Here is a 55,483-nt window from a genome sequence, read left to right as displayed (position 1 = left end):
GATCTTACAGAAAAAGAACAACAGCTCCTTCACGAGATGATAGAGACCTATCAAGGTTTAAAGATGATGTCACGCATCATGAAATTGATAGCCTTTATTGTCTTTATGTTTGTAATAGATTTTTCCCGTTTTGTGGACGCCATAGAGAATAGTTTCTCACATCTTAAAAGATGGTTAACCAAAAGTTAAATATCAAATCTCTCCTTTAAAAATATGATGAAACAAGAATTTACACAAACATTGTTTGCGTGGATGGGTGGTAAACACTATCTGCGTAAGAAAATTATACCGATTTTAAATAATATTGACCATGAAACCTATGTTGAACCGTTTTTAGGCTCTGGTGTTATTTTCCTAAATAAAAGACCAGCAAAATATTCCGTGATTAATGATTTGAATGGAGAGATCACGAACCTGTTTCAATGTGTTCAAAATAACTTTGATGATTTAGCCAAACGACTAGAATGGTTTGTTTGTTCAAGACAGTTGTTTTTTGAACTTGCGGCGATTGATCCAGAAAGCCTTTCCAAAGTTGAAAGAGCCGCACGTTTTTTGTTTCTCCAACGTTGTGTGATGTATGGGAAAAAAGATTATGTCTCTTTTAGTTTTGGAAGGAAAAGAACGGCAGAGTTTAATCCCGAAAAGCTGTTATCAAGGATGAGGCGTGTTAGACAGAAGCTTCTTGATACGACAATCTTAAATTTGTCGTGGGAACGGGTTATCGAGCTATTTGATGCACCCGACAGTTTATTTTACCTAGACCCGCCTTATCTAGTGAAGAAGAAGTGTTACAGCTCTGGGAATTTTGTTGAAGATGATTTTGTGAGTATGGCAAAAGTTCTCAAAAGCATACAAGGCAAATTTGTCTTGAGTCTAAATGATTGTGATGCGGTTCGAGAGATCTTTAAGGATTTTGACTTTTTAGAATTAGAGACCCTTTGGACCTCTGGTTTTGCTAAAAAACCACCCCGAAAAGAACTCTTGATTCGCAATAATTGAGGAAAATCATAAAAAGATTTGTTAGAATCAGAAGAAAATATTTCTTCTCTAATAGGACTTTTTATATGGTTACATCTTTTGGTAAAATTTTACGGAAACTTCGCATTGATCACTCCGAACGCCTTTTAGATATGGCTAAAAAATTAGACATATCTGTAGCATTTTTATCTTCTGTCGAGATTGGCAAAAAATCTGTTCCTGTAGGACTGGAGGAAAAGATCATAGAGCTTTATGGTTTAGATAAAGAGAAGGCTTTACTCTTAAGGAAAGCAGCTTATGCTTGTCGCAAAAGTTTTACAATCAAGACTTCTGATCCGTTGAGATGTGAAGCTGTTGGTGAGTTTGTTAGAAATTTAGAGAATTTTTCACAACAAAACTTAGCAGAATTAAAAGACTTTCTTGAGAAAGTTTGCAAAAAAAGAGGCGTCCTATAGAGACGTGTTGCAAAATCCTATTCCCTAACTTTTATTTACGCGTCCCTCACTTAAAAAAACATATGAAGAATCAAAAGCTTAATAGGAATATAAAGCTATATGGTGGGCGATGAGAGACTCGAACTCCCGACATCCTCGGTGTAAACGAGGCGCTCTACCAGCTGAGCTAATCGCCCAATGCAATGATCAGCAATTAAATGGAGACTCTTTAAGGAAAAACTTTTCTAAACGCAAGAATAAAGATGGTATTTGATAATTTTTTTTAAAAATGCATAATCCTTCTTGACATAAACGCGTGAACCCCTTACACGACCGCTTGTACCAAATTAAATTGGTTCGAAAAAAAATGCGCGGGTGTAGCTCAGTTGGTTAGAGTGCTGGCCTGTCACGCCGGAGGTCGCGGGTTCGAGCCCCGTCACTCGCGCCATTTCGTGATTCCTTATGAAATTTCCTTTTTAAAGTATTCATATGCTATGAGTGAGGTGGTGGAGTATTTAATTGGGGGATAAATATGTTTTTTCTTTCTTTTTATATGGTTTATAAGAATAGGGCTTGCGTCTTTCTTTGCTCTGCGTTACCTATGCCGATAAGAAAAGTATCGCTCTGTATGCCTTTGAAGCAGTATGAATAGAGTTAATAGAGCGATTGTTAAATTTGTCTGTTTGGTCTCGCAATATTGGATCATTGTGTTAAACTCAGGCATTTCGTTACGATGGAAGAGGGTTATGGCTTATTTATTGAGCTCTTACTTACCAGTCTTGATTTTCATTATTGTGTCAGCGGTTATTGCTGGAGTTTTGTTGATTACACCTTACATTGTAGCATATCGTTCCCCCGATCCTGAAAAGTTATCGGCTTATGAATGTGGGTTTAATTCATTTAGTGATGCACGCATGAAGTTTGATATTCGTTTCTATTTGGTATCAATTTTATTTATTATTTTTGATCTTGAAGTTGCTTTTCTTTTTCCTTGGGCTGTTTCATTCGAATCAATAGGTATGTTTGGCTTTTGGTCGATGATTGTGTTTTTAGCGATTTTGACTATTGGATTTATATATGAATGGAAAAAAGGAGCCCTTGAATGGAATTAAGATCTAATAATTCAACGATTACAGCTCCAAAACCAAAAGGAATCATTGATCCAAATACTGGTGGGCTGATAGGATCTGATGATAAGTTTTTTCGTGATATCAATGCTGAATTATCAGATAAGGGTTTTTTAGTTACCTCGGCAGATGCTTTGATTACTTGGGCACGTACCGGTTCTTTAATGTGGATGAGTTTTGGTTTGGCTTGTTGTGCTATCGAAATGATGCAATGCTCAATGCCTCATTATGATAATGAGCGTTTTGGATATGCACCACGAGCTTCACCCCGCCAGTCCGATGTGATGGTGGTTGCTGGTACGCTCACAAATAAGATGGCGCCTGCTTTAAGGAAGGTTTATGATCAGATGCCTGAGCCACGTTATGTGATTTCTATGGGGTCATGTGCAAACGGTGGGGGATATTATCATTATTCCTATTCAGTAGTGCGGGGATGTGATCGTATCGTGCCTGTCGATATATATGTTCCAGGGTGTCCACCTACAGCAGAGGCATTATTATACGGCATATTGTTGTTACAGAAAAAAATCCGTCGTACCGGATCCATAGAGCGATAGAGAGTTTTCTTGTCATGGTGGATGAAACATTGGTTGAACTTGCTGCTTATTTGGAAAACAAGTTAAAAAATAAGCTTGAAGAGACTGTTCTTGCTTTTGGTGAATTGACCATTGTGGCACGTCTTGATGCAATTATCGATGTCTTAATGTTTGTTCGAGATGATTCTCGCTGTCAATTTATTAATCTTACAGACATTAGTGGTGTGGATTATCCTTCTCGCGATAAGCGCTTTGATGTTTCTTACCAATTGTTATCTCCTCGTGAGAATTTACGCTTACGTGTAAAGGTTCGTACTGATGAAAATACTCCTGTTGCTTCAGCTTGTACGGTTTATCCTGGTGCAGAGTGGTATGAACGAGAAACGTATGATATGTATGGGATTTTATTTTCAGGACATCCGGATTTGAGACGGATTTTAACAGATTATGGGTTTGAAGGATATCCTTTACGCAAAGACTTTCCTGTGACAGGATTTGTTGAATGCCGTTATGATAATGAAGCAAAGAGGGTGATTTATGAGCCTGTTGTTTTGCGCCAAGAGATGCGTAATTTTGATTTTCTGTCTCCTTGGGAAGGAGGACAGTATACTTTGCCACGTGATGGAAAAGCAGATGAAAAAAAATAATATTGGTTTTGATAAGGCATTATATTAGAGTACTGTATTTCTTAAATAATTAAATATTTTTTAGCGTGATAGATTTTTTTGATATTTGATATGAAGTTTTTTAAAAAGCAAGGGGTTGGTTGTGGCTGAGGTCAATGTTCGAAACTTTAATATCAATTTTGGTCCGCAGCATCCTGCCGCGCATGGGGTTTTGCGCATGGTTCTGGAGTTGGACGGTGAAGTTGTTGAGCGTGTAGATCCACATATTGGGTTGTTGCATCGCGGTACTGAAAAATTAATGGAAACAAAGACTTATCTTCAAGCGGGTCCTTATCTGGATCGTTTGGATTATGTTGCTCCTATGAATCAGGAACATGCCTTTGTTCTTGCTATTGAAAAGTTATTAGATATTAAAGTTCCTAAAAGAGGGCAATTAATACGTGTTTTGTTTTCTGAAATTGGGCGTATTCTTAATCATTTGCTTAATGTAACGACACAGGCAATGGATGTTGGCGCTTTAACACCACCGCTTTGGGGGTTTGAGCAACGTGAAAGGTTGATGATTTTTTATGAGCGTGCCTGTGGTGCTCGTCTTCATGCAAATTATTTTCGTCCCGGTGGCGTGCATCAAGATTTACCAGAATCTTTAGTTGAAGATATTGGTGATTTTATTGATCCATTTCTTGTTTCTCTCGGAAAACTTGATGCGCTTGTGACCCCAAATCGGATTTTTAAGCAGCGTAATGTGGATATTGGCGTTGTAAGTATTGATGAAGCTTGGGCACGCGGTTTTTCTGGGGTTATGATTCGTGGAGCTGGTGTTCCATGGGATTTGCGTAAAAGTCAGCCTTATGAATGTTACGATGAAATGGAATTCGATATTCCTGTAGGTAAAAATAGCGATTGTTATGATCGCTATCTTATTCGTATGGAAGAAATGCGTCAATCAGCGAAAATCATGCGCCAATGTGTGGAGCGTTTACTGAGTACTGAAAAAAATGGACCGATTTCGAGCTTGGATCGCAAAATCGTACCACCGACGCGGAGTGAAATGAAAAGCTCGATGGAAGCACTGATTCATCACTTTAAACTCTATACGGAAGGTTTTCATACACCTCCTGGAGAAGTATATGTTGCTGTGGAAGCTCCGAAGGGTGAGTTTGGTGTTTATCTTGTTTCTGATGGGACCAATAAGCCTTATCGTGTCAAGTTGCGTGCTCCTGGGTTTGCTCATCTCCAAGCTATGGATTTTTTAACCAGAGGTCATATGTTGGCAGATGCTACAGCTATTTTGGGTTCGATTGATATTGTTTTTGGGGAGGTTGATCGCTAATGTCCGTACGCCGTCTTGCAGATGATGTTTATCAGCCGGCTGAGTTTTCTTTTACAAAAGAAAATCAGATATGGGTACAAAATACCATAAAAAAATATCCTGTAGGGCGTCAGCAGTCTGCTGTAATTCCATTATTAATGCGCGCTCAAGAGCAAGATGGTTGGGTGACACGTGCTGCGATTGAGCATATTGCTCAGATTCTTTCCATGGCTTATATCCGTGTCTTAGAAGTTGCTACTTTTTATACTCAGTTTCAGCTTAAGCCTGTTGGAACAAAAGCGCATATTCAAGTTTGTGGTACAACGCCTTGTATGTTACGTGGTTCTGATGAATTGATTAAAGTTTGTCAGAAAAAAATTCATCATGAACCTTTTGCGACCAATCAGGATGGAACCTTATCATGGGAAGAGGTAGAGTGTCTTGGTGCTTGTGTTAATGCTCCGATGGTTATGATTTTTAAAGATACTTATGAAGATCTTACAGCTGAACGCCTTGAAGAAATTATTGATGCATTTGAAGCAGGTGAAAGTTCTGAGATAGCGGTTGGTCCACAAAATAGTCGTAAATCGTCGGAACCGATTAGTGGTTTAACTTCTCTTATTGATGATGAGAAAGAAAAAAAGATCTCTCAAGTCTTCACCAAAAAAGGATAAGGAAAGAATGGGAACATAATTAAGTATTTTTCTTGAAAAAATATTTTATTATTCTACCCATGATGGCAACATTTAACGAAAAGTAAGAAGTCTTGAAAAGATATTTAAAAATTGCATTTGAGGAAAAGCGGAAAATGCTATGGGTAATAGAAAAAAGGTGAGGTATGCTAGCTGATAAAGATCGTATCTTCACCAATATTTATGGCTTAAAAGACAAATCATTAAAGGCTGCGATGTTGCGTGGGCATTGGAATGGTCTGAAAGAGATGATTGACAAAGGTCGTGATTGGATCATTGACGAAGTGAAGGCATCGGGTTTACGCGGTCGTGGTGGTGCTGGTTTTCCTACTGGTATGAAGTGGTCCTTTATGCCAAAGCAGAATGATGGGCGTCCTCATTATTTGGTTGTCAATGCCGATGAATCTGAACCTGGAACTTGTAAAGACCGTGATATTTTACGTCATGACCCCCATACTTTGATTGAAGGATGTGTAATCGCTACTTTTGCTATGGGAGCCAATGTTGCTTTTATTTATATTCGTGGTGAATATATTCGTGAACGTGAAGCGCTTCAAGCTGCCGTTGATGAGTGCTATGATGCGGGGTTACTTGGCAAAAAAACGAAATATGGGCATGCTTGTGATATTGTTATTCATCATGGAGCTGGTGCTTATATTTGTGGTGAAGAAACGGCTCTTCTTGAAAGTCTTGAAGGAAAAAAGGGGCAACCTCGGCTTAAGCCACCATTTCCTGCCAATATGGGGGTTTATGGCTGTCCAACAACAGTAAATAATGTAGAGTCTATTGCCGTTGTTCCAACGATTTTGCGGCGGGGTGCTTCGTGGTTTTCATCAATTGGACGAGCAAATAATGTTGGAACGAAATTATTTATGGTTTCAGGGCATGTTAATGCACCTTGTACATTTGAAGACGCTCTTGGTGTTTCATTCCGTGAATTAATTGAAAAACATACGGGTGGTGTTCGTGGTGGATGGAATAATCTTTTAGCGGTTATTCCAGGGGGGGCTTCTTGTCCAGTCGTTCGTGGTGAGGATATGATCGATGCGATCATGGATTTTGATGGGATGAGAGATGTCGGGTCTTCTTTTGGCACAGGGGGAATGATTGTTATGGATAAATCAACCGATATTATCAAGGCAATTTGGCGTATAGCTGCTTTTTTCAAGCACGAGAGTTGTGGACAGTGTACACCGTGTCGTGAGGGGACGGGGTGGATGATGCGTCTTTTAGGGCGTATGGTTGAAGGAAGAGCGCAAAAACGCGAGATTGATCTTTTGTTTGAAGTGTCTAAACAGGTTGAAGGACACACTATTTGTGCGCTTGGTGATGCTGCCGCATGGCCTGTACAGGGGTTGATACGTAATTTTCGTCCGGAAATCGAGCGTAGAATTGATGAATACACGCGAAATGTAGTCCAAAGCAAAAATATTGCTTTAGAAGCGGTTTAATAACGGATTTTGTTCTAAGAGCAACCGAATGCAAATTTTAAGTGGGTTATCCGCAGGTTGGATGGGTGATGATAAATATCAAAGTTGATGGCAAAGAGATTGAAGTTCCTGATTACTACACGTTGCTTCAGGCTGCTGAGGCGGCGGGTGTTGAAGTGCCACGTTTTTGTTTTCATGAATCTTTATCAATTGCTGGAAATTGTCGTATGTGTTTAGTTGAGGTTAAGGGTGGTCCTCCAAAACCTCAGGCTTCTTGTGCTATGGGGGTTCGTGATTTACGAGTAGGGCCTAACGGTGAAGCACCTGAAATTTTTACCAATACGGCGATGGTAAAAAAAGCACGTGAAGGTGTTATGGAATTTCTTCTCATTAATCATCCTTTGGATTGTCCAGTGTGTGATCAAGGGGGAGAGTGTGATCTTCAAGATCAAGCAATGCTTTATGGACGAGATTGTTCTCGTTATACAGAAAATAAACGTGCTGTAGAAGATAAATATATTGGACCTCTTGTCAAAACTGTTATGACACGATGTATTCATTGTACACGGTGTGTTCGTTTTACAACGGAAGTTGCAGGTATTTCTGAGCTTGGTTTGATCGGTCGTGGTGAAGATGCTGAAATTACGACGTATCTTGAAAAAGCTATGACATCTGAGTTACAGGGAAATGTTATTGATCTTTGTCCAGTGGGAGCTTTAACTTCAAAACCTTATGCGTTTCATGCCCGTCCGTGGGAATTGGTAAAAACGGAATCGATTGATGTGATGGATGCGCTTGGTAGTGCTATCCGTATTGATAGCCGCGGCCGTGAAGTTATGCGGATTATGCCGCGTACGAATGAAGATGTAAATGAGGAATGGATCTCTGATAAAACGCGTTTTATTTGGGATGGATTACGGACTCAGCGGCTTGATAAGCCATATGTACGCAAAGATGGAAAGCTTCAACCTGTCAGTTGGACAGAAGCTTTTGCAAAAATTAAAATGGTGATCTCTAAAATTTTTCCAGAAAAAATTGGAGCCATTGCTGGAGATCTTGCTTCTGTTGAAGAAATGTATGCCCTTAAAACATTATTGAGCTCTTTGGGCTCAACGCTTTTTGATTGTCGTCAAAGAGGGGGGGCTTTATCGCCAGAGTTTGGACGCTCGAGTTATATTTTTAATCCTACAATTGTAGGTATTGAACAGGCTGATGCACTGCTTATTGTGGGATCTAATCCACGTCATGAAGCAGCTGTTTTAAATGCGCGTATTTTAAAGCGCCAACGGATGGGCAATTTTCCTATTGCATTAATTGGAGAGAAAGTCGATTTACGTTATCCTTATTCTTACCTTGGATCTGGGAGTGATACATTAACGACACTTATTCGTGGAGAGGATGTTTTTTTTAATGTCTTAAAAGAAGCGAAGAGGCCCCTTATTCTTATCGGAGAGGGGGCTGTTTCAGGAAATGAAGGTTTATCTGTTTTAAAAAGTCTTGCTAAATTAGCTGATAATATTGGTGCTCTTAGTGAGACATGGAATGGGTTTGGGGTTCTTCATAATGCAGCATCGATTGTTGGAGGGTTAGACATAGGCTTTACTTCTAAGCTTGGGGTTGCAAATATACTTAAAACCTGTGAAGTTCTATTTTTGCTTGGTGCTGATGAAGTAGAATTAGCCAATACAAAAGCTTTTACAGTTTATATTGGGAGCCATGGTGATAATGGTGCACATGCTGCTGATGTTATTTTGCCTGCATCTGCTTACACTGAAAAATCAGGGCTTTATGTGAATACAGAAGGACGTGTTCAAATGACAAATCGGGCTGGTTTTGCTCCAGGTGAAGCAAAAGAAGATTGGGCTATTTTGCGTGCTTTATCGGATATTTTAGGACAAAAACTCCCTTTTGATTCTCTTCCTCAATTAAGGCAATGCTTGTTTAATGATTATCCACACCTTTGTGCTGTTGATGATATAGTGCCTTCTGATATAAGTGGTCTTAAGGCGCTTGGTTCAAAAATGGTTTCTCTCGAGAGTCAAACATTTACTTCTATGGTTAAAGACTTTTATTTAACAAATCCGATAGCACGTGCTTCTGCTGTTATGGCTAAATGTTCATCTCTTGCAAAAAATCGTTCTACGCAAACTGTACTGTAAAGTAAGGGCAAAGGAAAAAGAATAATGATGTATGATTTCTTTATGACTTGGCTGTTGCCATTACTCATTATAATCGGAAAAACACTTCTTCTTTTGGTCGTTCTTTTGCTCTTAGTTGCTTACCTTCTTTACGCAGATAGAAAAATTTGGGCTGCGGTACAATTGCGTCGTGGACCAAACGTTGTTGGTCCATGGGGATTGTTACAGTCTTTTGCAGATTTAATTAAATTTGTTGTGAAAGAACCTATTATCCCAGCAGGTGCAAATAAGGGGGTTTTTCTTTTGGCTCCTTTTGTTTCAGCGACACTTGCTTTATCAACTTGGGCTGTTATTCCTGTCAATGAGGGTTGGGAGGTTGCGAAGATTAATGTTGGCTTGCTTTATATTTTAGCTATTTCATCTCTTGAAGTTTATGGTGTTATTATGGGGGGATGGGCATCAAATTCAAAATATCCTTTCTTAGGAGCTCTTCGTTCGGCGGCACAAATGGTTTCTTATGAAGTTTCCATTGGTTTTGTGCTTGTGACCGTTATTTTAGTGAGTGGTTCGTTGGATCTTACAACAATTGTTCTTAAACAAAGTCATGGTTTTGGTACAACTCTTGGTCTTCCTTTTAACAGTTTTCTCGATTGGAATTGGTTGGTCCTTTTTCCAATGTTTATTATATTTTTTATTTCTGCGCTTGCAGAGACAAACCGTCCTCCATTCGATTTGGTGGAAGCAGAATCTGAACTTGTTGCTGGTCATATGGTAGAATATTCTTCAACGCCTTACATGCTCTTCTTTTTAGGTGAATATGTTGCGATTGTTTTAATGTGCGCATTAACAACCATTCTATTTTTAGGCGGTTGGCTGCCTCCTTTAGATGTTTGGTGGCTTAATTGGGTTCCTGGTATCATTTGGTTTGTTTTAAAAGTCTGTTTTGTATTTTTTTGGTTTGCTATGGTTAAAGCATTTGTTCCACGTTATCGCTATGATCAGCTCATGCGGCTTGGTTGGAAGGTTTTTCTTCCTCTCTCACTAGCAATGGTTGTGATAACTGCTGCTTTTTTAAAGTTTACGGATTTCGTTTAAGAGGAGATTTTACGATGTCAGGTTTCATTCAGGCGGCAAAGTCACTTCTTCTATTGGAATTTGTGAGTGCTTTTTTCTTAGCTATGCGCCAATTTTTTTCACCAAAGCCCACGATTAATTATCCTTATGAAAAAGGTTTTGTATCTCAGCGTTTTCGCGGTGAGCATGCATTGCGTCGCTATCCAAATGGTGAAGAACGGTGTATTGCTTGTAAATTATGTGAAGCGATTTGTCCTGCTCAAGCGATTACAATTGAAGCTGGGCCACGGCGCAATGATGGTACACGTAGAACTGTCCGTTATGATATCGATATGGTTAAATGTATTTACTGTGGTTTTTGTCAAGAAGCTTGTCCGGTTGAGGCTATTGTCGAAGGTCCAAATTTTGAGTTTGCGACGGAAACACGTGAAGAACTTTATTATGATAAAGAAAAGCTTTTATTGAATGGAGATCGCTGGGAGCGAGAAATTGCTCGAAATATATTGATGGATGCGCCTTATCGTTAAGTGTATCGTTAAATGAGGTGTCGGATATTTTTCCGATAAATTGTAATCTGGTATGAAGTTTATACCAATTGTTTGAATAATTAAGGAGAAGCCTATGCTAACAGATCTAGCGGCGGCATTTTTCTATTTGTTTGCTTTTATTATGCTAACAAGTGCAGTTATTGTTATTACAGCACGCAATCCAGTGCATTCTGTTTTGTTTTTAATCCTCGCATTTTTTAATGCAGCAGCTTTGTTTTTACTTGCAGGGGCAGAGTTTTTAGGGCTTATTCTGCTTGTTGTGTATGTTGGAGCTGTCGCTGTTTTATTTTTATTTGTCGTTATGATGCTTGACGTTGATTTTGCTGAGTTAAAGAGTGGAACTCTTCGGTATGCTCCTATTGGAGCTCTTATTGGTGTTATTATCGCTGTAGAATTGATTGTTGTTTTTATGAGTAGCTATTTTTCTCCAATCTTGAGAACGCATGTTACGCAACCAATGCCAGATTTAGCCCAGCGAACAAATACACAAGCATTAGGTGATATTCTCTATACGGATTATGTTTTCTATTTTCAAATTGCTGGAATGATTTTATTGGTTGCAATGATTGGAGCTATTGTTCTAACACTTCGTCATAAATTAGGAGTAAAGCGGCAATCTATTGCGGAGCAAGTTTCTAGAACGGTAGAAAGTGCTATTGAAATCAAACAAGTTGAATCAGGCAAAGGTATATAAGGGGGCTATGTAGATGTATATTGATATTACACATTATCTCACTGTTTCTGCTTTGATGTTTACAATTGGTATTGCTGGAATTTTTCTCAACAGAAAAAACGTGATTATTATCTTGATGTCCATTGAGCTTATATTGCTTTCAGTTAATCTCAATTTTGTTGCATTTTCAGCATTTCTTCATGATCTCGTTGGTCAGGTATTTGCTTTATTTGTCTTAACCGTAGCAGCTGCTGAAGCTGCCATTGGTTTAGCAATTCTGGTCGTTTTTTTCCGTAATCGTGGTTCCATTGCGGTTGAAGATGTTAATGTAATGAAAGGCTAACCAGTGATGTATTATACGATTGTCTTTCTTCCGCTTTTGGGTTTTTTAATTGCTGCACTAGGTGGAAAAACGATAGGAGATCGTGCGAGTGAATTGATAACATGTAGCTTTATGGTTGTTGTTGCCATATTATCGTGGATAGCATTTTTCAGTACTGCACTTGGTCATATTCCAGCGATTGATGTATCGGTATTACATTGGATGACTGTTGGTGACTTAAGCTTTAATTGGGCTTTACATGTTGATGCATTAACAGCTGTCATGCTTATTGTTGTAAACAGTGTTTCGGCATTGGTGCATATTTATTCAATTGGTTATATGCATCATGATCCTTCAAGGTCTCGTTTTTTTTCTTATCTTTCTTTATTTACATTTATGATGCTTATGTTGGTCACATCCAATAATTTGATTCAGATGTTTTTTGGATGGGAAGGTGTCGGACTTGCTTCTTATTTACTCATCGGTTTTTGGTTTCAGCGCGATTCTGCTAATAAGGCCGCAATGAAAGCTTTTGTAGTTAACCGTGTTGGAGACTTTGGTTTTCTCTTAGGAATCTTTAGTATTTTTGTTTTGTTCCAATCGGTTGATTTTGCCTCTATTTTTGCAAAAGCTGCCGACAGGAGCTTTATACAAAATGTGACATTTTTAGATTGGCAATTTGATGGGCAGACGGCAATTACCATTACATGTCTTTTATTATTTATTGGTGCGATGGGAAAATCCGCACAATTTCTTTTACATACTTGGCTGCCTGATGCAATGGAAGGACCAACCCCTGTATCAGCGCTTATTCATGCTGCTACAATGGTAACGGCTGGTGTTTTTATGGTTGCGCGTATGTCGCCAATTTTTGAACTTTCTTCGACTGCTTTGACTGTGATTATTATTGTTGGTGCAACAACAGCGTTTTTTGCAGCAACTGTGGGGTTGGTGCAGAATGATATTAAGCGTGTTATTGCTTATTCTACATGCTCTCAACTTGGTTATATGTTTGTGGCATTAGGTGTTGGAGCTTATGGCGCTGCTGTCTTTCATCTTTTTACGCATGCTTTTTTTAAAGCCTTATTGTTTCTTGGTGCAGGTTCTGTGATTCATGCTGTATCTGATGAACAAGATATGCGAAAAATGGGTGGGTTACGCAAACATATAAAGGTCACCTATTGGATGATGATGGTCGGGACCATTGCCTTGACCGGTGTTGGAATTCCAGGAACACTTTTCGGGACTGCAGGTTTTTTCTCAAAAGATGCGATTATAGAGTCTGCTTTTGCATCTCATAATATTGCTTCAGGATATGCTTTTTATCTTCTTGTTTTTGCTGCCTTTTTAACAAGTTTCTATTCATGGCGGCTTATCTTTATGACATTCCATGGTAAACCACGGGCAACAGTTGATGTGATGCATCATGTTCATGAATCGCCTCCAGTTATGTTGATTCCACTCTTTCTTTTATCTATTGGAGCAATATTTTCTGGTGTCGTTTTCCAACCTTACTTTTTTGGTGAGTTGTATAATGCTTTTTGGAAGGGAGCATTATTTACAAGCAGCCATAATCACATTCTTCATGATGCCCACCATGTCTTTAATTGGGTAAAATGGTCGCCATTTATAGCGATGCTTCTTGGGTTTATCTTAGCTTATTTATTTTATGTTTCTATTCCATCTCTTCCTAAGAAAATGGTTCGTATTATGCCAAGAACATATAACTTTCTTTACCAAAAATGGTATTTCGATCAATTATATAACTTTTTGTTTGTTCGTCCTACCTTTAGAATTGGTTCTTTTCTTTGGAAAGTGGGAGACGGTAAGATTATTGATGGTCTAGGTCCTAATGGTATTGCAGCGCGTGTTGTTGATATTACAAATAGAGTTGTTCGAATGCAAACAGGCTATCTTTACCACTATGCATTTGCAATGCTTATCGGCGTTGCATTGCTCATTACATGGATGATGATCGGGGGCGTAAACTAATGACCGATTGGCCTATTCTTTCTACGGTTACATTTTTGCCGCTTGTTGGTGTGCTTCTGATTTTGTTTATCAAAGATGATAGTGAAGTAGCACGCCATAATATACGTAATGTCGCATTTTTTACGACTCTATTTGTTTTTATTATTTCTTTAATTATTTGGATAGGATTTGATTCTAGCAACCAAAATTTTCAAATGGTTGAAAAATCCAGTTGGTTAGGGGGGGGTATTAGCTATCATATGGGGGTTGATGGTATTTCTATTCTTTTTGTTGTTCTCTCGGCTTTTCTTTTGCCTTTCTGTATTTTAGCAAGTTGGGAGAATGTTAAAGAGAGATTAAAGGCTTATATGATTGCGTTTCTTCTTCTAGAAGTTGCGATTATTGGCGTTTTTTGTGCTCTTGATGCAATGCTATTCTATGTTTTTTTTGAAGGCAGCCTTATTCCAATGTTTATCATTATAGGTGTATGGGGAGGAGCACGTCGTGTTTATGCAAGTATAAAGTTTTTCTTATATACTTTACTTGGTTCAGTGCTTATGCTGGTTGCTCTTATGGTTATGTATTGGGAGGCTGGGACACTTGATATACCAACTTTACTCAATTATCAGTTTCCTGCTCATATGCAAATATGGCTATGGCTTGCATTTTTTGCTTCTTTCGCAGTTAAAATGCCAATGTGGCCAGTTCATACATGGCTCCCTGATGCTCACGTAGAAGCACCGACAGCGGGTTCCGTTATTTTAGCTGGTGTCTTACTCAAATTAGGTGGGTATGGTTTTCTTCGTTTTTCTTTGCCTATGTTTCCTATCGCTTCAGCAGATTTTGCGCCTTTTGTTTTCACATTATCGCTTATCGCTATTATTTATACATCACTGGTTGCACTTGTTCAAAGTGACATCAAAAAACTTATTGCTTATTCTTCAATAGCGCATATGGGGTATGTGACAATGGGTATTTTTGCTGCAAATGAACAGGGGATACAAGGGGCTATTTATCAGATGCTATCCCATGGAATTGTTTCAGCAGCATTGTTTCTTTGTGTTGGGGTTATCTATGATCGCTTGCATACACGTGAAATTTCAGCGTTTGGTGGTTTAGTGAATAATATGCCTAAATATGCTGTTGTTTTCTTAATTTTCACTATGGCAAATGTTGGTTTGCCTGGAAGTTCAGGATTTTTGGGTGAATTTTTAACCTTAATAGGTGTTTTTCAAGTAAATAAATTAGTTGTTGTTTTAGCAACAACAGGTGTTATCTTATCGGCAGCCTATGCCCTTTATCTTTATCGGCGTGTGGTTTTTGGTTCCTTGGATAAAGAGAATTTAAAAGTATTAATAGATCTTTCTTTAAGAGAAAAATTCCTCCTTTATCCAATGGTTATTCTTACAATATTCTTTGGTATCTATCCAACGCCTATTCTTAAGGCAACGGCGTTTTCCGTAGAAACCCTCATCAATAAACTGCACTAGATAAGGGAAGAATGCACATGCAAACTGAAATAATAGCGCAATTAGTCTTAATTCTTCCAGAGCTTTTAATTGCATTAGGAGCTGTCGTGCTACTTATGATTGGTGTTTATTCCAATACACGTGCTTCTTTAACAGTGACAGGTTTAGCCATGGCACTTCTTGTGGCAACCATTATTATTCTTATAGTTTTTCCGAAAAATGGTTCATTTCAAACCAATGCGCTCGTTATCGATTCCTTTAGTCGTTATATGAAAATTTTAATGCTTATTGGTGCACTCTTTTCTCTTATCATGTCTGTTGGTTTTGCCAATGCACAAAAGTTTAATATATTTGAGTTTCCAGTGCTTGTTCTTTTAGCAACCCTTGGAATGATGTTTATGATTTCAGCGGGTAATATGCTGTCGCTTTATATGGGGTTAGAATTGCAATCTTTAGCTTTATATGTTTTAGCAGCGATTAATCGTAATAATGTGAAATCTTCTGAAGCCGGTATAAAATACTTTGTTTTAGGAGCATTATCTTCAGGGTTGCTTCTTTATGGTATTTCTTTACTTTATGGTTTTACCGGTCAAATTGGTTTTCACGAAATTGCTCTTGCTTTAAAAGGTAAGAATGTACAATTGGGGGTCATTTTTGGAATTGTCTTTATTTTAGCTGGTTTGGCTTTCAAAATTTCTGCTGTTCCATTTCATATGTGGACACCTGATGTTTATGAAGGAGCGCCCACACCGATTACAGCATTTTTTGCTGGTGCCCCTAAAGTTGCTGCAATGGCTTTAATCATCCGTATTATTGTGACGACCTTTATTCCCCTAGGGCGTGTTGATAACGTGATGCCTGCATGGCAACAAATTTTGGTGTTCATGGCGATTGCATCAATGATACTGGGTGCTTTTGCTGCAATTGGTCAAAATAATATTAAGCGCTTAATGGCTTATTCGTCGATCAGTCATATGGGCTATGCACTTGTTGGTTTATCTGCTGGAGATATGCTAGGAGTAAAAAGTGTTATTCTTTATATGACGATTTATCTTGGAATGACGATTGGTTCATTTGCCTTTATTCTTGGAATGCGCTCTCAGAATGGCAATGTTGAAAATATTTATGATCTTTCAGGGTTAGCAAAGACGAATCCTTTTATGGCTATTGTGATGACAATACAGCTTTTTTCTTTAGCAAGCATACCTCCTATGGCTGGTTTTTTTGGAAAGTGGTATACATTTTCTGCGGCTGTCCACGCTGGACTTACTCCACTTGCTGTCGTGGGGATGATAGCGTCTGTCGTTGGGGCTTTTTACTATTTGAGAGTCATTAAAATTATGTGGTTTGATGATGCAAAAGCGCATTTTGTTGCTTTATCGAATGAGCTTCAGTTTTGTCTTGGTCTTTCTGTATTCTTTATTTTATTTTACGCGCTTTTTGGAGTTTGGTTCGCTGAGCTAGCAGAAAAAGCAGCAACAGCATTGTTTTAATGAATATGGTTTATACTTTATCAGATTTTGCACAAAAACAGGGATACACTGTTGAAGCGTACGATAGTGTTGATTCAACAAATCTCATTGCGCAACGAAAAGCGAAAACTGGTCATCAAGGTAATCTTTGGATTGTTGCACAAGAACAATCACAGGGAAGAGCAAGAAGAGGGAGGACTTGGTCTAGTCCAAAAGGGAACCTTTATTCTAGTCTTTTATTAATTGATGATATTGTTCATCAAACTGCGGCTCAACTTGGCTTTGTTGCTGGAGTAAGTGTGGCAGATGCAATAAAACAATTGATAAAAGAGGAAAAGCAGACAAACAATATTGTGAGCTTAAAATGGCCAAACGATATTTTGCTCAGAGGAGAAAAAAGCTCTGGAGTTTTGCTTGAGATTTTAAAATTGTCATCACAACAATATGCCTTGGTTATTGGTATTGGAATAAATGTGAAATATAATTATGAAGATGCAACCTATTCCACTTCAAGCTTAAAGAATATCGGTTTGCATATTGATGCAGAACAATTATTTACGGTTTTGACGGAGTGTTTTTCTAAAAATTACCTTCTTTGGAAACAACCAAAAGGATGTGAAATAATCCGAAAAAAATGGCTTTTATATTCCGCTCACCTTGGAAAACATGTCAAAGTGGTGAATGATGAAAAAGTCATTGAGGGTATTTTTGATGGTCTTGATAGTGATTTTAACTGCATCATAAAGCAAAAAGACGGTCAGACAGCCATTATAACAGCTGGAGATGTTCATTTTGGTTCCGCTGATTCTATTAATGCAGGTCGTTATTGAAAAATTATTTTACCATCAGATACCTTAATGATTTGGGAGATGTTTATGGTTGCAGCCAATAAGAATGAATTTGTTTTTTTACCTCTGGGAGGTGTAGGTGAGATAGGGATGAATTTAGCTGCTTACGGATTTGGTCCCCAAAGTCTTCGTGAATGGCTGCTGGTTGATATGGGGGTTAGTTTTGCTGGTTCTGAATTACCAGGTGTCGATCTTGTTTTGCCTGATATTCGTTTCCTAGAAAGTGAAAAACATAATATACGGGGTCTTGTTTTAACACATGCACATGAAGATCATTATGGGGCCGTTCTTGATTTATGTCCAAAGTTACAAGTGCCAATTTACTGTACGCCTTTTACGGCAGGGTTATTGGAAACTAAAAAACAATTAGATTTTGAATCTCAAAAAATTTTACTCAATATTTTTCAAGCTGGTGATTGTTTTCAGGTAGGTTCCTTTGCTGTAGAGGCTATAGCCGTTAACCATTCAATACCAGAATCTGTATCTTTAGCAATTACAACCTCTTTGGGGACTGTGATTCATACTGGTGATTGGAAAATTGATCATACCCCTTCACTCGGGGCTGTAACCGATGAAAAAAGATTTCGTGCTTTAGGCAAAAAAGGTGTTTTAGCATTACTTTGTGATTCCACAAATGCATGTCGGGATGGTATATCTCCATCAGAGCAGCAAGTTCAAGCCAGTCTTTCTGAGATTATTTCCAAAGCTGAAGGGCGCGTTGCGATAGCAACTTTTTCTTCTAATATTGGTCGGATACGTTCTATTGCTCTTGCAGCTGAAGCTGCTGGACGTAAGGTGCTTGTCATTGGGCGTTCCCTTAAGCGAAGTATTATGGTTGCACAAGAGCTTGGTTATATGAATGGTTTAGCGCCATTTGTAACGGAAGATGATTATGGCTATATCTCGCGAAAAGATCTTGTTTTAATTGTCACTGGGAGCCAAGGTGAGCCATGTGCAGCTTTGGCTAAACTGTCACGTGATGGAATGAAAAATATTGCACTTTCCGCTGGTGATACCGTTATTTATTCATCACGAAGTATTCCAGGAAACGAAAAAGCGATTATTGAGGTACAAAATCGTTTCATTGATTTGGGTATTGAAATTATTACGAATGAAGATGCGCTTGTTCATGTTTCAGGTCATCCACGTCGTTCAGAACTTTTACAGATGTATGATTGGATAAAGCCACAAATACTTGTCCCTGTACATGGGGAAGCAATGCATCTTAAGGCTCAGGCAACTTTAGCACGTCAAGCAGGTATTAAAACTGTTACGGATATCAGAAATGGACATATTTTACGCCTTGCACCAAAGCCTGTAGAAGTTATTGATCAAGTTCCTGTTGGCCGCATCTATAAGGATGGTTGCTTAATTGGAGATGAAGATGAATTAGGGATTCGTGAGCGCCGCAAACTAAGTTATGCTGGTCATGTTACTATTTCTCTCCATATAAATAGTAAGCATGAATTATTAGGGGATATAGGTCTAACAATATTAGGGTTACCTGAAAGTAATGGAAAGGGGAAAAGTTTAAAAGATATTCTTTTAGATATCGTAGAAAATACAGTTTATAATATCCCACGCATGAAACAGAAAAATAATGAACTTATTCGAGAGGCAACACGACGTGCAGTGAGAGCGGCTGTTCATGAAATTTGGCAAAAAAAACCTATCTGTACAGTTTTTTTACATCGGTCAAAATAAAGAACTTTCATATTACGTTATTTAAAAAGAGAAGAGCATTTTTATTTTATTGCTAAATAAGAAAAATAGAGAATAAAGCACAATAAATTTTTAAATGATAAGATCGTTATATTTGCAAGTATTCAGAATGCGGCTATAGATGAATAGAGGGTGTGATAAATTGTTCCGATATGATAGATCTGATTAGGAGTTAATTATTTCAATGCGTCTTTCTCAATATTTCCTTCCACTTTTAAAAGAGAATCCTAAAGAAGCAGAAATTGTTTCTCATCGCTTCATGTTGCGCGCTGGAATGATTCGACAACAAACATCAGGGATTTATTCTTGGCTTCCTTTGGGAAAAAAAGTGCTTGATAAAGTTTGTAAAATTATTCGTGAAGAGCAAGAACGTGCGGGTGCAATAGAAATATTGATGCCTACAATTCAGTCTGCTGATCTTTGGCGTGAAAGCGGTCGTTATGATGATTATGGTTTGGAAATGCTCCGCATTAAAGATCGTCAAAAGCGTGATTTACTTTATGGTCCAACCAATGAAGAGATGGTAACAGATATTTTTCGCTCTTATGTTCGTTCTTATAAAGATCTTCCGCTGAATTTATATCATATTCAATGGAAATTTCGTGATGAAATTCGTCCACGTTTTGGTGTGATGCGAGCACGAGAATTTTTAATGAAAGATGCTTATTCTTTTGATCTTGATTATGAAGGCTCTAAAACATCTTATAATCGTATGTTTGTTGCTTATTTACGCACTTTTTCTCGCCTGGGATTAAAAGCAATTCCTATGCGTGCAGATACAGGTCCAATAGGGGGGGAACTCAGTCATGAATTTATCATTTTGGCTGAAACAGGAGAGAGTGCTATCTTCTGTGATAAACAATTTCTTGAACTTACCGTTCCAGATAGTTCAATCGATTTTAGTGATAAAGCTGTTTTAGATGATATTGTTAAGCAATGGACATCTTGTTATGCAGCAACGGAAGAAATGCATAATGAAGAGGAGTGGGCTAAAGTTTCTGATCATAATCGTCTTTCAGCGCGTGGTATTGAAGTAGGTCATATTTTCCACTTTGGTACTAAATATTCTGCTCCAATGGGAGCAAAAGTTATGGGACAAGATGGAAAAGAGCATGTGGTCTCTATGGGATCTTATGGTATTGGGCCTTCGCGTCTTGTTGCGGCCGCTATTGAAGCTTCTCATGATGAAAATGGTATTATTTGGCCAAAGTCGATGGCACCGTTTGATTTTGGGATTATCAATATGAAACCCGATGATGAAAAATGCACACAGGCATGTGAGTTTCTCTATCAGGGATTAAAGGAGGTTGGTTTTGATCCGTTATTAGATGATAGAAATGAACGTCCTGGATCAAAATTTGCAACAATGGATTTGATTGGTTTGCCAACGCAAATCATTGTTGGCCCTAACAGCATTGCACAAAATGAAGTTGAAATTAAAGATCGAAAAACAGGAATAAAAAAATCTCTAAAGGTTGAAGATGTGCTCAGCCAACTTTCTATAATTTAATAGGAAATGTTATGAAGAGGCTGAAAAACAAATGCTTTTCATCTTATGAGTGGATGATCGCTTTTCGTTATATGATTCCCAATAAAAAACATGTCGTTGCATCTGTTATTTCAATTATTTCTCTTATTGGGATTATGTTGGGCGTATTTGCTCTGGTTGTTGTTATGGCGGTGATGAATGGCTTTCGTACAGAACTTCTCAATCGTATTCTTGGTATGAATGGGCATCTTATTATTCAAACAGTTGATTCTGGTTTTTCTGATTATAAGACTCTTATTTCTTCTTTAGAAACTACAAATGGTGTGAAGTTTGCTTTACCTGTTATTGAAGGTCAAGCGCTTGTTCAAGGTGAAGTTCAAGGTGGCTCTGGCGCGTTAGTTCGTGGTATGCGCAAACAAGATCTAGAAAAGCTTAAAACAGTCTCTCAAAACATTAAATTAGGATCGATTTCTCGGTTTGATCAAGAAGAAGGTGTTGCAATTGGAAGTGGCTTAGCAGAAAAATTAGGACTGACAGTTGGAAGAGATATTCGTATTATTACTCCAGATGGTGATGAGACTCCTTTTGGCGTTACCCCACGTGTGAAAGCTTATAAAGTCGTTGCTATTTTTGAAGTTGGTATGTCTGAATATGATTCAATATTTATCTTTATGCCTCTCCATGAAGCACAAATGTTTTTTAATTTGGGAGATAAGGTTCAGTCTTTGGAATTATTTCTAAATGATCCTGATGCTGTTGATCAAATAAAACCTGTTGTGGAAAAAGCAGTTGAACAACAGGTCTATTTAATTGATTGGCGTACACGCAATCAGGCTTTTTTTTCAGCCTTACAGATTGAACGAAATGTTATGTTTTTCATTCTTTCTCTGATCGTTCTTGTTGCTGCTTTAAATATTATTTCAGGGCTGATTATGCTTGTAAAAGATAAAAGTCATGATATTGCAATTTTACGCACGATGGGGGCTCAACAGAGTGCGATTTTGCGTATATTTATCATTACAGGAATGATGATTGGTTTTATTGGAACTATATTGGGTTTAGTTTTAGGTGTTATCGCGACCGCGAATATTAATCATATCCAAGATTTTATATCTTGGTTATTTAATGTCGACGTTTTTAATCCTCAACTTTATTTTTTAACAAAATTGCCTGCACAAATTGAGTGGAAACAGACCATCTTGGTTGCTATGATGGCTTTATTCTTGTCGTTTCTTGCTGCTCTCATTCCGGCATGGCGTGCTGCTAAGCTAGACCCCGTACAAGCTTTGAGGTATGAATAATGACAGCTATTTTAGAGCTTGTAGAGATTGAAAGACACTTTTTCGAGAGCCATAAGCCGCTCATTGTTTTAGATAAAGCGAATTTTATTCTTAATCGTGGAGAGCTTGTCGCACTTGTTGCACCATCTGGTGCTGGAAAATCAACACTTCTTCATATTGCTGGATTATTAGAAAAACCAACAGCTGGTGATGTGATGTTACGGGGTGTTTCTTGTGCAAAGCGCTCTGATAGTGAGCGAACAGCTATAAGACGGAATGATATTGGTTTTGTTTATCAATTTCATCATTTACTTCCAGAGTTTACGGCGTTAGAAAATGTCATGATACCGCAAATGATAGCAGGATTAAAAAAATCTATAGCAGAAGATCGTGCGCGCAAATTATTGACGTATCTGCGTGTTTCTCATCGTGCGAACCATCGTCCCTCAGAGTTATCGGGAGGAGAACAACAACGTGTTGCTATTGCACGTGCAGTAGCAAATGGCCCTTCGGTTCTTTTGGCTGATGAACCTACAGGAAATCTTGATCCAGTAACTTCAGCTTATGTCTTTCAAGCTTTATCTATCCTTGTTCGTCAGTCTGGTCTTTCTGCTCTTATTGCAACACATAATTACGCTTTGGCTAAGCAAATGCATCGTCGAATTACACTTAAAGAACAAAAGATTATAGAACTTCCTTAAAGCAAGGTACAAATTTTATACGACTAATTGAATAGTTTATATTACTTTATTCAAGGAGATTTTTTATGACAGTTTTTGTCGTTGACAAAAATCAATTAGATGCTCGTCGTCGTCGATTGATTTTTCGTGCATGGCATCGCGGTATTCGTGAAATGGATCTCATTTTTGGACATTATGTCGATGCTCATATTACTGGGATGAATGATAGAACGCTCTCTGAGCTTGAGTATATTATGTCTTTTGATGATCGTGATTTACTGACATGGATTACTGGAGAAATTTTGCCCCCCTCTGAGGTTGATAGTCCACTTTTTCGTGATATTGCCAATTATCGTACTTGCTTAAGTTATTAATCCAGATGCCTATATTTAAAAAAATTGTTATTCCCAAAAATAATTCTGTTCGTATGATTTTAGATGGCGTTACTGATGGATTTGAAGCCTTTGCGCTTGCTAAATTAAGTTCAGAAATTGCACAAGGTAAACCGCTCCTCTATGTTGTCCGTGACGGAACAAAAATTGTGCATTTACAACAAGTTTTAAATTTTATTGAGCCCAATTTACCCGTACTTCAATTTCCTGCATGGGATTGTTTGCCTTATGATCGTGTGTCACCAGGAATTGCTGTTATGGCACGTCGACTATCAGCATTGGCACACATAGCAAATTTACGTAAAGATCCACATCCTGCAATTATATTAACAACAGCAAATGCGATTATGCAAAAGCTACCTCCTCGTGAAATGATAGAAGCTCAGCTTATTCACGCACGTGTTGGCCAGCGCAATAACATGGGAAATCTTATTCAATTTCTAGAAACCAATGGTTTTGAACGCGTTACGGTTGTCCGTGATGTTGGTGAGTTTGCTGTAAGAGGAGGAATACTTGATATCTTTTCTCCGATGGATGTTGAACCTTTACGTCTTGATTTTTTTGGAGATACCCTAGAAAGTATCCGCGTATTTGATCCAGAAAGTCAAAGGACAACAGGCCAAAAAACTGAACTTTTATTACAGGCAATGAGTGAGGTTGTTCTTACACCAGAACGCATCAGTCGTTTTAAAAGCAATTATACCCGTACATTTGGTGTATCACAAAAAAATAACATGCTTTATGAAGCAATTTCTCAAGGTCGACGTTTTGCCGGTATGGAACATTGGCTTCCATTTTTTTATGAAAACCTAGATAGCTTTTTTGACCATTGTGGCAACTTACCGATAGTTTTTGAGCATCTCATAGAAGAAGTCTTCATTGAGCGCTATCGTCTTATTGAAGACTATTATAATGCGCGCAAAGAGCGCGAAAGTGATGAAAAAAATTCTACTTCTTATCATCCAATAGATCCTAGTCTTTTTTATTTAACGCCAGAGCGTGTTTTGGAAGGTGCGCAACAATCTTCGCAGCGTATTGATTTTTCGCCTTTTAATGTTCCACAAAGTTTGGAACAAACTGTTATTCACACCAATGTTAAACAAGGATATGATTTTGTAAAAGAGCGTAATGCGCAGGAAAAAAATGTTTTTTCAAGTGTTATTGATCATATCGCATCTTTACGCGCTGCTGGTAAAAAAGTGCTTTTAGCGTGTTGGAGTGAAGGATCTCTCAATCGTTTGTTACAAGTTCTCGATGAGCATGGATTGAAAAAAATAGATGTTGCAAAATCTTTGCAAACAGTCAAAGCAACACCTCGAGATCGCATATTAGCAGCTGTTATCATGATAGAACATGGTTTTGTGGCTGAAGATTTGGCTATTATAGCAGAGCAAGATATCCTTGGCGATCGTTTTATAAGATCGCCAAAGCGGCGTAAGAATAATACAAATTTTATTTCTGAAATTTCTGCTTTAAATTCTGGTGATATTATTGTGCATATCGACCACGGTATTGGCCAATTTGTTGGTCTTAAAACCATCAGAACCACTGGAATTTTACGAGACTGCCTTGAAATTAGATATGCTGGAGGTGATTTACTCTTTTTACCTGTTGAAAATATTGAGCTTCTCTCACGTTATGGCTCAGAAGGAACAGAGGTAACTTTAGATAAATTAGGAGGTGTTGCTTGGCAAGCACGTAAAGCTCGGCTTAAAAAACATTTATTGGAAATGGCAGGGCAATTAATCCGTATAGCTGCAGAGCGTATGACTCGTGCTGCGCCTGCTTTACTTCCACCAATTGGACCATTTGATGAGTTTGTTGCTTGCTTTCCCTATGAAGAAACGGAAGATCAAATGAATGCAATTGATGCTGTTTTGGACGATCTAGCCTCAGGCAAGCCGATGGATCGCTTGATATGCGGTGATGTTGGTTTTGGAAAAACTGAAGTAGCCATTCGAAGTGCTTTTGTTGCAGCGTTAAATGGATATCAGGTTGCTGTTGTTGTACCGACAACTTTGCTTTCACGTCAACATTACAAAACATTTATTTCGCGTTTTCAAGGATTACCGGTTAAAATTGGACATGCTTCGAGGCTTGTAAAAGCGAAAGAACTTGCACGAGTAAAAAAAGGTGTTTCAGATGGTACAATCGATATTGTCATTGGAACCCATGCATTATTAAGTGGTGCAGTTAATTTTTTACGGTTAGGCCTTCTTATCATTGATGAGGAACAGCATTTTGGTGTCAAACACAAAGAGCGTTTAAAAGAGCTTAAAAGTGATATTCATGTTCTCACACTTTCAGCAACTCCCATACCACGCACTTTAGGGTTAGCTTTATCGGGTGTACGTGAACTTTCATTGATAACAACCCCTCCCATTGATAGAATGGCGGTTCGTACTTTTATTTCACCCTTTGATGCACTTGTTATACGAGAGACCCTGCTTCGAGAATATTATCGTGGTGGACAAAGTTTCTATGTTTGTCCTCGTATTTCTGATCTGGCTTTTGTAGAAGAATATCTCAAAACATATGTGCCAGAACTGAAATTCGTTGTGGCTCATGGACAAATGCCGGCTGGACAACTTGATGATATCATGAATGCATTTTATGATGGACAATATGATGTGCTGCTATCAACAACCATTATTGAATCAGGTCTTGATATTCCAACAGCCAATACCCTAATTGTGCATCGTGCTGAGATGTTTGGTCTTTCTGCCCTTTATCAGTTACGTGGTAGGGTAGGACGTTCAAAACAACGTGCGTATGCTCTCTTTACATTTCCTGCTGGTAAAGTTTTAACAACTGCTGCTGATCGTCGTCTTAAAGTGTTACAATCTCTTGACACCTTAGGGGCCGGTTTTCAATTGGCAAGCCATGACATGGATATCCGCGGTTCAGGAAATTTTTTAGGTGAAGAGCAATCGGGGCATATCAAAGAAGTTGGATTTGAACTCTATCAAAAAATGCTTGAAGAAGCTGTTGCTGAATTAAAAGATGGAGAGCTAAATGAAGATAAGCAATGGTCACCTCAAATTTCTCTTGGTACAACAGTGATGATACCAGAAAGTTTCGTGCCTGACTTATCATTACGTATGGGACTTTATCGTCGTTTAACAGAACTTGATGGTTTAGAACAAATTGATGAATTTGCAGCGGAGTTAATTGATCGCTTTGGTCCTTTGCCCCTTGAGGTTCAACATCTTCTTAAAGTCTTTCATATTAAAACATTGTGTCGAAAAGCACATGTAGAAAAATTAGATGTTGGACCAAAGGGGATTGTCATACAGTTTCGTAATAACTATTTTGCAAATAGTGTTGCTCTTGTTCAGTGGGTGGGAAAACAAGGTTCAATGGCAAAAATTCGACCAGATCAAAGTATTGCTCTTATTCGTGATTGGTCCACAGCGGATGAAAGGCTTGTTGGAGCAGCGAATATTATGACACAGCTTGTCGAAATGGCAGAACAACATTCTGTTTAAAAAATTTCTTTATTGTTTCAGAACTGTTACTCATTTTTATAAAATCATTCTATAAAAACAAACAGTTATTGATTTTGTATAAGAATAAAATTTAAGTTTATAATAAAGAACCCTTTATATATTTATTTGGTTTTTATTATATACGTATTGATATAATGAAGAAAATAGATTAGACGGTTGGACCGCATTAAATAGCACTTTCAATATAATAAGCTAATAAGCTCCTGTAAATTTTTTAGAAAGAAAAAATTTAGGTAAAGATAACATGCTTTCTTCATTACAAAAGTTGCTAACGATAGTTTTTTTATTACTCACTTTAATATATGGCGTAAAAAACGCTTATGCTGAGTTTAGCTTAACCGAATTATCTCTTTCTGGTTTAACGCTTGATGAGAAATATAAGCGTATTAAAGAAAGACTACAAGTTATTGAAAAGAGGATAAAATTCATTGAAAAGACATTTGCTGATTTAACACTTTCGCAAATACGTTCTCATAATATAGAACATGATAAGCTGCTACAAGAACACGGAGACCTTAATGAAGAGCGTTATAAGCTTTCTTCAAAACTACGTGATTTAGCGCAAGAAATGGAGAATTTAGCATATAGAGCGCATAGGGCAAGAGAGTATAGAGTAGGAGAGTATGAAAGAAAATTAAGTAAAGCAACAGAATATCTAAGGTCTCGAAGCGCTTCTGAATTAGGAATGAGTGATGATACAGCAAATGTAGAAACTCTTAACGATAGAGCGATTGATGAAACGATACGACTCTATCCCTTTATGGTTCTTTCTTGTAAAATTCAAGAGAGTCTGTTGGACAGTGATATAGGGGATTTATTACGGAAAGATTTTGGTTGGAGGAAAAAAGATTTTAGATGGGCAAAAGATGCAATCAATTCAATAGATCCTGAATTAATAAAGCACTTTGAAGAACGAATGGTGATTAGTGTCTCAGATTTTGAAGAAGAGATAATTAGTGGTATAAAGGATATGGTGATGCGCAATCCTTCGAATGTAAAATCTGCTCCTTTATTATGTAGAAGCACGAGAGAAATATATAATATAATGCTGCCAGAAAAGAGAAAGAGTATTATGATCGTATGCGTTCCCATGTTGAAGAGTTATTCAATTAAAAATTTACTCATATAAATACAGAGAAATTAAGCTGATATACTAAACAATAGTTAAAACATATTAGTAATAATATATTTTATTTTTTGAGTTATTACTTATTATTTATAATAAAGTAATCTTATACACATAATATATTATCTGTTATTCTTATCATATAAGACTTAATATATATATATATTAAATAATAAACTCATATATTTTTTTATGTTTTCTTTTTATGCATAATTTTTTGTGCTTGTAGTTTTTTATTTTTATCTGATTAATTATTTTAATGACGATACATCTCATATCATAAATCTTGTTTCATTAATACGATAAGAGAGATTTTTTATAGCTCTAAGTTTTGTTATATAGGAAAACAAAATGATATTTTGAATTCATTTTTTCTTAAAACTTAAATCATTAACGATTTATATCTTTGATGTTGTGAAAGCTGAAAAGAATTTATCATTTTAGAAGCTTCTTTTATTTGAGAAATAACTTAAAATAAATTGATAAAAGCTACATTTTTTATTCACGTTATAAAGCTGAGAGATGATATTTGTACAGATATGCAATAATAGATGTATAATATATGAGCATAAATTTATTATGGCTTTAGGCACGTGAGATGATTCATAGGGGGGCCTTTGTTCAGTAGTTTTATCTATAAAACTAACTCCGCTTGTGATGTACAAGTGGATAAATTTTATTGATTCAATATAAGAGAGGTTTGCGCTATTAAGATCTTTCATACAATATAGAAATAGAAAAAAGATAAATTATTATTATAAATTAATATGTTATTATATTTTAAGAAAGTTTATTATAAATAAAATATTTTCAGCAGTTATAGATTTTCTCTCTAAGAAAATGTGTTGTTTAATTAAGAAAAAAGCACTTCTTTAGTAACGTATTTTTAAACTAAACTTTTTATTTAAACGCTATAGAATATAAAATTTTTATTACAAAAGCGTATCACCATTGTTTTGTAAACAAGGGCAGAAGATTGTTCATTAGCAAAAAGTTCTCTTACAATTATGCAGAAATTTTAGACAATCAGTGGTTTTAATTCATTCAATGTTTCAATAATATCGTAGATGATTTTGTTTTTGTGTATCACACGAGGCACATAAGGAAAACAGTAAAATTTATCTGATATTTTGGAGCTTCATGCATTGCAACAACCTGTTGCTAAGGCTCTATAAGCTTAACATGAAGAGTAATAAATGTAAAAAGTTTAATTAGTAAGTTTTTTAGAGTAGTATTAGACTTTATTTTAATTAATATTGCAATATTGATTCGTTTGTGTAATCTTAGTTTAAATGCACAGAGGTATTTTATAGATAGATTATATCAAATACCAATGTGATGAAGAGGGGAATTATATGGGTGTATAAAAATAGAATGGCTCATCGTATTTTTTCTCTAAATTTGACTTTTTTTTTTATATTGAAGTAAAAATAGTAAAATTAATTGTTATTTCATTATAATTTAATAAATTTAAGTTGGAATTACATTTAATATTTTTTTTAAAGTTACTTAAGAGCGCGTTGAAAGGATTAACTTAATCATGTCGCATAAAAATGTTTATTCTGCTGTTTCAGTATTAGTTGGAGCCGCTGCCCTTTTTCTTATAGCTGGTATTTCTGCAAATGCGCAAACTTTATCACAAGGTTGGTACAAAGTTTGCAGTAAGCAGCATGATGTTGATATTTGTAATACAATGAATACTGTATTATCGAATACGGGACAACCTTTAACGGCTTTTAATCTTGTTGAAATAAAAGGGAAGCAAAATGAAAAACGTATAGGTATTCAAGTACCTACTGGGCGTTTTTTGCCAGAAGGTGTTCACATTAAAATTGGTGACGAGTTCTCTAAAAAAATTCCTTATATTATTTGTAATGGACCAAGTTGTATTGCTAATGATGTCTTAGATGATAAGCTTATAGCAGCTATGAAAAGTGGAACAAAAATGGTTGTAACCACAGTTAATTTTCGTGGTTCAGCTAATCCTATTGAATTTTCTCTTAATGGGTTTACAGCAGCCTATACCGGTCCTGGTATGGAGGAAAAAGATTTCCAACAAGAACAAATAAAGCTGCAGCAAGCCATTCAATCAAAGCAAAAAGAAATTGAAGAGCGTATGCGGGCTGAGCAAGAAAAAGCAAAACAAAAGTAATAAACCCACACTATAGAATTGGTTATAATTGTTTATTTGAACCGCCACAGTTTTCTGTGGCGGTTTTTTAATCCTTAATTTTTCGAAAGAATTCTGCGTTTCCACCAACCAATACGTTCAGTTTTGGAAGAATCATTAGGCGTTGATGAAATAACAACGGATTGATTAATTGTTTCTTCAATTTTGGAAGGAGAGGTTTCTACAACTTCCTCCATCTCGATTACAGTTTCTTGCTCTAATATTTTTTGTATTTGCGTCTCTTTAGAAGATGATTTTTTACGTGTTCCACGTGTTGATTTTTTACTCTTTTCAAGAGCTTTATCTTCTACCTCATGAATAGATTTGTCTGCTTTTTTTGTTTTAGCTTTACGCATCGAACTGGTTGTAGGTTTTTCTTCAAGAGATTTTTGTTCTGCAACATTTTGATCATTCTCTAAAGAAAGCTGATTTTCTACTACTTTTGAAGAACGTGTTTTACGTTTTTTAGGTTTAATACTTGTATCAATTTTTTCAGATTCACCCTGTTGTTGTATATCTAGAGCTTGTGTATTATTTGTTGTTTCTTCAAGTTCAAAAGATTTAGTAGGCGAAATACGACGTTTGCGATGCGCTGCTTTAATTTCTGCCAAAGCTTTCTTAGCAAAATCTCCCACTGGTTCTGCGTAAGGAACGCGAATCTGATGAAAACTATTATCTTGATTGCGTCGACCACCACGACGTCCTCGACGACGTCCTCGACGATAAGAATCATCATTCAAAGTATCTTCTTTTTTATGAACGTTGGAGAGAGAATGATCAGTAATTTCACCGTGACGATTTTTGCGCCTACGCTTTTGGTTTGTTTCAATGGGAGAAGGATTTTCAATAGATTCACTCTTTATGAAAACAGAATCTACAATTTCTTGCTCATTGGCATCTTCCAATGAAGATCGAGAAATGCTCTCTGCTATTGAGCCTTTAGAAATAACAAGATGTTGCGTTCCAATACTATCATCTGCTTCAATACTAATATTAAGCTTAAAACGAGCTTCTAAATTAACAAGAATGTTGCGTTTATGATTTAATACATAAAGCGCTGTTGCTACGGGTGTGCGCACGATAATATTATATTGCGAATTATGAAGAAGATATTCTTCAATTGAGCGCATGACATGTAACGCAATGGATGATTCAGAACGTATATTTCCTGTTCCTGCGCAATGCGGGCAGGGCTGTGTTGTACTTTCTAAAACCGATATGCGAATACGTTGACGACTCATTTCTAAAAGGCCGAAGTGTGAAATATGACCTACTTGAATACGAGCACGATCGTTTTTTAAACAATCTTTTAATTTTTTTTCGACCAGCTTCACATTGCGTTCTTCAAGCATATCAATAAAATCAATCACAATTAAACCAGCAAGGTCACGCAAGCGTAATTGCCGCGCTACTTCTTCAGCAGCTTCAAGGTTAGTTTGTAAGGCTGTCTTTTCGACAGAGAATTCTTTCGTGGAGCGGCCAGAATTTACGTCAATAGCAACAAGTGCTTCTGTTTGATTAATAACAAGATAACCACCAGATTTTAAAGAAACTTGTGGTTGCAACATTTTATCAAGTTGAATTTCAATATTATTTCTTGCGAAAATGGGTGTAGGATCACGGTAAGGTTGCACAACTTTTGCATGACTTGGCATGAGCATACGCATAAAGTCTTTCGCTTCACGATATCCTTGGTCTCCAGAAACAAGAATTTCACTAATGTTCTTATTGTAAAGATCTCGTATAGAACGCTTGATGAGATTGCTTTCTTCATGGACAAGGCATGGCGCCGTTGACTCGAGTGTCAAAGTGCGAATAGTATCCCATAACCGCATAAGATATTCATAATCACGTTTAATTTCAGCTTTTGTTCTATTGGCACCAGCAGTTCGTAAGATAACGCCCATACCTTTTGGAACAGCTAATTCTTTTACGATTTCTTTAAGACGCTTACGGTCTTGTACGTTCGTAATTTTTCGTGAAATACCACCACCACGTGCTGTGTTGGGCATTAGAACAGAGTAACGACCTGCTAGAGATAAATATGTTGTAAGGGCAGCACCTTTATTACCACGCTCTTCTTTGATAACTTGTACCAACAAAATTTGACGTCGTTTAATGACTTCTTGAATTTTATACTGGCGCCCTTGTTTTCTTTGATAAATTGGGAGCTCTTCACGGATGTCCTCAGCACCGACCATTTCGATCTCATCATCAGAGATATCGGCATTTAATGCTTCTTCTGTATTATCAATTATTGTCGCTTCAGATGTGATGTCACTTTCAATATCGGCTGCAATGACATTGTTTTTTCCATTTTTTTTTGTTCTTCTGGAGCGTTTTTTATTTTTAGTTGCTTCTTCCGTAAAGGTATCTACAGAATTTTCTCCTATAGCTGCTTTTTCCTCTTCTTCAAGAAGAGCAAGTCGATCAGCAATAGGAATTTGATAATAATCAGGATGAATTTCAGAAAATGTTAAAAAACCATGTCGGTTTCCACCATATTCAACAAAAGCTGCTTGGAGAGACGGTTCTACACGCGTAATCCGTGCGAGATAAATATTCCCCTTGAGCTGTTTTCTATGTTCTGATTCAAAATCAAGTTCTTCAATTTTGTTGCCGTGAACAACAACAACACGAGTTTCCTCCGGATGGGAGGCATCTATAAGCATTTTGTTTGACATAAGTTAATATCCTGAAGGCGACATGCACAATTTTATTCAAACGAACGCTATAACTATTCGTAAACATAAAAGGCTGTCTGCCATAAAAGGGAGGTACCAGAAAAACAGGACGGAACACCACGTGCAGAGGCATGACTGCATTTACACCATTTCTCATCATTATTTCCATCTGTTTTTTATGACTCATATTTCTTAAAAGTCTCCGGTAAAATAATCTTTAAAACAGTTCGGATATCCGAACCAACGAATCTTAAGTAATGCAATCCTAATATTATAACATAGAAATTTTTCATCCATAAAAAAGTCTCAACGCATAATAGGCAAAAAACCTCTAAAGACAACTTAATATGAGTTACAGATAATTTAGATGACTATTATCAGCTAGGAAGCATAAATATTCTTTTATGTTGATATCATGCGTTTGGCAAGTAACAATGTAAATCATGTATAATTATAATATCTTTATGACCTTAATTTCGTTTTTGGGTGTTTATTTAGCTTTTATTGAAAAATAGAGAATAAATTGGTGTATCATTTTATATAACCAAGATAAATTATTACAAAGGTAATGTAGAGTATTTTGCTTATGATAAGAGTTTTTTTTACCAAAAAGCTGAAAACAGCTTATGGGGATGTTATTGTGCTCGTCACATACTTTTTATTATCTTTTTTTCTACTCCAAACCAGTGTTCAAGCCGCAGATCCTCTGAGACTTATTAATTTTCGAACCATTGGTGATAGTGTTCATACGCGTATTATTGCGGTTTTTAATTCAAAACCAAATGTTCGTTTACAGATTTTGGACAGGCCAGCACGTTTGGTTATCAATTTACCTACAATTGACTTTTCGATGCAAAATACGCCTTTAAAGAAACGGAATACATTATCCGTTATGCTTTCAGATGTACGTTATGCTTTCTCTGATATACAGACTTCACGCATTATTTTGACAAGTAAAACGGCTTTTGTGGTTGAAAAAAATGTCGTAAAAAAATTAAATAATGGTTTATGGCAGTTGCTGATTGATATTCGTAAAAGTACACAAGAAAAATTTGATGAGACATTAAAAAAACAGCAAAGAAGCAATTTTGATACACAAACACAGTTAATGCCAGCATATAATTTCCGTGTTGTTCTTGATCCTGGTCATGGTGGTATTGATGGTGGTGCACGGGGTGTTACTGGAATTTTAGAAAAAGATGTGACTTTAGACTTTGCGCGTGCATTGCGAGACGAATTACAAAAGGATTCTCATATTACCGTTGCTTTAACACGAGATTCCAATATTTTTTTAAGACTAAGTGAAAGAGTTAAAAAAGCGCAAGAGTTTGATGCTGATCTTTTTATATCTATTCACGCGGATACGATTGATTTACATTCTCTTCGCGGTGCTACAGTGTATACCATATCAGAAAAAGCATCTGATGCCATTGCAAAATCTTTAGCTGAAAATGAAAATAAAGTTGATTTGCTTGATGGTTTGCCTGCAGATGAAACGCTCGAAGTTACAGATATTTTGATGGATCTTACACGACGTGAAACACATACATTTTCGGTTAATTTTGCAAATAGTGTTATTTCAAGTTTATCAAAGAATCATATTAACTTGATTAATAACCCACATCGGTATGCTAATTTTCAAGTTTTAAGAGCTTCAGATATACCCTCAGTCTTGATAGAGATAGGTTATTTATCCAATAAAGAGGATGAAAAGTTACTAAATGATCCTCATTGGAGAAAACAAATGGCAGCCTCTATTGCTCATTCTATTCGTCAATTTGCTGATTATAGGCAGAAAATGATACAGCCTCTTTAAATTTGTGAGAAAATAGAGTATCAATATGGGCTTCTAGTGTACCCTAGTATAAATAAAAGATAGAAAACAATTTCTCTTGATCTCAATCTTGTGGTGATATCCACTTGGTGTGTTTGAAGTAACGTATTTTTTCTTTAATTAATTCTTAAGAAAGCGATAGCCGTTTTTATGATAATTTTTTTAAGATATCTTCTTCGTTTTTTTATTGCTATTGGACTTTGTGGTGCAATAACGTGGGGTGTTATGACCAGTGGTCAAGCAAATGCACTCCCTGATTATGAAGTTCTTTCACTTTATGAGCCGCCGGTAATGACCCGCGTCCATGCTTCTGATGGCCGTCTTATGGCAGAGTTTGCAACAAAACATCGCCTCTATTTACCGATTCAATCAATACCAAAGCTTGTTATAAATGCTTTTATTTCGGCTGAAGACAAAAACTTTTATCATCATTTTGGTTTAGATCCTGAAGGACTTTCTCGAGCTTTGATCAATAATATTCGTAATATTGGTTCTGGAAGACGTCCAGAGGGTGCATCAACTATAACGCAACAAGTCGCTAAAAACTTCCTTTTAAGTTCAGAAACAACGTTAGAACGTAAATTTAAGGAAGCTATTTTAGCAATGCGTATTGAGAAAACTTATTCAAAAGATCATATTCTCGAACTTTATCTCAATGAAATTTATCTGGGTCGTGGCACTTATGGTATAGCAGCTGCTTCTTTGACTTATTTCAATAAATCCGTCAATGACCTGACGCTAGAACAATGTGCTTATTTGGCTGCTCTTCCAAAAGGACCAGCAAATTATGATCCATTTAAGAATACACAACGTGCTATTGATCGGCGTAATTGGGTTATAGACCGGATGATTGCAAATGGATATGTAACGCGTGAACAAGGTGAAAAAGCAAAAGCTAAACCTTTAGGAGCGACAATACGTGGGAGTGATAGCTATGTTTTTGCGGCTGATTATTTTACTGAAGAAGTGCGGCGTCGTTTAATACATCGCTATGGGGCTAAAACACTTTATGAAGGCGGGCTTTCCATTCGTACAACGCTTGATCCGCATTTACAACTTATTGCGCGACGTGCTTTGCACGATGGATTAATTAGATTTGATCATGCGCAAGGATGGCGTGGAGCTTATGCGCATATTGATGAGAAAAGTGATTGGGGGACAGAACTTGCAAATATCACAGGGCTAAGTGATGTTCCTGAATGGCGTTTAGCTGTTGTTCTTTCTACTAATCCCAACAAAGTAGAGATTGGTTTACAGCCACAGCGCGAAGCTTCAGGTATATTATCAAAAAAACGGGAAATTGCTGTTTTATCTGAAGCTGATTCAAAATGGGCACTCCATGTTGTAAAAGAAAATGGTTATCGAAAAACTGTTCAGAGCTTATCTCATGTTCTGCAAGTTGGGGATGTCATTTTTGTTGAAAAACTACCCAATACAAATAATACTTATCGTTTACAACAAATTCCAAAGGTTGAAGGTGCAATTGTTGCTATGGAACCTCATACAGGGCGCGTTCTTGCTATGGTGGGAGGATTTTCTTTTGCCGCATCTGAATTCAATCGTGCAACCCAAGCTTATCGCCAACCGGGGTCTGCTTTTAAGCCTTTTGTTTATGCAGCAGCTCTTGATAACGGATATACACCAGCATCCGTTGTTTTAGATGGCCCCATTGAAGTTCGTCAATATAATGGTGAAGTTTGGCAACCCAAAAATTATGGAGGTACCTTTGCAGGACCTTCAACGTTGCGTTATGGTATTGAGCGTTCTCGTAATCTTATGACAATACGGCTTGCCAATGATATGGGAATGCCTCTTGTCGCTGAATATGCAGAACGCTTTGGGATCGTAGATAAATTGCAGCCTTATCTTCCCATGGCTTTAGGGGCTGGCGAAACAACAGTATTACGAATGGTTACAGCTTATTCAGTTATTGCCAATGGGGGACGCTCTATTAAACCTTCTCTGATAGACAGAATTCAAGATCGTTATGGGAAGACAATTTATCGTCATGATGATCGTATTTGCGAAAATTGTAATACGCATTCATGGAATAATCAAAGTGAGCCCACATTGATTGATGAAAGAGATCAAGTTCTTGACCCTATGACGGCTTATCAGATTACATCGATGATGGAAGGGGTTGTTCAGCGTGGTACTGCGGCACGTTTACGTTATCTTAATCGACATATTGCTGCTAAAACAGGAACAACCAATGACTCTAAGGATGTCTGGTTTATGGGATTTACTCCTGATATTGTCGTTGGTATTTTTGTCGGTTATGATCAACCAGCTCCGTTAGGATATAATGGAACAGGAAGTTCATTAGCTGCGCCTATTTTTGGTGATTTTATGGCAGATGCTCTTAAAGGGAAGCCAGATGTTCCCTTTAAGATGCCAAAGGGCATGATTTTAATGCCAATTAATCGAAAAACAGGAATGCTTGCCGAAAGAGGAGATCAAGATGTTATTATAGAAGCATTTAAACCAGGGACTGGTCCTGCTGATATATATCAAGTTATTGGGAGTACAAATTCTTTTCAAGAAGGTGTTCCTGCAGTAACGACTTCTCCACAAGTCAACAAAGCACTTGAAAGTGGGACAGGTGGGCTGTATTAATCGACAAAATCTCCTTTTGCCATGAGTCATGGTTTTTATCTCTTTTTTACAATGTCGGTTCTGTAAATAGAGTGATAGAATTGTACCATTTTCTGATAGCAGCTATTAAATTTGTATAAAATGCTAAGAGACACAACCAAAAAGAGTTTTTAAAAATACGGTGTTAAATTATGCGAGCAGAAATAGAAACATTAGTTGATGAAATCCAGAAAGCAATACAATTGCTAAGGGGGCATCTTTGACTGGGATCAATCACTAAAGCGTCTCGAATATCTTAATCAAAAAGCAGAAGATCCATCATTATGGGATGATGCACAACGAGCACAGGATATGATGCGTGAGCGTCAACGTCTTGATGATTCAATCAATGGTCTTTTATCATTTACAAAAACACTTGAAGAATGCATTGAGCTTATTGCGATGGGCGAAGAAGAAAGTGATGTTGAAATTATCGCTGATGCAGAAAGATCAATACGTAATCTTAAAAATGAGATAGATAAAAGGCAAATTGATGTACTTCTTTCAGGAGAAGCAGATCCGAATGATACCTATTTAGAAGTTCATGCTGGAGCAGGGGGAACAGAAAGCCAAGATTGGGCTTCTATGCTCTTACGTATGTATATGCGCTGGGCTGAACAGCATGAAATGAAGGTTGAAATTTTAGAAATTCATGATGGAGAAGAAGCAGGAATAAAGTCAGCGACTATTCTTGTAAAAGGGCATAATGCTTATGGAATGTTAAAAACAGAATCAGGCGTTCATCGTTTAGTGCGGATTTCTCCATTTGATTCGAATGCAAAGCGCCATACCTCTTTTGCAAGCATTTGGGTTTATCCAGTTATTGATGACAATATTGAAGTTGATGTTTCAGAGGCAGATGTGCGTATTGATACATATCGTGCATCGGGAGCAGGAGGACAACATGTTAACACGACAGATTCTGCTGTTCGCATCACGCATATAAAAACGGGTATTGTTGTTCAATGTCAAACAGAGCGCTCTCAACATAAAAATCGCGCTACGGCTTGGTCGATGTTGCGTGCACGGCTTTATGAAGAAGAGCTTAAAAAAAGAGAAGAAGAAACCAATGCTGCTGAATCTTCTAAAACAGAAATCGGATGGGGACATCAAATTAGATCTTATGTTCTTCAACCCTATCAGCTTGTCAAAGATTTGCGTACAGGAATTGAAAATACGGATCCACAATCCGTACTTAATGGTAATTTAGATGCATTTATAGAGGCAGCACTCGCACGGCGCATTTATAAACAAGACAAAAAAATTGAGGATATTCGTTAATTATATATCCTTCCTTCAAGCCATGTAGATTTTTTCTTAAGCTGTTCGTTTTATTGATGTTGTGATGTTACGATAGTCCTTGATACTTTAAAGGTTTAAAGAGGGATTTTCTTGTTTCTTTCTTCATTTTTTTTCTCACACGCCAATTCTGCTTATGATATTGCAAGTGATAGGAAGAATCTGAAATAAGAAAAATTTGGGATATTCGGGGGACTAATATAAATGTAAAACAATTCATTATCCTTATAAATCAATATATTGTAAAAATTGAATCCGTTGAAAAACTAAAATCAATTAAGGAGGATAACTTTTGCTTTTTAAGGCAAATCAAACACTCAATTTACAAGTTACCATTATGATATAAAAGTGTTGCAGTAGCTAAAACATTTTCAGCATGCCCAGATACGCTTACTTTACGCCATTCTTCTGCTATTATTCCATTTGCATCAATTAAAAAAGTGCTCCGTTCAACTCCCATATATTTGCGTCCATACATGCTTTTCTCAACCCAAACACCATAAGCTTCGAGGGTTGTTTTTTCTTCATCAGAAACCAAGATGACATCAAGTTCATGTTTTACTTTAAATTTATCATGTTTTTTTACATTATCTGGAGAGATTCCAATAACAGAAACACCGATTTCATCAAATTTCATCTTTAATTTTGTGAAATCAAGTGCTTCGCTTGTGCAACCACTGGTGTCATCTTTTGGATAAAAATATAAAACAACAGACTTTCCTTTAAAGTCAGAAAGACATACCATCTCTCCTCCATCGCGCGGCAAATTAAAATCAGGAGCAAGAGCACCTTTCATTGGTCTTGTCATTATTTTCATCTTTCTTTCTTGTGTAACAGGTATAAGATATCAGAGTACACAGAAGAAAAGAACTATTCAACTCTCTAGAATATTATTGTTTTGAAGAGACCTTTATTTCCTAACAAAACTCGCCCTATCACAACAATTGAATTGAAAGAACAAGGTCGACAACATAAACAAAACAGCAAAAGATTATACTGGTTTCATCACAACATGTTTTTTCTTACCAAAAGAAAGTTTAACGGTTCCTTCTGCACTGACATCCCCTTCAATAATAAGATGTGTTTCATCCTCAATAATTTGATCATTTACACGGACCCCCCCACCTTGAACGTGTCGGCGTGCCTCACTATTAGATCTAGCGAGTCCTGCTTGTACTAAAAGAGTGAGCAATCCAACACCTTTTTTTAATTCTGAGGCATTAATTTCAACAGTTGGAAGATTTTCTCCTAGAGTTTTTTCTTCAAACGTCTTGCGAGCTGTTTCTGCTGCTGCATCAGCAAGAACACGTCCATGCAACATTGCTGTAATTTCTGTTGCAAGAATTTTTTTTGCTTCGTTAATTTCTGTCCCTTGTAATAGAGAAAGTTTAAGAATCTCATCCATTGGCAATGGAGTATAGAGCTTTAGAAATCGTGTTACATCAGCATCTTCTGTATTGCGCCAGTATTGCCAAAATTGATAAGGTGAAAGCTTATCCGCATTCAGCCATACAGCCCCATTCAATGATTTACCCATTTTGGCACCGGAAGAGGTTGTCAGCAATGGTGATGTTAACGCATATAATTGCGGTGTTCCTAAACGATGCCCTAATTCGATTCCGTTAATAATGTTGCCCCACTGATCAGAGCCCCCCATTTGCATACGCAATCCATAACGTTTATAAAGTTCAACAAAATCATAAGCTTGCAGAATCATATAATTAAACTCTAAGAATGACAAAGAGTGCTCACGCTCAAGTCTGAGTCTAACGGAATCAAATGACAACATACGATTGACAGAAAAATGTTTTCCTACATCACGCAAAAATTCTAAGTAGTTTAAATTGCATAACCATTCCGCGTTATTCACAATACAAGCATCGGTTTCTCGGTCACCGAATGTCAAATAGTTAGCAAATACCTTTTTAATACCATTAATATTTTCAGCAATATCATTCTGTGTCAGAAGGCGTCGCGCTTCATCTTTGAAAGAAGGATCACCAATCAATCCGGTTCCTCCACCCATTAAAGCAATGGGGCGATGACCTGTTTTTTGTAACCAATAAAGCATCATAATCTGAAGAAGACTTCCAGCATGTAAACTCGATGCTGTTGGGTCAAATCCAGTATAAGCGCTTACAGTTTCTTTTGAAAAAAGATCATCTAAGCCTTTTTCATCTGAAATTTGGTGGATAAAACCACGTTCGCTCATAATGTGTAAAAAATCAGATTTAAAGGCAAACACAGATTTAATTTCCTAATTTAAGAGTGCATTATTTTATAGAATAGGCGATTATATAATGAGTTATCTATCATAACTGACACACACCTCACAAGAGAAAGAGACATATTGGTAACATAAAGATAATAATACAGGTATTATTTCCTTTTTACGTTAAAAAAGAGACTTATCAGTGATAGAAAACAGGTATGCTGTTATTCTCATTTCTATCCTGAAATAAAATTTAGAAAAATTTTAAATGCAAACTGAAAAAATTACTTTGTTATGATCAGAAACGACTTTTGCTAATTTTTTATAAATCTATCGTATTTTCCTAAGTTAGTGAAAGTATTTCAGGAGGAGGAGCGAGAAGTTCATTGGAGATATGGTTATCCAAATAGTGGGCACATCGCTCAATAAGTTCTTCATGACATCCACTGAAAAAGTGATTAGCCTCTTCTAATATTTCTTGTGTGATGATGATACCTTTTTGTGTTTTTAATTTATCGACAAGTATTTGAACATCTTTTGGAGGGGAAACTTTATCGATACCGCCATGAATGATAAGCCCAGAGGAGGGACAAGGTGCAAGAAATGAAAAGTCATAAACATTAGGCTGAGGGGCAACTGAGATAAATCCCTCAATTTCCGGTCGGCGCATTAAAAGCTGCATACCAATCCATGCTCCAAATGAATATCCTGCTACCCAACAATTTTTAGAGTCTGGATGTTGTGTTTGCACCCAATCGAGAGCAGCAGCAGCATCTGAAAGTTCTCCTATTCCATAATCAAATTCACCCTGACTACGACCAATACCACGAAAGTTAAAACGTAAAGTTGTAAAGCCACGTTGTTGGAACATATAAAAGAGGTCATAGACAATTTTATGATTCATAGTTCCACCAAATTGGGGATGAGGATGCAAAATAATCGCAATGGGTGCATTTTTTTGTTGTGAAGGTTGATAACGTCCTTCGAGCCGACCCGCAGGACCGTTAAAAATAATTTCTGGCATAAAATGCTCCTTAAATGCAATAAAAGGCTTTCATTGATCTTGGTCGACTTTTACCATAGAATCTCTTAAATAATTATTAGATATTCTTTTTTTAGTGCACTTTTCAAGAAAATTGCGCTATTTTTTTAATCAATTCATAAGATTAATGATTGCGATGTAAAATGGTTATAAAACGCCGATATTTTGATCATAACGCAACAACACCACTCAAAAAAGTGGCACGAATAGCGTTACTGGAATCTTTAGAAATATTTGGTAATCCATCATCTGTTCATAAGGAAGGGCGTGCGGCTAAAACTTTGTTGCAAAAGGCTCGTCGGCAAATCGCTGAAAATCTTAAAACAGATCCAGATCACGTGGTATTTACCTCTGGTGCGAGTGAAGCCGCAATGACTTTGTTAACACCCTTTTACAATATGGGGAATGCAAAAGTTAAATTTTCTCGTCTTTACCTTGGAGCGACTGAACATCCCTCTGTGGCAGAGGGAGGACGTTTTTCTAAAGAGTTGATAAGCGTCATTGCTGTTGATCAAGATGGGCTCATACAACAAGATAAATTAACATCACTCTTAACGGTTCATGATAAAACAAAAGGTTTACCTCTTGTTGCTATTCAAGCTGCAAATAGTGAAACGGGTGTTATTCAACCATTAACAGAAATCGCCGCTATTGTTCGGGATTTAGGAGGCACTCTTATTGTTGATTTGACACAATATGTAGATAAAAATTTTGTGGATATTAATCAGCTAGGAGGAGACTTTTTTATATTGTCTGCACATAAAGTTGGCGGTCCGAAAGGAATCGGTGCTTTTGTTTCATGTGGTAATCTTCTCATGCCACATCCTCTTATTATTGGGGGAGGACAAGAAAAAGGTCTCCGTGGAGGAACAGAAGCATTGCCCCTTATTGCTGCTTTTGGGGCAGCAATAACTGATTGCTTCACACAGGAGGAAATAAAACAGTTAATATATTTACGCAATAAATTAGAAAATGGACTACAAAGTATAAGTAAAAATGTTGAGATTTTTGGCAAAAGAGTTCAACGTTTGCCAAATACAACTTACTTTACCGTGAAAAATATAAAAGCTGAAACGATGCAAATTGCTTTTGATTTAGAAGGGTTTTCTTTATCATCCGGCTCTGCTTGTTCTTCGGGAAAAGTAAAACAAAGCAAAGTGTTGGAGGCAATGGGGTATCATGTTCCAAATGGTGCCATTCGCATTTCGCTAGGGCGTGGCACAACTTCTGAAGATATTGATGATTTTCTGTCGTTTTTTTCTCAAATTATAAGCAGGAAAAAAGGGGAAGATTTATCATCAGAAAGTTATAAAAATTAGAATTATTTTAAAAATAAAATAAGTTTGATTGAAATTTTTGCACTTTACCTATAGCCTAGAGATAACTTGCTTACTTTAATCTTGTAAAAAACAAGACTTTAGTTACCGGTTTTTGACGCCAAAAAATGGAGAAAATTTATGCCGGCAGTACAAGAAACGATACGCCAAGTACGTGAAATAGATGTTGACCAATATAAATATGGTTTTGAAACCAATATTGAAACCGATAAAGCTCCAAAAGGCTTAAATGAGGATATTATCAAATTTATTTCCGCTAAAAAACATGAGCCTGAATGGATGCTAACATGGCGCTTAAAGGCTTACCGCCGTTGGCTGACGATGCAAGAGCCTCATTGGGCGCGTCTTGAATATCCTAGAATTGATTTTCAGGAGCTTTATTATTATGCTGCTCCAAAAAATCATACAGGACCAAAATCTTTGGATGAAGTGGATCCTGAGTTATTAGCAACGTACGAGAAACTTGGCATTCCCCTTAAAGAACAAGAGATTTTGGCAGGAGTAAGAAAACAGTCTGATCCCTCCACTTTTGATGACAGTATGTCTGTATCGGGGCAGGTGGCTGTTGATGCAGTCTTTGATTCTGTTTCTGTTGTAACAACATTCAAAAAAGAGCTGGCACGTGCCGGTGTGATTTTTTGTTCTATTTCAGAGGCGATTATTGAACATTCTGAGCTTATTAAAGAATATTTAGGAACAGTTGTACCTATAAGTGATAATTATTATGCGGCCTTAAATGCAGCTGTCTTTACAGATGGTTCATTTGTTTATATTCCCAAAGGGGTTCGTTGTCCTATGGAGCTTTCAACTTATTTTAGGATTAATGAACGCAACACTGGCCAATTTGAACGAACATTGATTATTGCTGCTGAAGATTCCTATGTTTCTTATCTTGAAGGGTGTACAGCACCCCAACGTGATGAAAACCAACTTCATGCTGCTGTTGTTGAGCTTATTGCCCTTGAAAATGCAGAGATTAAATATTCTACAGTACAAAATTGGTATCCTGGCGATAGAGATGGAAAGGGTGGTATTTATAATTTTGTGACGAAGCGTGGAGATTGTCGAGGTGATAGTTCTAAAATTTCATGGACACAAGTTGAGACTGGTTCTGCGATTACTTGGAAATATCCATCCTGCTTACTCCGTGGTGATAATGCGCGTGGAGAATTTTATTCTATTGCCGTTGCAAACGGTCATCAACAAATTGATTCCGGTACAAAAATGATTCATTTGGGAAAAAATACTTCCAGTCGCATTATTTCCAAAGGTATTTCTGCAGGTTTTTCAAATAACACGTATCGAGGACAAGTCACAGCTCATCGAAAAGCACAAAATGCGCGTAACTTTACGCAATGTGATAGTTTGTTAATCGGGAATGATTGTGGTGCACATACAGTTCCTTATATTGAAGCAAAAAATGCAACAGCTCAGTTTGAACATGAAGCCACAACATCAAAAATTTCTGATGACCAACTTTTTTATGTTATGCAGAGAGGAATTCCCGAAGAAGAAGCTATCGCATTAATTGTAAATGGTTTTGTAAAAGAGGTCATTCAAAAACTTCCCATGGAATTTGCTGTCGAAGCACAAAAGCTTATTGGTATTAGCCTTGAAGGTAGTGTTGGATAATTTTATTTAATTAGATAAATAGAAGACTTTATGTAAAAAGGCTGTAACAGTAGCATATAATGCTAAAAATGACCTCTATGCTAATTACAAAAGTAGATGGATGCTAAGGCAAAATAATCCGCATCTGTATCTGAAAAAACAGCCAAAACAGGATTAAATTATGTTAGAGATAAAAAATTTGCACGCCCGTATTGCTGAGACCGATACAAAAGTTATTCGTGGTTTAAACTTGACAGTTCAAGATGGAGAAGTTGCCGCTATCATGGGACAAAATGGAGCCGGAAAATCAACTTTGTCTTATTTACTTGCTGGTCGTGATGATTATGAAATAACAGAAGGAGATATTCTCTATAATGGGCAATCACTTTTAGAAATGGATCCAGCAGAACGTGCTGCATATGGTGTTTTTCTTGCATTTCAATATCCAATGGAAATACCAGGAGTAGCAACAATGGAATTTTTAAAAGTTGCGATGAACTCTCAACGCAAAGCACGAGGTCACGAAGAACTTAAAATTCCTGAATTTATAAAATATGTTAAAGAAGTTTCAGCCAAACTTGAAATAGATATGGATATGCTAAAGCGTCCATTAAATGTAGGTTTTTCAGGTGGAGAAAAAAAACGCGCTGAAATTTTACAAATGGCACTTCTTGAACCTAAACTTTGCATTTTAGATGAAACGGATTCTGGTTTAGATATTGATGCACTAAAAATTGTTGCAGATGGTGTTAATAAACTTCGGGATTCAAAACGTTCATTTCTGGTGATTACCCATTATCAACGGCTACTTAATTATATTATTCCTGATACGGTACATGTTCTTTATAAAGGACAAATTATCAAAAGCGGTGATAAATCCTTAGCGCTTTATTTAGAGGAAAATGGGTATGCTGATCTTATCAGGGAAGCGGTTTGAGGTTATTAAATATGAATGCACAGCAAAACTTGTTAGCGGTTGAAGAAAATATCCTCAGTAATTTTAATCAGTATGTAAACGACTTACCTGGTGATAAAGCTGTACAGGAAATCCGCAAGAAAACTATTGAGCAGTTTCAAATGACACGGCTTCCTTCCCGTAAAATCGAAAGATGGCATTATACCAATCTGCGTACCTTACTGAAGTCTATTAGCAATTTTTCAAAAGTTCAAGACAATCAATTGGTTGATGCATTGCTTTCAGAAAGTGCTGTTTTCTCCATAAACAATGGAAAAACATCGATAGAGTCAAAGGTAGACAATATTACAGTAAAACGCCTTTCAGACGCATTAGAAGATAATTCTGTGCAGATAAATCAAAACATTTCTGATGAAGATTTTATTGGACAGTTAAATACAGCTTTTGTTACAGATGGTTGGCTTTTTCACATCCCTGAAAATACAAAGTTAAATATACCCATTGAATTACAAAATATACAAATGGGGGGACAATCTCATATTTTTTCGGATATAAAAGTTGATAAAAATAGTCAAGTTATGTTTATTGAACATCAGGTTGGCAATGATAAAGATACCTTTGTCAGTTCAATATTTTCATTAAGTATTGCTGCTGATAGTGATGTTACGTGGATTCTCATTCGCAATCGTGATTTTAATTCTACACAATTTGGTCGATTTTGTGCTGTTCTTGATCAAAGAGCAAAGTTATCACTTTATGTCATTAATATAGGGAGCCAATTAAATCGCCAAGAAATCGATATTGAATTACAGGGAGAAGAATCTAATTTTCAATTACGCGTCATAAATTTATTATCAGGACAAACACATAGTGATCTTACAATGACTGTTCGTCACGTGGAAGAAAAGTCAACATCAACCGAAATTATACGCAATGTGGTTACAGATAAGGCTGTTGGTGTTTTCCAAGGAATAATACGTGTTTCTCAAAAAGCGCAAAAAACAGATGCACGCATGGCTTGTAATAGCCTTATTCTTTCAGATGATGCAGAATTTAATGCAAAGCCTGAACTGGAGATTTTTGCTGATGATGTTGCGTGCGGTCATGGTGCAACAGTTGCTAATATTAATCATGATTATCTTTTTTATCTTATGGCGCGTGGTATCCCATTTAAAACGGCTCGTGCACTTTTGATTAAAGGATTTATCTCTGAGCTCATTGATGACATCAAGCAGGATAAGATTCAAATCGTTTTGGAGAATATCATTAGTAAATGGCTTGAAAAAAATGTTTAAGGTAGAAAAAATGGAAAATAACGTACAAACATTTACTTATAATGTCGAAGAAATTCGGCGTGATTTTCCTATTTTACACCATCAAGTTTATGGAAAGCGATTAGCATATCTTGATAGTAGTGCTTCTGCCCAAAAACCAATGTCAGTACTCAATGCAATGAATAATTATTATCACTATAGTTATGCTAATGTGCATAGGGGAATGTATTTTTTAGCCAATATAGCAACACAATCTTATGAAAATTCTCGTGAAACCGTTCGTGTTTTTCTAAATGCTCAAAAAGCTGAAGAAATTGTTTTTACGAAAAATGCAACAGAAGCTATTAATACTGTTGCTTATGGTTGGGCGATGCCAAAACTCAAAGAAGGTGATGAGATTGTTCTAACGATCATGGAACATCATTCAAATATTATTCCTTGGCATTTTCTCCGTGAACAAAAAGGTGTTAAACTTATTTTTGTTCCTGTCGATGAAAATGGTGTTCTGCACATTGAAGATTTCCAAAAGGCTTTAAGCGAAAAAACGCGGCTTGTTGCTATAACGCATATGTCCAATATATTAGGAACTGTGCCTCCTGTTAAAGAGATTATTAAACTAGCACATCAAAATTCTATTCCGGTTCTTGTTGATGGTTCTCAAGGAGCAGTACATTTAACCGTTGATGTGCAAGATCTCGATTGTGATTGGTATGTCTTTACAGGTCATAAGCTTTATGGTCCCACTGGTATTGGTGTTTTGTATGGTAAAGAAGATAGATTAGAAGAAATGCGTCCTTTTCAAGGGGGAGGGGAAATGATCGAGGAGGTAACAACCGATAAGGTGTTTTATAATGCTCCTCCTTACCGTTTTGAAGCAGGTACCCCTCCTATCGTTGAAGCTATTGGATTAACTGCGGCTATTGATTATATACAAGAGAAAGGTCGTAGCACGATTCATGCCCATGAGAGGTCCCTTTTAGCTTATGCGCAGGAAAAACTTAAAATGGTTGAGTCATTGCGTATTTATGGTCATTCTCCCAATAAAGGAGCTATTATATCATTTACAATTGAAGGAATTCACGCCCATGATATCGCTATGTTTATTGATAGAAAAGGGGTTGCAATACGTGCGGGAACTCATTGTGCACAGCCTTTATTACAGCGCTTTGGTCTAACATCTATTTGCCGCGCATCGTTAGCCATGTATAACACTAAAGAAGATATAGATCAATTGGTAGAAGCATTGCAAGAAACAAGGACATTTTTTAATGGCTGAATTAATTGAAGAGCGTCATTCTACAGAATCTGTTGAAACTGTAAGTGAAAATAAAAAATCTTACATATCAGCAATTCCAGCAGATGAAATTGATCGTATGACGAATGATATTATTGCTGCTCTTAAAACAGTTTATGACCCAGAGATTCCTGCTGATATTTATGAGCTAGGACTGATTTATCGTATTGATATTGAAGATGATCGTTCAGTAAAAATTGAAATGACTCTTACAGCACCGGGATGCCCTGTTGCTGGTGAAATGCCGGGGTGGGTAGAAAATGCAGTCAGTGCAGTTGAAGGGGTTTCGTATGTTGAAGTCACTATGACTTTTGATCCACCATGGACACCTGATTGTATGTCAGAAGAAGCTCAAATTGCTGTCGGATGGTACTAAAAGTATTGTTAAGAGACTCTAATTTAGCCATTCATGAATAAGCTGGTTACTTTTCACAAGCATTTGAATTTAAGGACGATCGCATGAGTTATAATAAACAAAAACTAGAACTCACTTGGATTGGAAAAGAAAAACGCCCAAAACTAGAGCCTCGTATCTTATTAGAGGATCTTGAAAAATCTTATCACGCTTCGCATCAAATATCATCCCAAGATATTTTTGATAATAAACTTATTTTTGGTGACAATTTGCTCGCGCTCAAAGCGCTTGAGAAAGAATATATGGGGAAGGTAAAATGTATCTATATCGATCCGCCTTATAATACAGGCAATGCCTTTGAACATTATGAAGATGGTTTAGAGCATTCCATATGGCTCAGTCTTATGAGAGACAGGCTAGAATTGTTACATCATTTACTGGCGGATGATGGAAGTATCTGGATATCAATTGATGATGATGAACAAGCCTATCTTAAAGTGATGATGGATGAAATTTTTGGTCGCCAAAATTTCATCAACAATATTATTTGGCAAAAGAAATATGCTCCACAAAATGATACAAAATGGCTTTCCGATAACCATGATTTTATCATGGTTTATGCTAAAGATAAAACGATTTGGCGCCCTCAATTGCTTCCTCGTTCAAGCGATATGGATGCGCGCTATAAAAACCCTGATAATGATCCTCGCGGTCCTTGGAAATCTGGAGATTTATCCGTGAAAAGAGTGACGCCTAAGGATATTTATGAAATCATCACACCTTCTGGACGCAAGGTAATGCCTCCTAATGGTAGAAGTTGGGCTATGAATAAAAAAAAATTCTTTGAATTATTGAACGATAATCGTATTTGGTTTGGTCCAACAGGAAGTAATGTTCCTTCTATGAAACGTTTTTTATCAGAAGTAAAAAATGGTATGGTTTCAATGACGATTTGGCTCTATACAGAAGTGGGACACAACCAAGATGCCAAAAGAGAAGTCAAAGTTTTTAATTCTGATAATGTCTTTACAACTCCCAAACCTGAGCGGTTAATGGAACGCATCATTCAACTTGCCACTAATCCTGGTGATCTTGTTTTAGATTCTTTTGCGGGTTCCGGCACAACCGGTGCTGTTGCTCATAAAATGGGAAGAAAGTGGATTATGATTGAACTTGGTGAACATTGTCACACCCACATTATCCCTCGTTTAAAACAAGTCATTGATGGAACTGATCAAGGGGGAATTTCCAAAAGTGTCAATTGGCAAGGTGGCGGTGGATTTCGTTATTATAGCCTTGCACCTTCTTTGTTGCAAAAAGATCCATGGGGACAATGGATTATTAGTCGCGAATATAATGCTGCGATGCTTTCAGAAGCAATGTGCAAACATATGGGATTTACCTACGCACCTGATGAAAATCATTATTGGATGCAAGGGTACTCAACCGAAACAGATTATATTTATGTCACAACAAGCGCTATGACTCATGAACAACTCCGTATAATGAGTGAAGAGGTAGGCTCTCATCGCACGTTGCTGATTTGTGGTACAGCCTTTGATACAAAATCAGCATCCTTTGAAAATCTGACACTCACTAAAATCCCCCGTGCAGTGTTAGAAAAATGCGAATGGGGAAGGGACGATTACAGTTTAAATGTAGCCAATCTTGAACCAGTGATTGTGGTAAAAGAAAACAACAAAAATAAAGATATTGCGCAAGCAGAATTAGATTTATTTGAATAGTATATAAAAAGCGGAGTTTTTCATGAACACTATTGAAAAAAGGATTTCTGCTCGCTTATCGTTACGTGATCCTCAACGTGAATCTTTAAATATTTTGGTAAAAATCTTAGAAAATATAGAGCTTTCTAAAAATGCTGATTTGGTTGCAGAGTTAGAAGTGATAAAAAATCTTTATCCTTCTGTACAAGATTTTGAACGAAACTTTCCCTCTTTTTGTTTTGCCTTAGCAACGGGTGTTGGAAAAACGCGACTTATGGGGGCTTTTATTAGCTATCTTTATTTAACAGGTCGCAGTCGCCATTTTTTTGTTTTAGCGCCAAATTTGACTATTTATGAAAAGTTAAAACAGGATTTTAGTCCCCAAAGTCCGAAGTACGTTTTCAGTGGAATGAGTGAATTTATTGCCAATAGACCCGTTATTATTACAGGTGAAGATTATGAAAGTGGTAAAGGTATTCGCGCTGATGAACACCATTTTCAAGGACAAAAGCGTTTGTTTGAGAATAGAGATACGGCTTTTATCAATATTTTTAATATTTCTAAAATTAATACAACAGATAATAAAAAAGGCGCACTAAAATCTAGTATGCCGAGGATTAAACGCTTACAAGAGACAATTGGCGAAAGTTATTTTGATTATCTCGCAAATCTTCCTGATTTAGTTTTGTTAATGGATGAAGCACATCGTTATCGGGCTTCTGCTGGTGCAGCGGCAATTAATGAGTTAAAACCTGTTTTAGGAATAGAGCTTACAGCGACACCAAAAACAATAGGTGCAAAACCCGTAGATTTTAAAAATGTTGTCTATAGTTATTCACTTGCAGAGGCTATGAGGGATGGTTTTGTAAAAGAACCTGCTGTTGCTACACGTAAAGATTTTCAACCTCAAAATTATACATCTGAGCAATTAGAACATATCAAATTACAAGATGCAATTCATGCCCATGAAAACGTGAAAGCAGATTTAATTGTCTATGCAAAAGATTATAACAAAAAGTTCGTTAAGCCTTTTATTTTAGTTGTCGCTCAAGATACAAATCATGCACAGAAATTGCGTGATTTATTGGAATCAGATGATTTTTTTGCAGGAGCTTATAAGGGAAAAGTTATAGAGATTCATACAAAACAGTCGAATATAGAAGAAGATCAAAATATTCAAAAGCTGATTGCAATTGAAAATTCTTATGACCCAACAGAAATTGTTATTCACGTTAATAAATTAAAGGAGGGGTGGGATGTTAAGAATCTCTATACTATTGTACCGTTGCGTGCATCGGCTTCAGAAATTTTAACAGAGCAAACAATTGGGCGTGGATTGCGTTTGCCTTATGGGTATAGAACAGGCGTGGAAGTTATTGATCGTTTAACAATTATTGCGCATGATCGTTTTCAAGATATTATTGATCGTGCAAACGATCCAAACTCAATTATAAAAAAGCATATTGAGATTGGAACAGGAGGGAATATCCCCTTTGAAAAGACCGATATAGTGACAGTTCCAAGTCAAGTAGAAGCTTTATTGATGCAAACGATGGTAACACGTAATTCCGATATAAATGGAGCATCTTCTGATTTACAAGGTATCATATTACGTAATACAGATTCCCCTACATTAACGCCTGAGGAGCAAGAAATTGCAGCGATCGCGTGGGATCTTATCAAAGAGAATGATAAATTGCCAAGTTCTCAAATGCTTTGTTCTGCACAGATACAAGAAAAAATTGCTAATAAAGTTATGAATATTAAGCCTTCATCACAAAAGTCTCTTGTATCAAAAGTGGTGACAATTCTGACAAAACAATTGACAGAACTGATAATAGATATTCCAAATATTATACTCATACCTTCGCGTGATGTTACTTATGGTTTTTATGATTTTGATTTAAAAAATCTAGAAAGCTTAAATTTTCAACCTGTTAGTAAAGAACTTTTAATTCGAGAATTGCGTACCCATAAAAGTATTTTTCTTACTTCTAAGAATGAATATGTAAAAGAGCCTTATCTTGAAAACTACATCATTCGTGGTTTGATTGATAATGACTTTGTCGATTATGATAACCATACGCTCTTATTACGAAAATTAGCTAGTCAGATAGTAGAACATTTCCGATCTTATTTACCCAATGATACAGCTGTTGAGAACGTATTAATTCACTATCAGCACAAGCTTACTAGTTTTATTGTTGCGCAATTAAGAGAACATCAATGGGAAACGCAAAAAGATTATGCGGTTAAAGTTACACGAGGTTTTACAACTTTATCACCTATCCATTATGTGTTACCGCAAGGGACGTCTCCTCTTGATTTTCGTAATATTCCTGCCATTAAAAGTGATATTAAAAAACTTGTATTCAGTGGCTTTAGAAAATGCTGTTATCCTTTACAAAAGTTTGATTCAGTAGAAGGGGAATTACGATTTGCTCAAATATTAGAGGATGATGCACAAGTCTTGAAATGGATGAAACCCGCTCGAGGTTTTTTCAGAATAGAATATGATAAAGGATCAACTTATGAACCGGACTTTGTTGTAGAAACGAAGGATGCCAAATATCTTTGTGAGCCTAAAAAAGCCTCTGAAATGCAAAATCCTATTGTTTTAAAAAAGAGAGAAGCTGCAGTTCAATGGTGTTGTCATGCAACGCGCTATGCGGCGACTTATGGCGATAAAAAATGGTATTATGTTCTTATTCCCCATGATGCTATTAAAGCAAATAGTAGTTTTGAAGGTTTGTGTGCAGAGTTTACCATTTCAGAATCTATACTTGAGAGCTCGTAACTTTTTGCTTCAAAAATAAAACACATAAGTTTTTTAATTGACGGGTGTGAGGTTCAATCAAATGTTTGAATAATTATTTTTAACTTTTTTCTAACGACGTTAAAATAAAAAGAAAAGTGTATAGAAAAGTTATACAAGATTATGCTTTTGTATGGGGATTTGTAGCACATTTACAATTTTTTATAAAAGTACAATCTTATTTTCGTTATGTGAAAAGATCTTTGAGTTATAGTCATAAATTAAAAAAATATTTTGATTTTATTGAGTAATTTGATAAATGTTTTTTTTTAAAAAAACTTAAACAGTTTATTGTTCTTTCATTTAAAACGCTTGAATATAATGAAATACCCAGAGGATAAAAGGGGGAGTTTTTCATATGACTTTAAATTTAACAAACACTGTTTTTAATTTTTTAAAGAAAAACCCGACGAAAAAGTTTACAGCTCGAGAAATTGCTCAATGGATATTTGAAAATTACCCAGAGAAATGCCGCCAAAAACAAAAGTATTCAACGGCGATAATCAATCCCCTTAATAGTGATGCAGCTCTTATTCAGCAAATTGTTGCTGAAATAGGATCGCAGCGCCCTCAATTACAAAAGCGTTATTCAGAAATTAAAACCACTGAAGGACGACCGCGACAATATTATTTTACTAAACAAACAGATAGTGCTGAAATTGACGCAATAGAGGACAATGCAAAGAGTAGAACAGAAGGTAGCTCTGTTAAAGAGCATGATCTTTATCCGTTATTATCTAAATTTTTATGGTCAGAGCTTGCAGTTTATAGCAAGCGCATTAATGAGAAATGTTCTCGTAATAAACATGGTGCAGGCGGAAATAAATGGCTTTATCCAGATCTCGTAGGGATGCAAGATTTAAGCAAGGAATGGAATCGTGAAATCAAAGACTGTGTTTTGCAATATTTTGATAAAAAGACAAAGCTTTGGTCTTTTGAAGTAAAAATTCTCATCAATCGTTCAAATTTACGAAAAGCATTTTTTCAAACAGTTAGTAATTCTTCATGGGCTAATTTGAGTTATTTAGTAGCTAGTGAAATTGAAGGAGTTGATACATTAAAAGAGCTTCGGATGCTTTCAAGTTTGCATGGAATTGGATTTATAAGACTTAATAAGGAAAACTCTTCCGAGAGTGAGATATTAATTCCTGCCAAAGAACGTAGTGATATTGACTGGGATACTGCTAATAGATTAGTGGAGGAAAACAAAGATTTTCTTGATTATATTAAGCTCATTCGTCAATTTTATCAAACTGGTGAGATGCGTCCTCTAGATTGGGATCATATGTATCTATGAGGGGTATTTTTAAAAAGACTCCATTGTTTAACAGCCCTTTTTTCAGGGTGATGAAAAATTACTCTAACTATTTTGTTTGACTTATTATATTGATATTGTATCAATTAAATTTTTTTCGCGTACCTCATGAGTGGGGGAAGAGTAAAAATTCTGTTTTAGGCCTGTTCTATTTTGTGCATTGGGCATGATTCCATTAGATACTAGACTTAATGACTATAATTTATTACAAATTTGCTACTTTAGAGAGTGAAATTCGACTTTTTTGCTTTGTTTATATCAAGCATTAAAAATATTACTTTCTCATATTGAAGTCTTCTTACGGAGAATTTACACTACTATTTCTTTAATTTCTACTGCTGTTCATTTTGATTATTATTAAGTTTTTTATTATCCGAAGTAAACATTCAAAAATATTAATTTTATAAAATATTCACACAGTTTACTCAATTTCTTGAAATAGATTTAAAAAATAAATTTTTCTCACATCTTATAGTAAAGGGGTGTACTATCACAGTTTGCCACAATACTCTCTTTATTTTTCAATAATACCGCACGCTAAACGTGCACCACCTCCGCCAAGCGGTAATGGTTTATCTGATTGATTATCAGCCCCTAAATGAATGACTAAAGAGCGCCCTTTAATTTCAGAGATTTTTTTTAATCGTGGAGCAAGAACGCTCATTATGGCATATCCGTGCTTATCAACATAAAGTGCTGGTAAATCACCAAGATGACCATTGACATTATAAGGTCCTAAATGTTTTCCGGTATGTTCCGGATCATAATGTCCACCTGCGCTTCCACCAATTATGCCATCTTTTGTATCACATGAAGGATTCACATGTACATGAAAACCATGCATCCCTTCTGATAAAGTAGATAAATTAGGGATGAAAATCAAACCGTACGTGTTTTCTTCAATTTTAATGCTACCAATAGCCTTTTTGAAATTGTTATCTTCTAATTTATAAATATTTACTTGTGTTGATAGTGCTAATACAGAATTTTTATGAATTAAAAATGCCATAAAAAACAATAATGATAATAATATTTTTTTCATAAAATACCTTTATACTTATTTTAAATAGATTATTATCTATAATTAATAATCTATATTAATAATATATTATATAAGTG

The 55,483-nt window shown here is 36.5% G+C and carries 42 protein-coding genes, 2 tRNA genes and 1 pseudogene; 39 read left to right on the top strand and 6 right to left on the bottom strand.

The genetic code is table 11. From position 1 onward, the window contains the following. The 3 genes from PVV63_RS07240 to PVV63_RS07230 form a co-directional block, all read left to right on the top strand. On the top strand, positions 1-189 hold a 189-nt coding region (locus tag PVV63_RS07240; RefSeq protein ID WP_273791285.1), incomplete at its 5' end, for a hypothetical protein. 24 nt (positions 190-213) lie between these two features. Continuing rightward, positions 214-999, top strand: coding sequence for a DNA adenine methylase (locus tag PVV63_RS07235; RefSeq protein WP_342753374.1), 786 nt, complete (start codon positions 214-216; stop codon positions 997-999). A 65-nt stretch (positions 1,000-1,064) separates the two neighbouring features. Beyond that, positions 1,065-1,433 carry a helix-turn-helix domain-containing protein gene (locus tag PVV63_RS07230; protein WP_273791283.1) on the top strand — a complete coding sequence of 123 codons (369 nt, stop codon included), beginning with the start codon at positions 1,065-1,067 and terminating at the stop codon, positions 1,431-1,433. A gap of 100 nt (positions 1,434-1,533) precedes the next feature. Here PVV63_RS07230 and PVV63_RS07225 read toward each other — a convergent pair. Further along, positions 1,534-1,609: transfer RNA gene (locus PVV63_RS07225), tRNA-Val, on the bottom strand. A gap of 174 nt (positions 1,610-1,783) precedes the next feature. Between PVV63_RS07225 and PVV63_RS07220 the strand changes: the two genes are divergently transcribed. The 24 genes and pseudogenes from PVV63_RS07220 to PVV63_RS07105 all read left to right on the top strand — a co-directional run bounded on the left by PVV63_RS07220 (position 1,784) and on the right by PVV63_RS07105 (position 30,000). Beyond that, positions 1,784-1,860, top strand: a tRNA-Asp gene (locus PVV63_RS07220). Between the two features lie 298 nt (positions 1,861-2,158). Then, positions 2,159-2,524, top strand: coding sequence for an NADH-quinone oxidoreductase subunit A (locus PVV63_RS07215; protein WP_005773599.1), 366 nt, complete (start codon positions 2,159-2,161; stop codon positions 2,522-2,524). Continuing rightward, positions 2,515-3,096: an NADH-quinone oxidoreductase subunit B family protein gene (locus tag PVV63_RS07210; protein ID WP_273791282.1), complete on the top strand. Its 582-nt coding sequence runs from the start codon at positions 2,515-2,517 to the stop codon at positions 3,094-3,096. The genes PVV63_RS07215 and PVV63_RS07210 overlap by 10 nt, the downstream gene beginning before the upstream one ends. A 14-nt stretch (positions 3,097-3,110) precedes the next feature. Beyond that, positions 3,111-3,722, top strand: coding sequence for an NADH-quinone oxidoreductase subunit C (locus PVV63_RS07205; RefSeq protein ID WP_273791281.1), 612 nt, complete (start codon positions 3,111-3,113; stop codon positions 3,720-3,722). A 121-nt stretch (positions 3,723-3,843) separates the two neighbouring features. Further along, on the top strand, positions 3,844-5,034 hold the full coding sequence (locus PVV63_RS07200; RefSeq protein ID WP_273791280.1) for an NADH-quinone oxidoreductase subunit D: 1,191 nt from the start codon (positions 3,844-3,846) through the stop codon (positions 5,032-5,034). Beyond that, a pseudogene (nuoE, locus tag PVV63_RS07195) lies at positions 5,034-5,706 on the top strand (NADH-quinone oxidoreductase subunit NuoE). Before PVV63_RS07200 ends, nuoE begins: the two are co-directional and overlap by 1 nt. Positions 5,707-5,851: 145 nt before the next feature. Then, a complete protein-coding gene (gene nuoF / locus PVV63_RS07190) occupies positions 5,852-7,156 on the top strand; it encodes an NADH-quinone oxidoreductase subunit NuoF (protein ID WP_273791278.1) in 1,305 nt (434 codons plus the stop codon). Between the two features lie 68 nt (positions 7,157-7,224). After that, positions 7,225-9,294 carry an NADH-quinone oxidoreductase subunit NuoG gene (nuoG, locus tag PVV63_RS07185; RefSeq protein ID WP_273791277.1) on the top strand — a complete coding sequence of 690 codons (2,070 nt, stop codon included), beginning with the start codon at positions 7,225-7,227 and terminating at the stop codon, positions 9,292-9,294. A gap of 27 nt (positions 9,295-9,321) precedes the next feature. Then, positions 9,322-10,368 (top strand): NADH-quinone oxidoreductase subunit NuoH, encoded by a 1,047-nt coding sequence (gene nuoH, locus PVV63_RS07180; RefSeq protein WP_273791289.1) that lies wholly within the window; start codon positions 9,322-9,324, stop codon positions 10,366-10,368. A gap of 14 nt (positions 10,369-10,382) precedes the next feature. Next, on the top strand, positions 10,383-10,874 hold the full coding sequence (nuoI, locus tag PVV63_RS07175; protein ID WP_273723184.1) for an NADH-quinone oxidoreductase subunit NuoI: 492 nt from the start codon (positions 10,383-10,385) through the stop codon (positions 10,872-10,874). Positions 10,875-10,968: 94 nt separating this feature from the next. Then, positions 10,969-11,589 (top strand): NADH-quinone oxidoreductase subunit J, encoded by a 621-nt coding sequence (locus PVV63_RS07170; protein ID WP_273791276.1) that lies wholly within the window; start codon positions 10,969-10,971, stop codon positions 11,587-11,589. A 13-nt stretch (positions 11,590-11,602) separates the two neighbouring features. Then, complete coding sequence (gene nuoK / locus PVV63_RS07165; RefSeq protein ID WP_273791275.1) at positions 11,603-11,911, top strand: NADH-quinone oxidoreductase subunit NuoK; 309 nt, start codon at positions 11,603-11,605, stop codon at positions 11,909-11,911. A 6-nt stretch (positions 11,912-11,917) separates the two neighbouring features. Continuing rightward, positions 11,918-13,882 carry an NADH-quinone oxidoreductase subunit L gene (gene nuoL, locus PVV63_RS07160; protein ID WP_273791288.1) on the top strand — a complete coding sequence of 655 codons (1,965 nt, stop codon included), beginning with the start codon at positions 11,918-11,920 and terminating at the stop codon, positions 13,880-13,882. After that, on the top strand, positions 13,882-15,351 hold the full coding sequence (locus PVV63_RS07155) for an NADH-quinone oxidoreductase subunit M (RefSeq protein ID WP_273791287.1): 1,470 nt from the start codon (positions 13,882-13,884) through the stop codon (positions 15,349-15,351). Before nuoL ends, PVV63_RS07155 begins: the two co-directional genes overlap by 1 nt. Before the next feature lie 17 nt (positions 15,352-15,368). Continuing rightward, a complete protein-coding gene (gene nuoN, locus PVV63_RS07150) occupies positions 15,369-16,823 on the top strand; it encodes an NADH-quinone oxidoreductase subunit NuoN (RefSeq protein ID WP_273791274.1) in 1,455 nt (484 codons plus the stop codon). Continuing rightward, positions 16,823-17,632 (top strand): biotin--[acetyl-CoA-carboxylase] ligase, encoded by an 810-nt coding sequence (locus PVV63_RS07145; protein WP_273791273.1) that lies wholly within the window; start codon positions 16,823-16,825, stop codon positions 17,630-17,632. Before nuoN ends, PVV63_RS07145 begins: the two co-directional genes overlap by 1 nt. A 45-nt stretch (positions 17,633-17,677) precedes the next feature. Next, positions 17,678-19,354, top strand: coding sequence for a ribonuclease J (locus tag PVV63_RS07140; RefSeq protein ID WP_273791272.1), 1,677 nt, complete (start codon positions 17,678-17,680; stop codon positions 19,352-19,354). Positions 19,355-19,556: 202 nt separating this feature from the next. After that, a complete protein-coding gene (gene proS / locus PVV63_RS07135; protein ID WP_273791271.1) occupies positions 19,557-20,882 on the top strand; it encodes a proline--tRNA ligase in 1,326 nt (441 codons plus the stop codon). Between the two features lie 11 nt (positions 20,883-20,893). Beyond that, a complete protein-coding gene (locus PVV63_RS07130; RefSeq protein WP_273791270.1) occupies positions 20,894-22,162 on the top strand; it encodes a lipoprotein-releasing ABC transporter permease subunit in 1,269 nt (422 codons plus the stop codon). Beyond that, positions 22,162-22,842, top strand: coding sequence for an ABC transporter ATP-binding protein (locus tag PVV63_RS07125; protein ID WP_273791269.1), 681 nt, complete (start codon positions 22,162-22,164; stop codon positions 22,840-22,842). Before PVV63_RS07130 ends, PVV63_RS07125 begins: the two co-directional genes overlap by 1 nt. A 65-nt stretch (positions 22,843-22,907) precedes the next feature. Continuing rightward, a complete protein-coding gene (locus tag PVV63_RS07120; protein ID WP_273791268.1) occupies positions 22,908-23,195 on the top strand; it encodes a succinate dehydrogenase assembly factor 2 in 288 nt (95 codons plus the stop codon). 5 nt (positions 23,196-23,200) lie between these two features. Beyond that, a complete protein-coding gene (gene mfd, locus PVV63_RS07115; protein WP_273791267.1) occupies positions 23,201-26,701 on the top strand; it encodes a transcription-repair coupling factor in 3,501 nt (1,166 codons plus the stop codon). A gap of 265 nt (positions 26,702-26,966) precedes the next feature. After that, the gene (locus tag PVV63_RS07110; protein ID WP_273791266.1) at positions 26,967-27,851 is read left to right on the top strand and encodes a hypothetical protein; all 885 of its coding nucleotides are present in this window, start codon (positions 26,967-26,969) and stop codon (positions 27,849-27,851) included. A gap of 1,537 nt (positions 27,852-29,388) precedes the next feature. After that, entirely contained in the window at positions 29,389-30,000 is a 612-nt protein-coding gene (locus PVV63_RS07105; RefSeq protein ID WP_273791265.1) for an invasion associated locus B family protein, read from the top strand. 74 nt (positions 30,001-30,074) lie between these two features. Here the strand turns inward: PVV63_RS07105 and PVV63_RS07100 are convergent, their stop codons facing one another. Further along, positions 30,075-32,702, bottom strand: coding sequence for a ribonuclease E/G (locus PVV63_RS07100; RefSeq protein ID WP_273791264.1), 2,628 nt, complete (start codon positions 32,700-32,702; stop codon positions 30,075-30,077). Between the two features lie 586 nt (positions 32,703-33,288). On the opposite strand from PVV63_RS07100, the gene PVV63_RS07095 reads away from it, so the two are divergent. The 3 genes from PVV63_RS07095 (at position 33,289) to prfB (ending at position 38,451) form a co-directional block, all read left to right on the top strand. Then, positions 33,289-34,518, top strand: a complete 1,230-nt coding sequence (locus tag PVV63_RS07095) for an N-acetylmuramoyl-L-alanine amidase (protein WP_273791263.1) — start codon at positions 33,289-33,291, stop codon at positions 34,516-34,518. Between the two features lie 168 nt (positions 34,519-34,686). Next, entirely contained in the window at positions 34,687-37,152 is a 2,466-nt protein-coding gene (locus PVV63_RS07090) for a penicillin-binding protein 1A (RefSeq protein WP_273791262.1), read from the top strand. Positions 37,153-37,322: 170 nt separating this feature from the next. After that, a protein-coding gene (prfB, locus tag PVV63_RS07085; protein WP_273791261.1) for a peptide chain release factor 2 occupies positions 37,323-38,451 on the top strand; the annotation gives its coding sequence in 2 pieces (ribosomal slippage) (positions 37,323-37,391 and positions 37,393-38,451; 1,128 coding nt in all). Between the two features lie 340 nt (positions 38,452-38,791). Here the strand turns inward: prfB and PVV63_RS07080 are convergent. From PVV63_RS07080 to PVV63_RS07070, 3 genes are all read right to left on the bottom strand, one after another. Continuing rightward, on the bottom strand, positions 38,792-39,277 hold the full coding sequence (locus tag PVV63_RS07080; protein WP_273791260.1) for a peroxiredoxin: 486 nt from the start codon (positions 39,275-39,277) through the stop codon (positions 38,792-38,794). Between the two features lie 183 nt (positions 39,278-39,460). Continuing rightward, entirely contained in the window at positions 39,461-40,714 is a 1,254-nt protein-coding gene (tyrS, locus tag PVV63_RS07075) for a tyrosine--tRNA ligase (protein ID WP_273791259.1), read from the bottom strand. Between the two features lie 310 nt (positions 40,715-41,024). Continuing rightward, positions 41,025-41,705 (bottom strand): alpha/beta hydrolase, encoded by a 681-nt coding sequence (locus tag PVV63_RS07070; RefSeq protein ID WP_273791258.1) that lies wholly within the window; start codon positions 41,703-41,705, stop codon positions 41,025-41,027. Between the two features lie 161 nt (positions 41,706-41,866). Between PVV63_RS07070 and PVV63_RS07065 the strand changes: the two genes are divergently transcribed. The 9 genes from PVV63_RS07065 (at position 41,867) to PVV63_RS07025 (ending at position 54,346) form a co-directional block, all read left to right on the top strand. Further along, a complete protein-coding gene (locus tag PVV63_RS07065) occupies positions 41,867-43,042 on the top strand; it encodes a cysteine desulfurase family protein (RefSeq protein ID WP_273791257.1) in 1,176 nt (391 codons plus the stop codon). 138 nt (positions 43,043-43,180) lie between these two features. Further along, complete coding sequence (gene sufB, locus PVV63_RS07060) at positions 43,181-44,692, top strand: Fe-S cluster assembly protein SufB (RefSeq protein ID WP_273791256.1); 1,512 nt, start codon at positions 43,181-43,183, stop codon at positions 44,690-44,692. A 160-nt stretch (positions 44,693-44,852) separates the two neighbouring features. Further along, positions 44,853-45,608, top strand: coding sequence for a Fe-S cluster assembly ATPase SufC (gene sufC, locus PVV63_RS07055; protein WP_273791255.1), 756 nt, complete (start codon positions 44,853-44,855; stop codon positions 45,606-45,608). Between the two features lie 11 nt (positions 45,609-45,619). Beyond that, positions 45,620-46,882, top strand: coding sequence for a Fe-S cluster assembly protein SufD (sufD, locus tag PVV63_RS07050; RefSeq protein WP_273791286.1), 1,263 nt, complete (start codon positions 45,620-45,622; stop codon positions 46,880-46,882). Between the two features lie 10 nt (positions 46,883-46,892). Then, positions 46,893-48,137 carry a cysteine desulfurase gene (locus PVV63_RS07045; protein WP_273791254.1) on the top strand — a complete coding sequence of 415 codons (1,245 nt, stop codon included), beginning with the start codon at positions 46,893-46,895 and terminating at the stop codon, positions 48,135-48,137. Next, complete coding sequence (locus tag PVV63_RS07040) at positions 48,130-48,531, top strand: SUF system Fe-S cluster assembly protein (protein ID WP_273791253.1); 402 nt, start codon at positions 48,130-48,132, stop codon at positions 48,529-48,531. The genes PVV63_RS07045 and PVV63_RS07040 overlap by 8 nt, the downstream gene beginning before the upstream one ends. Before the next feature lie 83 nt (positions 48,532-48,614). Continuing rightward, positions 48,615-50,255: a site-specific DNA-methyltransferase gene (locus PVV63_RS07035; RefSeq protein ID WP_273791252.1), complete on the top strand. Its 1,641-nt coding sequence runs from the start codon at positions 48,615-48,617 to the stop codon at positions 50,253-50,255. Between the two features lie 22 nt (positions 50,256-50,277). Continuing rightward, positions 50,278-53,031, top strand: coding sequence for a DEAD/DEAH box helicase (locus PVV63_RS07030; protein WP_273791251.1), 2,754 nt, complete (start codon positions 50,278-50,280; stop codon positions 53,029-53,031). Between the two features lie 376 nt (positions 53,032-53,407). Next, complete coding sequence (locus PVV63_RS07025; RefSeq protein WP_273791250.1) at positions 53,408-54,346, top strand: COG2958 family protein; 939 nt, start codon at positions 53,408-53,410, stop codon at positions 54,344-54,346. A gap of 532 nt (positions 54,347-54,878) precedes the next feature. Here PVV63_RS07025 and sodC read toward each other — a convergent pair. After that, on the bottom strand, positions 54,879-55,406 hold the full coding sequence (sodC, locus tag PVV63_RS07020; RefSeq protein WP_273791249.1) for a superoxide dismutase [Cu-Zn] SodC: 528 nt from the start codon (positions 55,404-55,406) through the stop codon (positions 54,879-54,881). Positions 55,407-55,483 lie beyond the last annotated feature (77 nt).

The organism is Bartonella sp. CM31XJBT (assembly GCF_028618555.1).
GTDB lineage: Bacteria > Pseudomonadota > Alphaproteobacteria > Rhizobiales > Rhizobiaceae > Bartonella.
This window is presented reverse-complemented; position numbering and strand designations above follow the sequence as displayed.

What these genes read in the sequence shown, in the direction of transcription:
- PVV63_RS07235 (WP_342753374.1), top strand. Translation starts at nt 214, where the DNA reads ATGATGAAACAAGAATTTACACAAACATTGTTTGCGTGGATGGGTGGT.
- PVV63_RS07230 (WP_273791283.1), top strand. Translation starts at nt 1,065, where the DNA reads ATGGTTACATCTTTTGGTAAAATTTTACGGAAACTTCGCATTGATCAC.
- PVV63_RS07215 (WP_005773599.1), top strand. Translation starts at nt 2,159, where the DNA reads ATGGCTTATTTATTGAGCTCTTACTTACCAGTCTTGATTTTCATTATT.
- PVV63_RS07210 (WP_273791282.1), top strand. Translation starts at nt 2,515, where the DNA reads ATGGAATTAAGATCTAATAATTCAACGATTACAGCTCCAAAACCAAAA.
- PVV63_RS07205 (WP_273791281.1), top strand. Translation starts at nt 3,111, where the DNA reads ATGGTGGATGAAACATTGGTTGAACTTGCTGCTTATTTGGAAAACAAG.
- nuoF (WP_273791278.1), top strand. Translation starts at nt 5,852, where the DNA reads ATGCTAGCTGATAAAGATCGTATCTTCACCAATATTTATGGCTTAAAA.
- nuoG (WP_273791277.1), top strand. Translation starts at nt 7,225, where the DNA reads ATGATAAATATCAAAGTTGATGGCAAAGAGATTGAAGTTCCTGATTAC.
- nuoH (WP_273791289.1), top strand. Translation starts at nt 9,322, where the DNA reads ATGTATGATTTCTTTATGACTTGGCTGTTGCCATTACTCATTATAATC.
- nuoI (WP_273723184.1), top strand. Translation starts at nt 10,383, where the DNA reads ATGTCAGGTTTCATTCAGGCGGCAAAGTCACTTCTTCTATTGGAATTT.
- PVV63_RS07170 (WP_273791276.1), top strand. Translation starts at nt 10,969, where the DNA reads ATGCTAACAGATCTAGCGGCGGCATTTTTCTATTTGTTTGCTTTTATT.
- nuoK (WP_273791275.1), top strand. Translation starts at nt 11,603, where the DNA reads ATGTATATTGATATTACACATTATCTCACTGTTTCTGCTTTGATGTTT.
- nuoL (WP_273791288.1), top strand. Translation starts at nt 11,918, where the DNA reads ATGTATTATACGATTGTCTTTCTTCCGCTTTTGGGTTTTTTAATTGCT.
- PVV63_RS07155 (WP_273791287.1), top strand. Translation starts at nt 13,882, where the DNA reads ATGACCGATTGGCCTATTCTTTCTACGGTTACATTTTTGCCGCTTGTT.
- nuoN (WP_273791274.1), top strand. Translation starts at nt 15,369, where the DNA reads ATGCAAACTGAAATAATAGCGCAATTAGTCTTAATTCTTCCAGAGCTT.
- PVV63_RS07145 (WP_273791273.1), top strand. Translation starts at nt 16,823, where the DNA reads ATGAATATGGTTTATACTTTATCAGATTTTGCACAAAAACAGGGATAC.
- PVV63_RS07140 (WP_273791272.1), top strand. Translation starts at nt 17,678, where the DNA reads ATGGTTGCAGCCAATAAGAATGAATTTGTTTTTTTACCTCTGGGAGGT.
- proS (WP_273791271.1), top strand. Translation starts at nt 19,557, where the DNA reads ATGCGTCTTTCTCAATATTTCCTTCCACTTTTAAAAGAGAATCCTAAA.
- PVV63_RS07130 (WP_273791270.1), top strand. Translation starts at nt 20,894, where the DNA reads ATGAAGAGGCTGAAAAACAAATGCTTTTCATCTTATGAGTGGATGATC.
- PVV63_RS07125 (WP_273791269.1), top strand. Translation starts at nt 22,162, where the DNA reads ATGACAGCTATTTTAGAGCTTGTAGAGATTGAAAGACACTTTTTCGAG.
- PVV63_RS07120 (WP_273791268.1), top strand. Translation starts at nt 22,908, where the DNA reads ATGACAGTTTTTGTCGTTGACAAAAATCAATTAGATGCTCGTCGTCGT.
- mfd (WP_273791267.1), top strand. Translation starts at nt 23,201, where the DNA reads ATGCCTATATTTAAAAAAATTGTTATTCCCAAAAATAATTCTGTTCGT.
- PVV63_RS07110 (WP_273791266.1), top strand. Translation starts at nt 26,967, where the DNA reads ATGCTTTCTTCATTACAAAAGTTGCTAACGATAGTTTTTTTATTACTC.
- PVV63_RS07105 (WP_273791265.1), top strand. Translation starts at nt 29,389, where the DNA reads ATGTCGCATAAAAATGTTTATTCTGCTGTTTCAGTATTAGTTGGAGCC.
- PVV63_RS07100 (WP_273791264.1), bottom strand. Translation starts at nt 32,702, where the DNA reads ATGTCAAACAAAATGCTTATAGATGCCTCCCATCCGGAGGAAACTCGT.
- PVV63_RS07095 (WP_273791263.1), top strand. Translation starts at nt 33,289, where the DNA reads ATGATAAGAGTTTTTTTTACCAAAAAGCTGAAAACAGCTTATGGGGAT.
- PVV63_RS07090 (WP_273791262.1), top strand. Translation starts at nt 34,687, where the DNA reads ATGATAATTTTTTTAAGATATCTTCTTCGTTTTTTTATTGCTATTGGA.
- PVV63_RS07080 (WP_273791260.1), bottom strand. Translation starts at nt 39,277, where the DNA reads ATGACAAGACCAATGAAAGGTGCTCTTGCTCCTGATTTTAATTTGCCG.
- PVV63_RS07070 (WP_273791258.1), bottom strand. Translation starts at nt 41,705, where the DNA reads ATGCCAGAAATTATTTTTAACGGTCCTGCGGGTCGGCTCGAAGGACGT.
- PVV63_RS07065 (WP_273791257.1), top strand. Translation starts at nt 41,867, where the DNA reads ATGGTTATAAAACGCCGATATTTTGATCATAACGCAACAACACCACTC.
- sufB (WP_273791256.1), top strand. Translation starts at nt 43,181, where the DNA reads ATGCCGGCAGTACAAGAAACGATACGCCAAGTACGTGAAATAGATGTT.
- sufC (WP_273791255.1), top strand. Translation starts at nt 44,853, where the DNA reads ATGTTAGAGATAAAAAATTTGCACGCCCGTATTGCTGAGACCGATACA.
- sufD (WP_273791286.1), top strand. Translation starts at nt 45,620, where the DNA reads ATGAATGCACAGCAAAACTTGTTAGCGGTTGAAGAAAATATCCTCAGT.
- PVV63_RS07045 (WP_273791254.1), top strand. Translation starts at nt 46,893, where the DNA reads ATGGAAAATAACGTACAAACATTTACTTATAATGTCGAAGAAATTCGG.
- PVV63_RS07040 (WP_273791253.1), top strand. Translation starts at nt 48,130, where the DNA reads ATGGCTGAATTAATTGAAGAGCGTCATTCTACAGAATCTGTTGAAACT.
- PVV63_RS07035 (WP_273791252.1), top strand. Translation starts at nt 48,615, where the DNA reads ATGAGTTATAATAAACAAAAACTAGAACTCACTTGGATTGGAAAAGAA.
- PVV63_RS07030 (WP_273791251.1), top strand. Translation starts at nt 50,278, where the DNA reads ATGAACACTATTGAAAAAAGGATTTCTGCTCGCTTATCGTTACGTGAT.
- PVV63_RS07025 (WP_273791250.1), top strand. Translation starts at nt 53,408, where the DNA reads ATGACTTTAAATTTAACAAACACTGTTTTTAATTTTTTAAAGAAAAAC.
- sodC (WP_273791249.1), bottom strand. Translation starts at nt 55,406, where the DNA reads ATGAAAAAAATATTATTATCATTATTGTTTTTTATGGCATTTTTAATT.